Origin of the sequence: Nocardia sp. NPDC052254 (assembly GCF_040679495.1) — a bacterium.
Classification (GTDB): Bacteria; Actinomycetota; Actinomycetes; order Mycobacteriales; family Mycobacteriaceae; genus Nocardia.
On sequence record NZ_JBFAUW010000004.1, the window covers coordinates 280,463 to 338,133 of the forward strand.

Genomic DNA, 57,671 nt, shown 5'->3' on the forward strand with positions numbered 1-57,671 from the left:
AGCGGAGGTGACATCGAATCCGCCGGAGACGGTTTCCACGACCAGCGCGGGCACCTCGGCCTCGGTCGCCGTCACGAGCGGCAACTCGGGGGTGGCCTGCGGATCGGTGGTGTGCAGGATGCGCTGATAGCCCTCGCCGTCGAGTTCCGGGTAGACCGTGCGCAACACCTCGTGCCGGGCCGCCAGATCGCCGACCGCGGCCTGCAGGGCCGCCAGGTCGAGTCGGCCGGACAGCCGCACCACGACGGGAATGTTGTTGACCGCGCCGGCGGGATCGAAGCGGTTGAGGAACCACATCCGTTGCTGCGCATAGGACAGCGGAATCCGGTCGGGCCTTTCCATCGGCCGCAGTTGCTCCCCGGCACCGGCATGCCGCTCGACCTGTTCGGCGAGGGCTGCGACAGTGGAGGATTCGAACATCAGCTGCACCGGTACCCGCACGCCCAGTGCCGAGCCGATGCGGGCCGCGGCCTGCGCGGCGAGCAGCGAATTGCCGCCCAGTTCGAAGAAGTCGTCGTCGGCGCCGACGCGGCCGGGCTGATCGTCCACACCGGGCACCAGCAGCGCCGCGAACACCTCGGCGACGATCTCTTCCACCGGTGTCGAGGGAGCACGGAACTCGCGGGAGGCGAAACTCGGTTCCGGCAGCCGCGGCCGGTCCAGCTTGCCGATCGGGGTCAGCGGGATCTCGTCGAGGACCATGATCACGGCCGGGATCATGTACGCGGGCAGGGATTTCGCCAGGAATTCCTCGAGCTCGCCGGTGTCGACGGAGGTATCCGGACGCGGCAGCACATACGACACCAGCGCGGTCGCACCAGAGGGCAGTGCCTTGCCCAGCGTCGCCGCGAAGTCGATATCGGGATGTGCGGTCAGAGCGTTGTCGATCTCGCCCAGTTCGATCCGGAAACCACGCACCTTGACCTGGAAGTCCGAGCGGCCCAGATATTCGATGTTTCCGGATGCCGTGCGGCGCACCTGATCACCCGTGCGGTACAGCCGCTGCCCGGCGGTCTCGGCGAACGGGCTCGCGACGAATCGCTCGGCGGTGAGCGCCGGCCGGTTCAGATATCCCTGTGCCAGTGCCGGACCCGACAGATACAGCTCGCCGACCACGCCTTCGGGAACGGGCCGCAATCGCGAATCCAGTACGAAGGCACCGATTCCCGGCAGCGGACCACCGATCGTGATCGGCTCGCCCGGCACCAGCGGATCGCCGACCGTCGCGACGATCGTCGCCTCGGTCGGGCCGTACTCGTTGCGGAATCGGCGACCGTCGCGCGCCCAGCGAGCCACCAGTTCCGGACCGAACCGATCACCGATGACGGCGACCATCTCGAGATCCGGCAGATCATCGGATTCCACCGACTCCAGAGCGCCGGGAGTGATGATCATGTGCGTCACTTCTTCGCGCCGCAGCAGATCGGCCAGTTCGAAACCACCGAACACCTCCGGTGGCGACACCACCAGGGTCGCTCCGGTGGAGAAGGTCAGCATCAACTCCAGGACCGAGACATCGAAACTCGGTGAGCACACATGCATCACACGGGAATCGCCGTCGACATCCCAGAGGTCGCGTTCGGCCGCGACCAGACTGGCCAGACCCGCGTGCGTGACCACGACGCCCTTGGGACGGCCGGTCGACCCCGAGGTGTAGATGACATAGGCCGGATGCTGTTCGTTGGGCTGGCGCAGCCGATCGGCATAGGAGATCGGATGCGACGGGTGGGCCGCGATCCGGTCGCCGACGACCGGATCGTCGAGTTCCAGCCAGTACACCGCGGTGCCGAGCCCGGACCGATACTGCCCGGTGGTCAGGCCGAGGGCCGCACCCGAATCGGTGACGATGTGATCGATGCGCTCGGGCGGATAGGTGGGATCGACCGGCACATAGGCCGCGCCGGTCTTGGCGATGGCCCAGACCGCCAGCACCGACTCGATCGACCGGCCGATACCGATGGCGACCACGTCACCGGCCCCGATACCGCGGCCGATCAGCTCCCGCGCCAGCCGCGAGGACGCCTCGTCGAGTTCGCGGTAGGTGAGCTGCCGCTCCGGGCCCTCGGCCGGGGCCGAGCGGATCGCCACGGAATCGGCGGCGGACTCCACCGCGGCGGTCAGCAGCTGTCCGAAAAGGGGGCTACCCGACCGGCGGCGACGACCTCCACGAGCGGAACGGCGGGCAGTATCCATTCGAGTGTATTCACCTCTCACGTCCAGCAGGACCGCACGGCCGAGCACCCCCCTCGCGCGGTCCGGCCATCATATAAGGAGGGCGAGCACGACGGGGGGCGCCGGATCGAACTGGCCGACCCGCCGGTACTCCTGATGCTCATCGCTGCCGGGGGGTCTCGATGTTGCGCCTGAGGCCTACTTCAGTGGGCCTCGTCACAGGATGTCACAGCCAGCCCCGCCGAATCGCCTGTACACCTGCCTGGAAACGGGTACTGGCGCCGAGCCGCTCCAGCAGGCTCGCGGTACGGCGCACGACCGTGCGCCGCGACATCCCCAGCCGTCGGGCGATGGTGTCGTCGGTGGCGCCCAGGCCCATGAGGGTCAGGATGGCCCGATCGCGTTCGTCCAGCGGCTGCCCGGGATTGACCGAGATCGGCGCGGCGAGCGACCACAGCACCTCGAAGGTGTGCACGACCAGATCCAATGTCGGGCTGGCGGAGATGCGCAACCCCATCGGATCACCGCGGCGCTCATCGTGATGCAGCATGAGGGCCGCGCGCTCACCGTCGGCGATGATCACCTTCATCGGCGGATCGGGCAGGGTGCGCGCCTGCGCCCCGGCACTGTTGGCCGACAGGGCGAAGCGCAGCCGATCCGCGTCCTGATAGATGGTGTCGTGATAGAGGGTCTGATACCGCACACCCGCCGAGATGCGAGCCGCGCGCAGTTCGAACAGCCGCTCGGCACGCTCACCGTCGCAGAGGTATGGGCCACGATCGATCATCCGCACCCGGGTGCGGGCCGCGCGCTGCAGATCCTCGAATTCGGCGATCACCTCGCGGGCCTCGTACATCGGCGCCACGGTGCCGTCCCCGCGTTCGGTGCGCCGCACCGAACGGAAGGTCTCACCGAGCCGGGCCGCCGCCGCGTGCATGCGCGCGGTCTCGACCTGGCGCCGCCGGGATTCGGCCTCCGACAACGCTTCCGGCGCATGGGCGTCCCAGCGGACCACCGCACCGGTGTCGATGCGTACCACGGCCTGCATATCGCTGAGCGCCTCCAGGGCGGCAGCGATGTCGTCGCGGGAACATTCCAGGTATTGGGCGAGCTCGGACGCGCTCGAGCGCGGGTGCTGCACCAGAGCTGTGTAGGTGCGTCCCTGCAGGGATCCAGAGTCGAACAAGTCGTATAAACCAGTCAATGGGTCATCCCCCCGCGGCCGGACGAGCCGGGCCACAGGCGATGGCGCGGCGGCTATTCGCCCGCTCCCCACGACTGCTGCGACAGGACCACGCCCCTGCTCGCCATATAAGGAGTGGGGTCGATCTTGACGTCGTTGGGATCCCAGATCTCCAGATGTAGATGCGGACCGGTGGAATTGCCACGGTTGCCGACGGTGGCGATCACGTCACCGGCGTTCACGCGCTGACCCACGTGGGTGAGGATGTCGTTGACGTGGCCGTAGACAGCGGTGGTGCCGTCGTCCTGTTTGACCCGCACCCACAGTCCGAAGCCCGAGGCGGGACCGGCGTCGATGACCGTGCCGCTCGCCACCGAATGGATCGGGGTACCGAGTGCGTCGGCGAAGTCGATGCCGTTGTGCATGGCGCCCCAGCGGGACCCGAAACCGGAGCTCACCACACCCGCGACCGGGCGCACGGCCTGGCCGGGATTGAGCTGCTGCTGGATCCCCTTGAGCACCTCCTCGGCGTGCGACAGCGGACCGGCCACCTCGGGTGGGAGGTTCTGCAGGCCGAACGGTGCCGGCGCGGGGGCGGCGATCGGCTGGGCCTGCGGCGCCGCGGGAGCCTCCGCCGCTGCGGGCGCGGGCTCGGCCTGCTGCTCGGCCTCGTGCGCGGGCTCCTCGGCCGACTTCAGCGCGACCGGATCGGGTGCGTTGTTGTTACCGCCACCGGGAAGCAGGGGCGCGGCATGGGCGAGCTGAGTGGCGGTGCCGATCAGGGCACCGGTGGCCACCGCGGCGCTGGCCGCGAGTTTCATCCGGTCCGCGGTACGCGGCTGGGCGCGATGGCGAGTGCGGCGCTCGGCAGCACCGTCACCGTCGGAGATATCACCGAGCAGGTCCTGAACGGATACGGAACTGGATGTCTCACGGTGCTGCGGCAAGGGTCGTCCTAGCGTCGATCAACTCGGTGGCGACGCCTTCTCGCGACCGCCGGGCCTTTCGGAATCCACGGAATCCGCGAAACCTGACTTTCGGTAACGATTCGGCATCTGTTGTGACGGAAACTGTACTCCGTCGTGACCTTTCCGCAACCTCCGCAGTCGAATTCGCAGGTGAAGGCCGATTCCCGGATCGACGGGTCCCGTTACCTCCAGGTCGGCCGCGGTTCAGACTGTGACAGTGATCATCGACGAGCTGCGCACCCCGATCGTGCTGGCACCGATGGCCGGTGGGCCATCGACCCCCGAACTCGCGGCGGCGGTGAGCAACGCCGGTGGACTCGGATTCCTGGCCGCCGGATATCTGAGCGCCGCCGACACCGGGAACCGGATCGCGGCGGTGCGCGAACTGACCGGCGCCCCCTTCGGCGTCAATCTGTTCGTCGCGGGCGTGCCCACCCCGCCGGAACGGTTCGCGAGCTATCTCGAACACCTCGGCCGCACCTTCCCGCTCGGCGAGGCCCGCTTCGACACCGATGCCTGGGACGAGAAACTGGACCTGCTCACCGCCGATCCGGTCGCGGTGGTGTCGTGCACCTTCGGCTGCCCGTCGGAAGGTGAGATCGCGCGACTGCACGGGGCCGGGTCGCAGGTGTGGGTGACGGTCACCTCGGTGGCCGAGGCCCGGATCGCGGTCGAGGCCGGAGCGGATGCGCTGATCGCCCAGGGAGCGGAGGCCGGCGGGCATCGCGGCGGCTTCACCGACCAACCCGAGGACGACGACACCGATCCCCTCGGCACCCTCGCGCTGGTGCAGTTGCTGCGCTCGGCCCCGGACACCTCCGCGGCACCCATCGTCGCCGCGGGTGGAATCGCCACCGGCGCGGGTATCGCCGCGGCGCTGGCGGCGGGGGCCGCGGCGGCACAGCTCGGCACCGCGTTCCTGCGATGCCCCGAGGCCGGCACCTCGGCACTGCACCGCGACGCCTTGGAGATCGACACCCCGACCATGCTGACTCGGGCGTTCAGTGGCCGCCGGGCCCGCGGATTGCAGAACCGGTTCATCCTCGACAACCCCGGCGCACCCGCGGCCTACCCCGAAATCCATTACGCCACCGGCCCGTTGCGGGCCCGCGCGCGAGCCGACGGCAACCCCGACGCGGTGAACCTCTGGGCAGGTCAGGCCCACACTCTGACCACCGAGTTGCCGGCCGCCGACCTGGTGCGCACACTTTCGGAAGAGGCGAAAGCCGCACTGCAATCGGCACTTTCGCGGACAATCCAGTCTTGTTGACAATGTTTTTCGTTTAGACTCGAGGAGTATCGCCCGTCATCCGACTCCTATCCACGAGGAGAGCGTTATGTCACTGGATGTCTCAGACGCATTACTCGAGCGTGCCGAACGCGGTCCGGTCAGCGACGAGGAATTCGTCGAATGCGTTCGCACCTCCCTGCCCTACGCCTACGAGGTCGTCAGCCGCGTGGCCGACGATTTGCGTTCCGGCACGGCCGAATACGCGGACAACCGGGTTCCGCCGCCGGACGAGACGGCCCGCGGCCAGCTGTTGCGCGCCATGGCGTCGGACTCCATCCGCGGCAGCCTGGAACGGCACTTCGGGATCAAGATCGCCTTCCAGAACTGCCATCGGGTGGCGGCCTTCCCGCTGTCGGCGGTCGGTGGTGACACCTACTCCACCTTCGTCTCCACCCGCGCCCAGCTGCTCAACCAGAGCCCGGAACTGCGCAACTGCTGAGCCTTCCGGCTCTTCAGGTTCTCGGACCGAGCGCCGGCTACAACTCACGTAGCCGGCGCTTGAGCACCTTTCCGGTGGGGTTGCGCGGCAGCTCGTCCAAGAAGACGATCTCGCGGGGAACCTTGTAGCGCGCGAGATTCGACTTCACGTGCTCCCTGAGCACTTCCGCGTCGACGGGTTCCGCGGATTCCGCCGAACCCGCAACACCCGCATCGGGATCGCCACCGACAGTCCCGATTCCGTCGCCGGAGTCGGCGGCCCGCACCACGAATGCGACCAGGCGCGCGCCGTATTCGGTATCGGGAACCCCGATCACCGCGGCCTCCCGCACGCCAGGATGCGCGTTGAGCAACTCCTCGACCTCCGCCGGGAAGACGTTCTCACCACCGGAGACGATCATGTCGTCGTCGCGGCCGTCGATGAAAAGCCTTCCAGCCGAGTCGAAATGACCGACATCACCGGTCGACAGCAGCCCGTCGATCTCCTCTTTGCTCCCACCGCCGGTGTATCCGTCGAAGGGGATCGCATTGCGGACGAAGATCCGCCCGCTCACTCCTGGCGGCACCTCCGCACCCCGCTCGTCGAGGATCTTCACCACCGCACCGATCACCGGCGAACCCACACAGCCGGGTTCGGCCGCCAGATCCCGCGGGGTGGCGATGGTGGCGTAGGCGACCTCGGTCGAGCCGTAGAGGTTGTAGACCACCGGCCCGAAGGTCGCGGTCACCTTGCGGCACAGATCGGCGCCCAGTTGCGAGCCCGCCACGAAGATGATGCGCAGCGCCGACAGATCCCGCCCGGCGACCGCGGCCGGCCCCGCCTCGACGATGCGCGCCAACATCACCGGCACCGCGATCAGAGCCGTCGCCCGATGCTCGGCCATGCTGTCGAGCACCCGCTGCGGATCGAACTTTCGCCGGATCACCAGGGTGGAACCGAATCCGATGGCCTGCAACGACATCGCGAAGCCGAGGGTGTGGAACAGCGGCGCAGGACATTCGGTGACCTCGCGGGTGCGGAACGGGACCTTGCTCAGAAGCGCGCCCAGCGGTTCCAGCGACCGCGGTTCCGACCGCGGCGCACCCTTGGGTGTCCCGGTGGTTCCGCTGGTCAGCAGGATGATCTTGGCGCCGGATCGCGAGATCGGTGGTACGGCAGGCGATCCCGCGGTGATCAGCGATTCCAGGCTGCTGGTGTGCGGGGTGTCCGACCAGGCCCGGTAGGCACCGCGACGCGGGCTCAGATCACCGAGGAAGGTCTCGTACTCCTCGTCGTAGACCAGCAGATCAGCTCCCTCGCGGGTGGCCACATCACGCAGTTGCGGCCCCGAGAAGTCGGTGTTCAGCAGGATGATCCGGGCACCGCACTTGGCGGCGGCGAAGACCGCGTCGAGCAGTCCGCGATGGTTGCGGGCCAGGATGGCCACACCCTCACCCGTGCGCAGACCGCGCTTGCGCCATTCGTTGGCCAGCCGATTGGACCGGTCGTCGAGTTCTCGATAGCTCAGACTGCCGCGCTCGTCGACGACCGCGGCCCGGTCGCCGTACCGTGCGGCCGCCAGTCGCAGTAGTGCGGGCAGTGCGCCATGGCGCAGCAGCGCCTCACCCGCCGACAGCAGGTTGCACGGCGATTCGATCCCGACGAGCCCACTGCCGACACAGAACCGCAGATATTCCAGCTCGGTCAGGACCCGAGCGCCCGCAGCCCGCAGCAGATTCACTGTCATGACTCGAATCTCCCTGCCGTGCTGTCCGTCCGATCCCCGGGTAACCGTACGTCCGCCCCGGGCGGCGCGCGCTACTTTCCGTGTGCGCGCAGCTGATAGAGGCCGCGGGTCTCGGCCACCACCACACCGTCGGCGTCGGTGACCGTCGCCTCGAGGGCGAAATCGGCCTTCCCCTTGACCTCGGCGTCGGCGACGATCCGCGCGATCTCCTCCTCCGACAGCGAAGCCTGTGCGCGCACATCGGTTTTCGCGGGCTTGCGGAAGAAGATCTGCAGATCCTTCACCAGCGGGTAGTACTTGGCGTTGTCGAAGGTCGCGATCGGGATGGCGCCGCCGAGAATCTCGGCGACCGTGAACAGCACACCGGCGTACATGACACCGAAGTGGTTGCCGTTGCCCTCGATCGGCACGGTGGTGGCCGCGAAGCCCGGCCGGACCTCCAGCGCCTGCACACCCATCTTGTGCGCGATCGGAATGGTGAATTCCAGCGCGCCGTTCACCATGTCCGCGAACGCGGGAGTCTCGCTGTTCGTCTCGGTCATCGCCGTACCTTCCTGCCCGGAGCCGGGTACCCACCGGGTACCCGGCCTCAGCCTACGACAGGTTGTTGACACCGTGTCAACAGGCTCTCGATCCGGCCACCGCACACCGGCCCGGGCATATGGCGCCCGGTTCCAGCGCTGCGGCGTCGGCTCACAGCGTGGTGACGCTCAGCTCGCCGTCGGCATAGCGCGCCCGCAGCCGCTTCTTGTCGAATTTGCCCACACTGGTCTTGGGCACCTCGTCGATGAAGGTCCAGTGCTCGGGCAGCTGCCACTTGGCGAACTTGCCGGCGAGGAAGTCGCGCAGTTCCGCCGGTTCGGCGCTGGCCCCCTCCTTGAGCACGATCGCCACCAGCGGCCGCTCGTCCCACTTCTCGTCCGGCACCCCGATGACCGAGGCCTCCGCGACCGCGGGATGGCCCATGATGGCGTTCTCGAGGTCGACCGAGGAGATCCATTCACCACCGGATTTGATGACATCCTTGGACCGATCGACCAGCGTCAGATAGCCGTCCGGGGTGACCTTGCCGACGTCTCCGGTGCGCAACCAGCCCTCGTCGAACTTGTCGGGATCGACCGAGGAGCCCTCCGGCGAGTAGTAGGCCCCGGTGATCCACGGCCCGCGCACCTCGAGTTCACCCACGGCCTCGCCGTCGTTGGGCAGCACCGATCCGTCGTCACCGACCAGCCGGGCCTGCACCAGGGCGGGGAATCGGCCCTGGGTGTACCGGTACTCCCATTCCTGTTCACCCGAAACCCCCTTCGGCGGATGTGCGACGCTGCCCAGCGGGGAGGTCTCGGTCATCCCCCAGGCGTGCAGCAGCCGGACCCCGTGCCGTTCCTGGAAGGCGCGCATCATCGCCGGCGGCAGGGCGGACCCACCCACGACCACCTCGCGCAGATGCGAGATGTCCTGCGGCTGGGCGTCGAGCTGGGCCAGTACGCCGCCCCAGATGGTCGGCACCGCGGCCGCGAAGGTGGGTTTCGCGATGTCCATCATCGCCAGCAGCGGTGCGGGCTGCAGGAATCGGTCGGGCATCAGCACACTCGCACCCGACAGCATGGCGGCGTACGGCAGGCCCCAGGCATTGGCGTGGAACAGCGGCACGATGGCCAGCACCAGGTCGTCGGAGGTGAAACCCATGCTGGCGTTGGTGAGCACCTGCATGGCGTGCAGCACGTTGGAGCGGTGCGAGTAGACCACCCCCTTGGGGTCACCGGTGGTGCCGGACGTGTAGCACATCCCCGCGGCGGACCGTTCGTCGACAACCGGGAAGTCGTAGGTATCCGATTGCGCCGCAAGCAGTTCGGCATACGAGTGCACCTGCACGCCGGCGGGCGCGGTGAGCTCGGCGGCATCGCCGTTGGCGACGATGACATGACGCACGGTCTGCAGGGTCGGCAGATACTTGGCGAACATCGGCACCAGCGAACCGTCGACGATCACCACCTGATCCTCGGCGTGATTGGCCACGTAGGTGACCTGCTCGGGGAACAGCCGCAGATTCAGCGCGTGCAGTACCGCACCCATCGCGGGGATGGCGGCGTAGGCCACCATGTGCTCGTTGTTGTTCCACATGAAGGTGGCGACCCGGTCGCCCACCCCGATCCCCAGCCCACGCAGCGCATTGGCCAGCCGCGCCGATTCCGCGCCCAACTCCCGGTAGGTCATCGTGCGGATCCCGTCTCCGGTCCACGTCGACACCGTGGCATCGCCGTGGAATGTCGACGCGTAGCGCAGCAGCGTAGCCAGCGACAGTTGATCGTCCTGCATCGTGCTCAACATGGGTACCCGTACTCCTCACCAGTGAACGGCGTCACATCTGCCGCGAGAATAGCCGAAACAGTACTCGGCGGTAACAGTCCGGGCACCCGGCCTCGTTCCTGTGCGACGCACAGCGATAAACGGACGAATCGACCGTCGGCGGCGCCGGCTCGCACGGCGGCCCGGCCGGGCATCGGCTCTCCGGCCGGGATGGCCGGAAATATTGACTCATTGGCCGCCGATCTCTCGGCGACGATGTCCCCGCGCTCTACGCTTCGACCATGACACCCACGCCATCCATCTTGATCATCGGCGCCGGATTCGCCGGCCTCGGCATGGCGCTGGAACTGCAGCGCGCCGGTATCGACAACTTCACCATCGTCGAGAAGGCCGCTGATCTCGGCGGGGTCTGGCGGGAGAACACCTATCCGAACGCCGCCTGCGATGTGCCCTCACCGCTGTACTCATGGTCGTTCGAGCCGAAATCCGATTGGCCGCGCCGATTCTCGCAGCAACGCGATATTCACGGTTATATGCGGGCGGTGGCGGAGAAATACGATCTGCCCGGCAAGATCCGGTTCGGGGTCGAGGTCACCGACGCGGAATTCGATGCCGCACAAGGCACATGGCAGGTCCGCACGGCCGACGGTCGGACTCTGAACACCGATGTCCTGATTCCGGCGGTGGGTCAGCTGTCGCGTCCGGCGCTGCCGAATCTGCCGGGTATCGACACCTTCACCGGTCCCGCATTCCATTCCGCCGAATGGGATCACGATGTCGATCTCACCGGTAAGCGCGTGGCCTGCATCGGCACGGGAGCCAGTGCGATCCAATACATCCCGGCCCTGCAGCCGACCGTCGGGCATCTGACGCTGTTCCAGCGTTCGGCCGCGTGGGTGCTGCCCAAATTCGACACCGAATACACCGGCCTGCACCACGCCCTGTTCAAGAACTTCCCGCCCAGCCGCTGGGCCGAACGGTTCGCCATCTGGACCTTCTTCGAGGTGATGGCGCTGGCACTGACCGATGTGCCGTGGATCAAGGGCCCGGTGATCACGATCGCCGACAAACACCGCGCCTCCGCGATATCGGATCCGGAACTGCTCGCCAAGCTGACCCCCGACTACGCGGCCGGCTGCAAGCGCGGGCTGTTCTCCAACGAGTACTTCCCCGCCCTGGCCCAACCCAATGTGAGCGTGGAGACCACCGCCATCGAGGCGGTCACGGCGAACGGCATCCGCACCGCCGACGGTGTGGAGCACGAGGTCGACGTGATCGTCTACGGCACCGGATTCAAGGGCACCGAATTCCTGGCGCCGATGAACATCTACGGACTCGGCGGACGCAAACTGTCCGACGAGTGGGCGGCGGAGGGCGCGCGCGCCTATCTCGGGATGTCGGTTCCGGGATTCCCGAATCTGTTCATGATGTACGGCCCCAACACCAATGTGGGCTCCGGGTCGATCATCTACATGCTGGAATCACAGGCCCGCTACATCCGGCAGGTCGTGGAATACCTGGCCACCAAGCCCGGCCATTTCCTCGCCGCGCAGCCGGCGATCGAACAGTCCTGGGACGACTGGTTGCAGAAGCGGCTGGTGCGAACCCCGTGGAACTTCTGCTCCAGCTGGTATCGCAACGCCTCGGGCCGGATCACCAACAACTGGCCCGGTGCGACCGTGCTGTTCCGCTGGAAGACCAAGCGTTTCGACCCGAGTGAGTACGCCGAAGGGGTTGCCGCGAAGGCCTGAGAGGCAGCCGGCTCGGGTCCGGCACCGGGTACGCGGCCGTCGAGCAGCGCTCCGCGCCGCGGCCCGCGCATCCCGGACTCACAGCGTGATCGTGGTGAATACGCCGGCCAATCCGTTCTGCCAGTAGAAACCATCCGGCGGGGTGTCGGCGACACCGGCGTCTCCCAGCCAGACGTTGTCGCCGATGCGCACACTCAGCGGCCCGGGCGTGACGGTCAGCTCCACATCGATCCCGTCGGCCGGGGGCGCGCAGAAGGTGAAACCATGCGGGGGCACCGGCGTGATGTCGCGACCGGCGACACGCAGGCCGGTGACACCGTCCGGGTAGCGCAGTTGCAGCGACTGCGCTCCGCGTACGCTCCGCAACCTGAGTCGCAGGGCGCGGTGGTCCGATTCGGTGCGGTCGGACAGCACGTCGACGGTGGGCGCGGGCCACTGGACCACCGGCGCCGGACCGCTGGCCACCGCATCCGGTACGACCCCCTCGAAGGCGCCGCTCGGCGCGGTGGACGAGACGAAGTCCCGGGTCCATCGATTCGGTTCCAGCGGCGAAATCCACTGTGCCACCTGATGGTCCGCATCGAGCGCGTAGGACAGTCGCACGGTCATCGGATGCCGGTCATCGAACCGGTCGACGGCCAGGCCCACGGCGGCCAGTGCCACCGTCACGACCACCGCCGTCGCCGGAACGAGCACACCGCGCCGTTGCGGCCAGGTGTGGGTGAGGGTCAGGGTGAACAGCAGTCCCAGCACCGCCACCACCGGCGCTGTGAGCTGGTACGCACCGGCCAGCCCGGCCTGCAGCCCCGGATACGCCGTAACACCCAGCAGTACCGCCGCGGGCAGGAGGAACAGGGTGAGCACCGGCAGTCGCCACCGATCCGGAACCGCGAAGGTCAGCGCCGCCCCGAGTGCCGCGGCGAAGGCTGCCACCACCACCAGGACGGCCCCGGGCGGGGTGAGCGCGGTGACGACCGCGCCGATCAGAGCCACCGCGACCAGCACTCCGGCCGCCGTGGCCGGAGCCCCGAACCACCTGCGCGACAACGCGTACCAGCCCGCGAGCACCGCGACGCACACCATGAGAATCGCGGCGCCGTACCACTGCGGCCGGTAGGGGTCGACGAACAGCTCGCGATACTCCGGGCGGATCAGCGTGATCGCCTGCCACACACCGTAAGCCGCGCCGATCGTGATCGGAACCGACAGCACCGCGGTCGCCGCGGCACCGAACACGCGTCCGTACGACACCTCTCCGGTGCGGCGCATCCGCCACGCCACCCACCCCGCGAGCAGCACGGTCACGACCGCCAGAACGACGATCAGCCACAGCGGCAGCACCAGCAGCACCCCGAAGGGAAGCGAGGTGTAGGCGCTGTCGGAAGCGTCGGATCCGGTGCGCAGATCGCGGGCGGCGAATTCGCGAGCAGCGGCGAGGGTGTTGTCGCCGTACTGCTGCACGACGGCCGGATCGACATGATCCAGATCGTCGAAGGGATTGTGGTAGTACGCAGTTCGTCCGGTGAAGGCCCAGTCCATGACCCGCAGTCCGGTGGGCTCCAGGGCGGTGAAGTCGCTGCCGCTGGTGGACTGTTGCCCACCCAGCGTTGTCGAGAGGGAATCGGTGTTCGGATGCGGGACGGCGGCGAAGACCCGGATCGACTCCCCGTCGGGATGGGTGAGCCGCCACAACACCGGCAGACCACCGGCACCGCGCGCCTCGAGATTGATCGCCACACCGCCACGCGGATCGGCCGCGCCGGAGGCCGCGAATGCCTCCGCCCCCAGCAGACCGGCCTCCTCCCCGTCGGTCAGCAGCACGACCACATCGTTGCGCGGCCGCTCCCCACTCGCCCGCAGCGCGCGGATCGACTCGACAATGGCCGCGACACCGACGCCGTCGTCATTGGCCCCCGGCGCATTCGGAACCGAATCATAGTGCGCCACCAGGTAAACGGTCCCGGTCGCGGCGGTCCCCGGCCAGCGGGCGACGATATCGGCCGTCCGGCCCAGGTTTGTCGAATCCCCCTCCGGCGGGCCCGGCCACCGGCCCACGCCGGAACGGATATCGGTGTCCAGCCCCAGTTCTCGCAGTTGTGCCGCGAGCCGATCGCGCACCCGATCGTGTTCCGCGGTACCCATCGGATGCGGCCGCGCCGCGATGTCACGAACGGTGCCCAGTGCCCGCTCGGCGCTGAATTCCCCGGTGGGCGCGGCGGTATCGCGATACCCGTGCGGTTGCTGCTCCCATGCGGTGAGGACGACCACCACCAATAGCAGAACGAATGCGACCACCCCGGAAACTCGACTCCCCATGCACGGATGGTACCGGCGAGTCGATCTCCGAGCCCGGACAACGACGGTGCCGCCGGATGCGCGCGGCCGACGATCGCGCCGACGGTGCACGGCGGCGGCAACATTGCGGTGGCGACATCACCGCGTGGGTCAGCCGCGTGGCCGGGCGATGATGATCGGGCACTCGACGCTGTGCATGAGGGCCTGACTGGTGGACCCGAGTGTCATACCGGGAAAGCCGCCCTTGCCGTGGCTGCCGACCACGACCAGCTGGGCGTCGGCGGATTCGGCGAGGATCCGCCGGACCGGGCGGTCCTCCACCACGATCCGGCGCACCGTCACCGGCTCGTCCGGGTCCTCGTGCACGGTCAGCGCGGCATCGATCAGTCTGGTGCCTTCCTCCTGCAAGGCCGCCGGGGAGGGATAGTCGCCGAAACGCTGCCAGGTGTGCACGACCGTCAGATCGGCACCGCGACGCCTCGCCTCGCCGATGGCGATCGCGAGAGCGTCGGCGCTGCACGGGGAATCGTCGTAGCCCACCAGGACCGGGCGCTCGGAACGGAGCATCGGATCGGTCGGCACCACCGCGACCGGGCCCCGCGCGTGCCGCACCAGGGCGGTACTGACCGAACCCAGCAGACTGCGCTGATACGCCCCGAGCCCCCGGGCGCCCACCACCACCAGCCGCGCCCGGCCGGCACAGTCGAGCAGGGCGGGGATGATCGGCGCGTCGACGACGGCCGTCGTGACCTCGACGGCGGGCGCGGTTTCGGCAACCACCCGGGCCGCCGCGGCCACCGCGTGCCGGGCTTCCTCGCCCAGCCGCGCGTGATAGTCGAGTGCGGCCTCCTCCTCGGCACGCTCGCCGGGGACCGGCGGCACCGCGGAAATCACCTCGAGCGGAACCTTGTGCAGCGCCGCGTCATTCGCGGCCCAGCGCACGGCCTGCACCGCATCGTCGGAACTGTCGACTCCCACCACCACGGGCGCCTTGGTAGCCATACGAGAGGTCCCACCTTCTTCAGCTGCGGATCACGAGCGGCACTTCGGGCGAAGACGTCCCCACCCTACCGGCCGAGAGGGAGCTCAGCTAACGATCAGGCATCCACCTTTCGGTGCGATTTCCGGATAACCAACCGTCGAAGGCCCGGATTCGACTTTCCGGCCGCGCCGGGCGATAGCTGCGATACTGGGGAACAGCCCGACCACTACTCGAACCGCATGCACCCGACGAATCATCGCTCTGGGAGGCATCCATGCACAACGTGCCCGACCGCTCGACCATCGTCGCCGCACTGCAGCTGGCCGCGCGCGCCCCGTCCGTGCACAACACCCAGCCGTGGCACTGGGATTTCGACGGCACGCGGTTGCACCTGTCCAGCGATGCCGAGCGGCAGTTGACCGTGGCCGATCCCAGTGGCCGGCAGGAAGTGATCAGTTGCGGTGCCATGTTGCAGCACGCGCGCATCGCCTTCGCCGCACAGCGACATCCGATCACGGTGCACTACGCGCCGGAGGAGAGCCGCCACGACCTGCTCGCCGTGGCCGAATTCGATACGCCCCGGCCGCCATCGGATCGCGAACGAGCGCTGGCCGCCGCCATCCGCGAACGGCGCAGTGACCGGCTGCCGATGTCACCGCCGGATCGCCCGGAGCTGATCGACCAGCTGCGCGAGGTCGCCGCCGATCCCCGCGTCCAGCTGGACACCATCGCCGACGACGTACGCCCGCGGCTGGCCGCCGCCTCCCGTCACACCGCCGCCATGCATCAATACGACACCCCGTATCAGACCGAACTGCGTTGGTGGACAGGTAATTTCGATCTCGCCGAGGGAATACCGCCGGCCGCACTGGCCACCGCACGCGAGGCGGCCCTGGTCGATGTGGGCCGCGATTTCCCCGTCCCGCCCGGCACACCCCATCGCGCCGAGGCGCCCGACCACGCCGCCCTCGTCGTACTGAGCACCGCTGCCAACTCCGAACCCGACTGGCTGGCCACCGGCGAGGCCCTCTCCACCACGCTCCTGTCCGCGACCGCCGCGGGCCTTGCCACCTGTCCCCTCACCCACATCACCGAGATTCCCGCCGCCCTGCGCACCATCGCCACCCTGCTCCCCGAGCCCAGCCGCATCCCCCAGGCCGTGATCCGCCTGGGCTCGGCACCGCACGACTACGTGGCACCGCCGACCCCCCGTCGCGGCACCGACGACTTCCTGACCTTCACGGATCGATGAGGGCCCCGCCGGCCCTGCACCGCTAGCCCCAGTTGGCAGCGAGGGTGAGGCAGAACGGGTGGCCGCTCGGATCGAGAAGCACCCGCCAGGTCTCGCCCGGCTGATACTCCGGCACCGTAGCGCCCAATTCGACCAACTCCTTACTGGCCGTCTCGATGTCCTCGACCGCCAGATCCAGGTGGAACTGCTTGGTGCCGTTCTCATTCGGCCAGGTCGGCGGCTGATGATCCGGGACGGTGCCGAACCCGATCGCGTGATCCGGACCGGTGAGCATGGCGTACTCGTCCTGCACGTGGGCAATCTCCCACCCCAGCGCCGCCGCCCAGAACTCCGCGTCCCGCCGCGAATCGGCACTGTCCAGAGTCAGCATCTTCAACGTGGCAATCGCCATCGGATTTCCTCTCCGTACCAAAAATGTGCTGTCGGCCCAGCCTGCAATACCGACGCCGCATGCGATTGCAAAAACACGACAGACTCGACCGAGATCAGAACAAGCGCCTCGGATCGAGGGCGGCGCCTCTGATCGCGAGGCCGCTACCACCACCGATGCCCCAACTGTCCTACGATGCGGCCCACCGAGCCGGGGCACGCTAAACTGACCCCGGCCGATCGCCACACAAGCGAGAACGCCCTCGTAGCTCAGGGGATAGAGCACCGCTCTCCTAAAGCGGGTGTCGCAGGTTCGAATCCTGCCGAGGGCACCGATCGCGCCCGACGAAGATCGTCGCCACCACTCGAAACGCGACAGTCGAGTGCGTTTGCCGCACCCGCACCAGATCTTGCCGACCCGCCGCCGTAATGCTCCAACTGTCGAGCCCGGCTCAGAGGTCGAGCAGCTATCCGGTCGAACCGCCCGTCGGCACCAATGGCAGATGCTGGCTGACCCTGGATTGCTTCCGGCCCGGACCGCCAGCCGTTTATAAGAACATCGCAAGGCTCGTGCAGATCATTGAGGCATCCGCGCCCGCGGTGAGACGCAAGGAGGAGCAGTGGGTGGCATGGCCGATGATCAGAGTGCGAGGGGGCCGATCTGGGCGCGGCCGCGTTTTCTCAACACGTTGACGTTCATTACGTTCTTGGTCCTGGTGATCGTGCAGGGCCTCTGGTGGCGCGCTCATGGGAAACCGTTCTCGTGGGTACTGTTGCCCGCCACGCCCTTGCTCGCCTTCCTGCCCGCGGGGCTGATCGTCAAGTCGTTCCGGAAACGGTGGACCGCGCGGTGGGCCGAGCAACACGGGTTCAGGTATCAACGTGCTGCGGGCTGGGCGGTACCGGCGTGGAACTTCCCGCCGTTCACAATCCGCCGGGCGCGGCGCATGCGGGTTCGGGACGCCATGCAAGGCAGAGTCGGCGCCTACCCGGCGAGCTTCTTCCATCTCACCTGGCTCAACAACAACAAGATCAACGTGAGTACCCATTACCGGAATGTTTTCGTTCTGGAACTTCCCACGGCACTGCCCCGGTTGACGATGGGCCCGAACTTCGACACCACCGCCGGTACTCGGGTGGAGTTCGAATCCGCCGACTTCAACGACAAATTCGCGGTGTACTCCTCGAATCCGGCTTTCGCACATGCGGTTTTCACCCCGCGCACCATTGACCGGCTGATCGACCTCGGCCGACGCCGGCCAGCGGTGCTGCTGACCAAATTCGAAATCACCGGGAATCGCTTGGTCGGCGTCACCACGCTCGGCAATCGTCCCCGGGAGATCGCCTCGGTCTTCGACGCGATGCGGGTGGTCGCCGAAGGAATCCCGCGGTTCGTATGGTCCGACAGCACCACGACAGCGACCGCCCCGGAAAGGAGCGTGGCATGAGCAGCACCGTCGCTATCCTCGTTGCCTCGGCGGTGACGCTGGTCGTGATCGCCTGGTACTTCGCGGTGTACAACAATTTTGTGCGGTTGCGGAACCTGGTGGCCGAATCTTGGCAACAGGTCGGAGTCGAACTGCAACGCCGCCACGACCTGGTGCCGAATCTGATCGCAACAGTCGAGCAGGCAGCGGCCTTCGAATGCGGGAGCCTGAAAGCACTGGTCGAGGCACGCGATCGTGCACATGGCGCCGGCACTTCGGCGCCCGCCCCGGGACAGCGAGCCCCGGACGTCACGAAGGTTGCGACCGCGGAAAACGCTCTCACCAAGGCCTTGGGCAGCTTGCAGGCACTCGCCGAGCAGTACCCCACCATGGGCGCCGTGCGAAACTATCGAGCGCTGCAAAGCGACCTGGCCGATATCGAAGACCGGATCGCCGCGGCGCGGCGCTTGTACAACGGCAATGTGCGGGCATTGAACACAAAGATCGAATCGATTCCCGCCGCCCTCATCGCTTCTCTCCACCATGTCTCGCCCGCCGAATACTTCGAGATCAGCGGCCCCGAAACAGGGAAGGTAACCGACGTCCGCCGACTGTTCAGCGCGTCCTGAACGCCAACTGCGATCGGCGGTCCGCCCCGCCGGGCCGCGGTATGGCGGTGTTCGTACCCACCCTCTATTCGAGGTAATGGTCGTCCGCAACGTCATATTGCTCCGCGGAGGTGCCGGTGGAACCTCGGCCATCCGTGTCGCCTGCGGTCGCTGCCGCATTCGCCTCTCCGAGTGATTCGGGCGACATCTCGATGCGAGGGATCGCCGGAGGCTGACATAGTGGACGTCGAGGACGGGCTCCTTATCAAAATTTGCCCGACTCACTACAGAAAAGAAGTTGTTTACAGCATGACTCAAGGCAGTGTGAAGTGGTTCAACGGTGAAAAAGGCTTCGGCTTCATCGCTCAAGACGGAGGCGGCCCGGACGTCTTCGTGCATTACTCGGCCGTGAGCGGCACGGGTTACAAGTCCCTCGATGAGGGTCAGCGTGTCGAGTTCTCGGTGGAGCAGGGCCAGAAGGGACCCCAAGCCGTGGATGTCCGCGCCATCTGATTCATCGCGAGTCCTCGAAGAGCTTCGCACCCACCAGGGTGCGAAGCTTTTTTGTTGGCCGCATCATGTCCGACTCGGGCTTCGCCGATCACAACCAGCCACCCGGCGGAAATCCACACCTCACCCATCGCCGGGGCCTTAGCTACGACCGCACGCACGTGAGCACCCGGTCACCGCGATGCTCCGGCCACATGCCACCGGGCGAAGGACAACCGGGGCGACACGGTCTCCACATCGGCGAGGTCCATCACCCGGTTCAACTCCAGCGGGCCCAGATGGCCGGGCTCGGGCATGATCACCGCATCGGCCCCGACGGCTCGCACCTGATCGGCGACCGCCAGCACCGCACGCTCATCCGGCCACACCACGCGATAACCGAGACGCCGCGCCAACCTGCACACCTGCGCCCGATCCCAGTCCGGCGCCACACTGATCTCGAAGTCGATCCACCCCAGCGCAATCGGCCACATCACGAATCCCCTGTCGTCTCCCGATGGTCTGCACCCGCCGCCGGGGAACCCGGTTCAACCCGGCGGCGGGGCACGAAAATGGACGGTAGGCGGGTATTTTCGAGGTGGGCACGCTTACACCGGTTGCTGCTGTCAGCTGGCTGTTCGATGCCCGCGAACACTGTTCACGGCCGGGGAAGGGGCTGGTGATGAGCGAGGAGAACGGCGCGCCCATATCGGGGGCAACGCTGCGCGGCGCCCGTGTGTCCGCCGGGATCGGGCTGCGCGAGTTCGCGCGCCGAACACATTGGAGCGCAGCGTATCTGAGTCAGATCGAACGCGGACTTCGCCCGGTCACCGGGGATATCGCCCAGACGTATGCCGCAACGCTTGGCACCGACGCCCGGGCGCTGACACCGCCGCCCGGCGACCCGCTCCGCATCGCGCACGAGTGGCTGGTGGCCGACTCACCGATGGTCGAACACAGTGCGGCCGGTCGTCGCGTGGGGTCCGGTCTCGCCGACGAATTGGAACGTCGCGTGATGAAGCTGCGCCGCCTCGATGACGTGATGGGCGGGACCGCCCTGCACCCGATCGTCCGATCTGATCTCGAAGCAGCGCGGACTGTGGTGCTCGAAGGGCAGCACACGCCACAGGTTCGGCGTCGGCTCCTGCGGGTCGTAGGCGAGCTCTCACAACTCGCCGGATGGGTCTACGCCGATGCTGGGCACTACCCACAAGCTCGACAGACGTACCTCGACGGTGTGAGTGCGGCAAACGAAGCGGGAGACAGACCACTTGCCGGGCAATTGCTTTCGACCCTGAGCTATCTGATCACCAACACCGAGAATCCCCGGGACGCCTTCCTGCTGGCCCGCTCGGCGCTCAAAGGCGCTGCCCGCCAAGCACCGCCGGTCGTGCGGGCCCTCCTCGGTGAGCGAGTCGCCTGGGCGGCCGCGAATTTCGGTGACGCCGAAGCATCACGGCGCGCGCTGGCGGAGGTGGACGACGAATTCGACCGCCGCCGACCGGAAGACGAAGAACCGGACTGGACCTATTGGCTCAACCGGGACGAGGTCGATGTGATGAGGGCGCGCTGCGCGGTACGACTCGGCGACGCCGTCGCGGCCGAGAACGTGCTGTCTCCCGTCATGGAGCGCTACCCGGCCGACAGGGCGCGAGAGGCCGCGCTGTACCGGTCATGGCTGGCCGAGGCGTACGCCCGCAGCGGGAACGCCGCCTCAGCCCGGACCACACTCGACCAGGTGCGCGCGGTGGCGGCCGAGGCCGGCTCGATCCGGCTCGAACAGCGGGTGTCGGAGGTAGAGGTCATCATTACCGACTCGCGGAGGACATCTGATTCGCATCGTACGAATCATGATGGCCGGAACCGCCGGCCATCGTAGCCGCGTACCTCGATGCCACCGCCGTTGTCGCTGCGCTCTCGATCGGAGACGGCCGCGCGGTCGGACGGTGAGCGTGCCCGATCGGCTACGGCTGGACTTCGCTTGCCTTGCGGTACTTTCCGTGCCCGCCGGGGCCGATGGCCCATGTCACGGGCATGCCCGGTGTGATGAATCGGGTCGTTCGACGACCACCGGCGCGAAACACCTTGGTATGAAGAACATCTCGCTTCCGCAGGGTCGATCGGAGTCTCTCAGCGGGCGCGCTCGGAGCCGACGAGAGCGTGGTTGGCGGTGATGTCGGCTATCGCATCTCCGCGGTCGTACAGATCATCGGCCAGACGCGACCGGAGGGCAGTCGGCAGCGCGGGGGCGAAGGTTTTGAAATAGGCCCGCAGCCAGTCGGGCCGCGCGATCAGGAATGGCAGGTCCGTTGTCATCATGTTGCGGGCCACGATCATCGGCCAGGGCGTATCGAGCGGGTGAAAGTCGTGATTCCACAGGCCGGGCTGTGAGCAGCCGGGGTAGAACTGCCCCAGCATGAATCCTTGCTCGACGAATTGCGTCTTCCGGGCAGCGTGGACCTCATCGATGAGGGTGTGATCGGAAAGGTCCGCGAGCACCGTGATCAGTGCGTGCGGGCGCTTCCAATCCGAGATCGAGGTGAGGTGGACGAACCGGTCGTACATATCGCCGACCACGATGTCGAGTTCCGGTGCGCCCACCTCACCGTCGACGAAGGTCGCCCATAACAGGCACTTCGCGATCGCTTGGCTGATGAACGGGCATACGGGTCCCGGTCTGCCGAGGTCGTCGTGCGGTTGAGTGAGATATTCCCGAGACCATTGCGCCAGCCGAGCCGCGCGGGGGTCCGACTGTTCCGGGGCGAAGAGGTTGAGCCATTCGACGCCGGAGCGCGGTCCGGTCAGCGTGGTGATCGGCGTAGTCATGGTGTCTCCCCGGGGTCGAGGCCATCGACAAGGTGCGCGTGGCGCGGCAGGTACATCCGTAGCCGCGGGCCGATGAATGTCAGTGCTGCGGCACTTGTCATTTCGTCGTGGTCGGCGGGAACGCGCAGTGTGGTGATGGTTCCTTCGATGAAAGGCCGCCACGAATTCACGCCGAGATCTGCGTCCGACCGCCTGGCGGAACCGAAATACACAAGATCGCCGGGGAAGCGCGCCGGACTGTGACGGCGAGCTGTTTCGATCGTGCGCACACCACCGCGGCACAACATTTCACGATGTCGGTCGTCCAGCGATTCGGTGTGGACCGCGAACCGGTTCAGCATGCGCCGTATCCGAGCGGCGTCCGGTGCGTCGTTCGCGAGGGCCTCGTGGGTCAGCACCGCACTGTCCAACATCGCGAGTAGCGCGACGGATTGGCCGTCGGCCCGTAACCGGACGGCGATCGCATGGGCTATCACCCCGCCGACCGACCAGCCCAGCAAGCTGTACGGCCCATGGGGCTGGTGTGCCCGGATCTCGGTCAGATAATGGTCGGCGAGCTGTTCGATGGAGTCGAATTCCGCAGCGGGATCGGTGAGTTGGGGCATTTGCAGTCCGTAGATCGGCGTCTCGGGGTCGAGATGAGCGGTCAAGCCGGCGAACGACCACGACAGACCGATCGCGGAGTGGATACACCACAACGGCGGTAGCGTCCCGGCCGCACGGATCGGCAGGACGGTGCGCAGTGCGGCATCCGGGTCGGTCGCCTCCGGTGCGGCCACACCTCGATCGAGAAGTGCGGCAAGCGATTCGGGTGTGGAGTGGGTGTACACATCCCGCACGGTGATCGGCGTCGCCGTGCGCGCGCGTAGAAGCCCGGCGAGTTCGGTGGCGGTGAGCGAATGCAGGCCGAGCGCGAAGAGGTTGTCGTTCGCGGCGATGTCTTCGACGCCGAGTAGCTCGGTGACGGTCCGCACGACGAGTTTCTCGGAATCGCCGGAGGCGGGACGACGCGCCGACGCGCGCGCGGGTGCGGGCAAGGCGTCGCGGTCCAACTTTCCGGCCTGATTGGTCGGCAAGGTGGCGACCACGCACGCACTGGCGGGTACGAGGTGGCTCGGTAGCGACTCGCGGACCCTGGCGAGCACGTCATCAGAATCGATCGCGCCGTTTTCGGGAACCAGATACGCGACCATTCGCGCGTCGGGAAGCCCTCGGTGGTAAATCGCGACCGCCGCGCGCGAGACCTGTGGGTGCTCGGCGAGGAGGGATTCGATCTCGCCCGGCTCGATGCGATGCCCGCGCAGGTTGATCTGATTGTCCACCCGCCCTTGGTAATCCAGTCTCCCGTTGTCCCGCCGGCATGCGAGATCACCCGTTCGATACATGCGACTGCCCGGCGGGCCGTAGGGATTGGCGACGAAGCGGGCGGCGGTGGCGGCGGGAGCGCGGTGGTAGCCGCGTGCGAGGCTGGGGCCGGCCAGATACAGCTCTCCGGGCACATCGAGCGGGCGCGGGGCGAGCCACCTGTCCAGCGTCAGGACGCTCACGCCGGGTATGGGTGCCCCGATGGACACCGGCCCGCCCGGTGTGAGCGGCTCACTCTGGGTGGACACCACGGTCGCTTCCGTCGGTCCATAACTGTTGATCAGACGGCGTCGCGGGTGCGCCCACCGTTCGATCACCCGGGTGTCGACCGGCTCGCCGCCGGTGACCACCGTTCGAAGATCCGTCAGTTGTCCGGCATCGAGACTCGACAGCACGACGGGCGAGGACAGGTAGTGGGTCACGCGTTCGCGCGCGAGTAGCCGGGTCAGCTCGCCGCCGCCGACGATGCCGGGCGGAACGACGATCAAGCTTGCGCCGCAACTCAATGCGGCGAACAGCTCGAGCAACGAGGCGTCGAAGACGGGTGCGTGCGCGTGCGCTATCCGTGCGTCGGCTCCGACGCGATAGCGGTCGGTCAGGTGCGCGGCCAGGGCGGCGAGCCCACGGTGGGTGACCGTGACCCCCTTCGGCCGTCCGGTGGTACCCGAGGTGAAGGTCACGTAGGCGGGGTGATCGACGTGCAGTGGCACCGTGCGTTCGTCGTCGGTCACCACATCTGCGGACCGGCTGGTGATGTGCGCCCTGGTCGCGGGATCGTCGAGGACCACCCAGCCGCGGGCGGGTCGCGGCAGCACCGCGGCATGGCGTGCGAGCGTGACCCCGGATACCGGTCGTGCGTCGCTCATCACCGCCGCGATCCGCCCGCGGGGCTGGTCGGGGTCGATCATCAGCGTTGCGGCCCCCGTCATGGTGACGGCCCACCAGGCGAGGACCGATTCGAGGCTGCGCGGGATCGCGATGGCGGCGATCTGCTCGGGTCCCACGCCGAGTTCGATCAGCTCGCGCGCCAAGCGGGCCGCCTGTGCTTCCAGGGCGCGGTAGCACAGGGCGCGGTCGCCATCTCGAATCGCGAGCCCGTCGGGGTTTCGGCAGGCGCCGGCGGCGAGCAGTTCGGGCAGCGTTCGAACGGGCGGCGGATCGAGTGGTGTGACCGGCGGTGCGGCTGGTTCGAGGCGGCCGAGCTCGATGTCCGGGCCCTCGGCCAGCATCGTGGTCAGCGACGAGAACATCCGGGCGTACGCCTCGGCGGTGCGTCGGCTGAAAAGGTCTGCGGCGTAACCGAGTCGCGCGTCGACACCGATCAGAGTCCCGGCGGAGTCGCGCCGCTGCGTCAGTGTGACGTCGAGGTCGAACCGCGCGACGGACAATTCGAGGGGAACCTCGGTGAGCCGCAACCCGGGAAGCGATCGTTGCGCGTCGACGGCCGTTTCCACGATCAGCATCGTCTGCGCCGGCGGCACATCGGACTCGCCGATGTCCGACACGACGTGTTCGTACGGAACGTCGGATTGCGCGAACGCGGCGATGTCGAAGTCCCGGACTCGCGACAGTACGCGGCGAAAACTGTCGAGGGGGCACACCTGCGCGCGCAACAGAATCGTGTTGACGAACATGCCCACCAGTCCGTCGAGCCGGCGATCGCCACGACCGCTGGTCGGTGTGGCGACGACGGTGTCGCCGCCGCCGGACAGCCGCTGCAGCCACACCGCGGTCAATGCCTGGTAGGCCATGAAATCCGTCGCGCCGACGGTGTGCGCGATGCGGGACAGTCGCTGACACGACACCGGGTCCACCGCGAAGGTGATGTGGTCACCACGATCGGTGCGACGGATCGCGCCGGGACGGGACGCCGGCACACGCTCCGGTGTCAGGCCCGCCAGCCGCTCCCGCCAGCCGCGGATCTGTTCTGCGCCATATGATTCGGGGTCCGACGGATCACCGAGGACTTGTGTGTGCCAGAGGGCGTAGTCGGCATAGGAGACCGGTAGCGGCGACCAGCCGGGCGGGTCCCCGGCACAGCGAGCGGCGTAGGCGGCGCCGAGATCGCTCGCCAGCGGCCCCATCGACCAGCCATCGGCCACCAGGTGATGCAGGACGAGCACCAGCACGTGCGCGGAGGGTGCCAACCGGAGCAGGGTGACCCGGAAGCACGGCTCGACCGAAGCGTCGAAACCCGCCGATGCCAGCGCCTCGAGCCGTGCGTCGAGATCCTCCGGTGCGATCGGCTGGGGGGACAGTTCGAGCTGAATCTCGTTCACCGGCAGGACACGTTGAGTCGGTCCGTACGCATCGGCGGGGAACAGCGTTCGTAGCGGTTCGTGCCGGTCCAGCACATCGCGCAGCGCATCGGTCAGCGCACCGGTGTCGAGCGGGCCGTCGAGCCGGACCGCGAACGGCATGTTGTACGCGGGGCTGTCCGGATCCAGCTGGTTGGCGATCCACAATCGTCGCTGTGCGGGCGCGAGCGGGATACGTCCCTGGTGTGGATCTCGCCGGGTGAGCTCTACGAGCGCAGCGCCCTCGGATCCGTCATCGATACGACGTGCCAGGGCAGCGACGGTCGGATACTCGAAAACGTCACCCACCCCGATCATCACACCGGTGGATTCGGACAGCCGTGATGCGAGCTGGGTAGCGGCCAGCGAGTGGCCGCCCAGGGCGAAGAAGTCGTCGTCGCGCCCTGCCTCCGCGATGCCGAGCAGCTGCGAGATCGTGGCCGCGACCGTCTCCTCGGTGGGGGTCTGCGGCGCCCGGTGGCGCGCCGGGGTCAGCGCCGGAGCGGGCAGCGCGGCGCGATCCAGTTTGCCGTTGGCGGTCCGCGGCAGTTCCGGCAGCACGATCGCGGTGGACGGGACGAGCGCCTGCGGCAGCGCTCGCCGCAGGCGCGAGAGCACCGAATCGGCGGCGAGTTCGGCGCCGGCGGGGACGAGGTAGGCGACGAGCACGTCACCCGCGGGACCGGGATGGATCGCCACCGCCGCACGGGCGACCCGCGGGTCGTCCGCCAACGCGGATTCGATTTCGTGCGGTTCCACCCGGACACCCCGGAGGCTGATCTGGCCGTCACCGCGGCCGTGGTAGTCGAAGGACCCGTCGAGGCGCCGCCGGGCCAGGTCGCCCGTGCGGTACATCCGGCTACCGGCGGGACCATGGGGATCGGCGACGAAGTGGGTGGCGGTCAGCCCCGGGGAACGGTGATACCCACGGGCGATGCCCGGACCCGATACATACAGTTCACCGCTTGCTTCGCGCGGCTGCCGCTGCAACCTCCGGTCCAGCACGACCACGTCCGCACCGGCGGCCGGTGTGCCGATCGTGATCGGCCCATCCGGGCTGAGCGGTTCGGTTTGGGTGGCGACCACGGTGGTCTCGGTCGGGCCGAAGCTGTTGATCAGCCGGTGATGTTCGCTCCACGCCGCCGCGATGGTTCGCGGGCACGCTTCGGCGCCGGTGACGACCGTCTCCAGCTCGGGCAGCGCGGCCGGATCCACTGTCGCGAGCACCGCCGGGGTGGACAGGTAATGGGTTATCCGCCGCCCCGAAAGCAGCCGGGTGAGTGCGCTGCCGCCGATGACATCGGACGGACAGACGACCATGGTGGCACCGGCGCCGAACGCGGCGAGGAGTTCGAGCAATGCCGCGTCGAAGCCGGGAGCATGCGCCAGCAACACACGTGAATCTGGCCGCACCCGATAGTGTTCCACGGCGTATCGAGTCAGATTCGCGAGTCCGCGGTGGGTGATCGACACTCCTTTGGGCTTACCGGTGGTCCCGGATGTGTAGATCAGGTAGGCGGGGTGTGTGCCGCGCAAGGGGCGGGTCCGCTCCGAATCGAGAACGGGCGTGGCAGGACGCGCGCTCACCCGGTCGCAGGTTCTCGGGTCGTCCATGACCAGCCACCGGAACCCGCCCGATCGTCCACCGACGGTGAGCCCGGCTACCGGACGAGCGTCGGCGAGCATCCGGGCAACCCTCTCCCCGGGGGTCGCGGGGTCGATCGGCATCCACGTCGCGCCGGTCTTGGCGACGGCCCAGAACGCCAGCACCGCAGCGAGGGACCGATCGACGAGCACCGCCACCACGGTTTCGGGTCCCGCCCCCGCCGCGATGAGTTCACGGGCCCATTGCGAGGACCGGCCATCGAGTTCGGCGTACGCGCACCGGACACCGTCTGCCTCGACGGCGCCCGTGCGTGCGTGTGCCGCGCCTTCGGCGAGGATGTCGGGAAGTACCGCAGCGGAGGATGTTTCGTCGTGCGCGATCGCGCGATCGTGGCGGTTCGCCTCGTCTGTGGGCGTGCGCAGCGGCAGGGTGCACACCACCGCATCGGCCTCTGCCGCCGCCACCGCGTTCAACAGTGTCAGGAGCCGGGCATGGTGGTCGGTCAGGACGGCATCGGTATAGCGGGCCGGATTGCCCGAGAGGTCGATGCCCAACGGAGCGTGCGCGCCGAATCGGTAGACGGTCAGTGCCATGTCTTCGACGGCACCCACGGACAGCACCTCCACGTCGGCGGTGGCGGGACCGAATCGCAGCGATTCGTCGACGAGCAACAGGTCGATCACCGGACCGAGAGCCCCATGGCCGGCGACCGCCGGCTCCAGGTCCCGCCGGATGTCCTCGAGCCGGTAATGCTGGTGACGCAGCGCCCCGGTCACCGCCAGACGCACCTGCCGGACCAGGTCGCCGACCGTCGTGTCCGAACCGACGTGTGCGCGCAGGGGGACGGTGTTCGCCACCATGCCCGCCGAGCGACGCAATGCCGCGGTGGTCCGGGCAGCGACCGGAAGCGAGACGACGACGTCGTGCGCCCCCGTCATCCGGGCGAGATACGCGAGCACCGTCGCCACGATGAGCACCGGAACCTGCGCGTCGAAGCGATCGGCAGCCGCCGACAACGCGTCCTCGGAATCGGGGGGCAGGACGGCACGCGCGGCGAGCGGGACGGCGCACGGCGGGGCGACCCGGTCACTGAGCGAGGGCACCGAACGAAGGCCGGTGAGGGACTCCCGCCAGTAGATACGGTCACGCTCGGCGCGTGCGGAGCGCCGGTAGGCGCGCTCGCCGTCGGCGATGTCCGGCAGGGCGAGGGCGCCCGATGCCCGCGCTTCGATTCCGGTGCACGCCGCGGAATACAGCTCAGCGGTACGGCGTAACAAGATCATCGCGCCGATGCCGTCGATGCCCACGTGATGTGCGCGCGAATACCACCAGTGATGGTGGCGGCCGATCCGGAGCAGGTGCGAGCACCCCGGTTCATCGGCGAGGAGGTCGATGGGCGCGCGGAGGTCGGCGTCGATCCACGCCCGGGCGGCTGTGGTGGGGTCACGGTTTTCGCTGAAATCGTCGATCTGAATCACGCGCGGCACGCTGTGGTCCACCCGCTGGACGACCCGGCCGTCGTGGCGCAGGAAAGTGAGAAACGGCGAACCCAGCTCGTGCCCGGCGGCCAGGGCGCACCGTTGCAGGAGGTCCACATCGAGCTCGGCGTCGATATCGAGAACTTGAGCGACGCACAGTGGCACCGACGGCAGGAGTTGCTGGGCATGCCACAGACCTGCCTGGGCCGGGGACAGCTCGAATGCTCCCGGGGGCAGAGCGGACTCCGTCGCCGCGCTCGCAGTCGGATCCTCGCAGTTCACGCGCTCATCCCCTCGCCTCGAAACCTGAACCGTCCCGAGGTTGCGCGTTCGGCGATTGTGGAATACTCCGAAACACGCCGACCGAGGTGCTTGCGCGTGCCCCCTGTTCCGGGCGTTGTCTTCCCGGGATCCGCGACATATCCGACGGTTCGATTGCACCAGCGAGGAACTCATGTCCGAACGCAAGGTGACGGTGACACTCGACCAGCTCTCGGCGACGACCCTGTGGACGTTGCGAGACCGCGCACATGCGGCGATGCGGCCGCGACCACTGATCGTCGATCCGGTCGCTGTTCAGGCGTATCGGCGAATCGACTACGACTTCAGCGAATTCGGCCGGATACGGCAATCGCACGCGCTTCGGCCGCTGTGCTTCGATCGTGCCGTCGCCGACTTCGCCCGCAGGCATCCGCGAGGTGTCGTCGTGGCGCTGGGCGACGGGCTCGAAACCGGATTCTGGCGTAGCGACTCCGATTCGCTGCGCTGGCTGTCGGTGGATCTGCCCGGAGTGATCGGGGTCCGTGAGCAGGTCATGCCGCAGGACGCTCGAGCCGAGGTGCTGGGGTGCTCGGTGCTGGACACCCGCTGGATCGAGCGCGTCGATGCCGAGGACGGGACCTTGATCACCGCGCAGGGGCTGCTGGGGTACCTGCAGCCCGCCGAGGCGCTCGGCTTGATCGATGTGTGCGCGCACGCCTTTCCGGGCGGGGAGATGATCTTCGATACGATTCCGGGCTGGTTGCGCAGGCACTCCCACCAGGACACTGACTCCACCCGGCCGCCCATGCCGTTCCACCTGACCGCGCGTGAGGCCGCGCGACTGCCACGCCGCAACCCGGCGATCAGCGCGGTGACCGAGTTGCGGCTGCCGGCCGGGCGCGGCCTGTGCGGTCGAATCCCCCTCGCTGTCGCGTATCACATTCCGCTCGGTTCGCTCCTGCGGCCCACCACGACGCACGCGCGGTTCGCTCATGCCGAGACGCGACCGTGAGTCACGCCGGTGACGCGAAATGAACCGTTCGGGCATGGGCGATCCCTCCAGACGCTGAATACGGCGACGCTGACGACCCCGCGCTCCATGCAAGTGGCCGATGAACCGATCCCCCCGAACCTTCATCCGCCACGGGTGTCAGAGTCGATTTTCGACCAGGCCGACGACAATGACGCACGTAGTGGACTACCTCAGCGACGGCAGTGCAGTACGCGACGTCGATCCGCGGCCGGTCGGTCAACGTCCGCAGACGATGGCGGCAAGTGCCTCACGGGTATTGACACCGAGTTGCTGTCCGGCCCGATAGATGTGGCCTTCCACGGTGCGGACCGACACGATCAGCCGGTCCGCGATCTGCTGGTTCGTCAGGCCTTGTCCGATGAGGGTCGCGATTTCGCGCTGCCGATCGGTGAGCTTGGCGTCGATCGCGACAATCGCTCGGATGGCGGGCGTATGCGCCCCGCACTCGGCGGCCATCCGGCGCGCGCGTGCCGCCGATGTGAACGCGGACACCCGCATCCCGCGGTACGCGTGGGCGCTCGCTGCCTGCGCAGCGCAATCCGCCGCGGCCAGCAGGTCGCCGTATCGTTCGAATTCCGCGGAGACCTCATCCAGGGCAGCCCCGTCGCGGTCGGTGAGCGCAGCGGCCTGGCGAGCCGCGGCGGGAGCTCGTGGACCGTCCACCGAGGACGCCAGCCGTGACAGCCGCTCGGCACAGGAGACATCGCCGAATTGGACCGCGGTGTGCAGCGCGAGGACTTCGAGCGTGAACTGGGCGTTCTTCGCGGCCAAGTCCGCTGCCTCGTGCGCGACGGCGATCGCGTCGGCGCTGGGCCGCTCCCCCGTCGCCAGCACCCATGCCCGAACCCGAATCAACTCGGGGTCGAGGAACGAGTAGCCCGGGTGCCGGGAAGCCTCCGCTGCCGCCAGCGCTTTCGACGCCTCGTCGGCGTCACCGGTGAGCGCGAGGGCCTGGGTGAGCGCAACGCGACAGGCGTATCGCAGTCCGAACGTGCCACACCCACCCATGCCGGAGGTCGCCTCGCGGAGCGCGCGCAACGCCTCGGCGAGGCGACCGCAGCGCAGTGCGACCCTCCCGTCCACGAACACCGCCGCGATCCGGATCGGGGCCGGAGCGTCGGTGCCCCGCTCGCGGACCTCGGCGGCCAATGCCTGGGCGCGATGCAGATATCCGGCATTGACCAGGGCATTGGCATGCTCGATGTGTACCGCGATAGGTGAAATACTCGTATCGTGACTGCGCGCCGCGATGGCACCGCGGTCGGCGAATGGACCGATCTGGTCTGTCCTACCGAGGACCCCGAGTGCGCCGACGAGCGCGTAGCACGCCTGCGCGATCGCGGCGGGGTCCGCGCAGCCGCTGTCGAGAACTGCCCGTGCCGCACGGGCGGCGGGGCGTGGACGGGCACGGCACAAATCGAGGACGGCACCGAGCGCGATCAAGCTCTGCTGTGCGTCACCATCGGTGATCGACGACCGCGCCTGTGCCAGGATCAGCTTCGCGTCATCGACCCGGCCCAGGCTCCAGAACATGTTCGCCACGCGGTCGATCACGACCCGCACGCGCTGAGCGTCGTCTCCCACCTCCGCCAACGCCGCCAGCTCGTGCTCTGCCCGTGCGCCGTCCCCGGTCATCGTCAACGCGTGCGCGCGCAACCATCGCGCCGGAAGACCGGTCCCCGCGGTCGCTGCCGCACCGGCGAGCCGCGCACACAGTTCCGCATCCCCGCGCGCCAGGGCGATGCGCGCGCCGTCCATGAAGAGCTCCGGATCGGGTGGGAGGTCGGACTGCATGGTCAGTACGGCCGCTCGAAACCTGGCGGCGGAGGTGCGCCGCGGCCGGGTGAGCGCCTGCGCGACCCTTCCGCGCAGGCGAAGAGCCTGCAATGTTCCCGTCCGATCGCGCCGGACCTCGCCATACAGCGGATGGGCGAGGCGCACCCACAAACCTTGCCCATCCCGGAGTCGCACCGTCACCAGTCCACGTTCCTCGGCCTGTTCGATCGCTCGACGTCCCGTGAGTTCTTCCAACGCACGCACTGTGAGCGGTTCCTCGATCGCGAGAATGTCGACAACCTCGCGGACGTGCGGGTCGAGGGCGCCCATTTGCGCTTCGATCAAGCAGGTCAACGTGGTGGGTAACCCCATGTCACCGGACCATCGCCACAGACCGGACTCGAACCGCAGCCGGCCCGCCTCACATTCGGCGGTGACGAGCAGCCGCAGAAACAAGACGGTACCGCCGGCGAGTCGCCACAGCTGCTCGGCGCTCGAACGCTCCACCTCGCCGCCCAGCGCGGTTTCCAGCAGAGCCGTGACCTCCCGCAGCGACAGTGGTCGCAGGTCGAGCCGCTCGAGGTCCCCGTCCTTCCACAGCGACGTGATCGCGTCCGGTGCGCTGTCGGTGGCCCCCACGGTCATGACCACGGGCGTCGTGCCCGACAGGACCAGCTGGTGCACCGCCATCGCGGATTGTTCATCGAGCAGATGCGCGTCATCCACGCCGACCACCACGCGGCGACCATCGATGCGAGCGGCCAGTGCGCGGGCGGCGGGAATCGCCGGCCACCCGGATTCGCCCGTCTTGCCGTCTTCCTGCAGATGTCTGGACAGTGCGCCGAGCGGTACCGACCGACCGGACTTGGTGCCCACCACCCAGCGCTCGCGGGCACCGCTGCGCACGGCCTTGGCCATGGCCTCGCGCGCCAACCGGGTCTTACCGACTCCAGGCGGCCCGGCAACCACCACTCCGGGTTGCGAACGGTCCCGGCCGCGCATGGCCGCCGAGATGAATGCCAATTCGGCATCCCTTCCGACCAACGGCCACTTCCAGACGACCATAATCTCGACCCTTGTTACGGAACGAAACCTCTATTTCAGCTGATCGGTGCCCGTACGCCGATGGCAATGAAATGGACCAGAGGTGTTCCCGGAGCGCAAACTACACACAGGTCGGAGCAGACTCGATTGCAACGACTGCCGATGACATCGGCACGACCGCGACCAGCGGTCATCTGCCGCCCGAACAGCCGAGGCGTCGTTGCCGGACTGTCCCGCTTTGCCACATTTCGTTCGTCTCCGACCCACATCGATTAGACGCCCTGGCCGCCATCGTCGCAAGACGGGTATGCCCGCACACCGAGACGAGTAGTCGACTACGCGCGCACTCGAGCAGAGCTCACGGTGCACGACGATGACCAGGAAGAAGTCCTCGAGCGCCGGCCGCTTCTCGCGGCCGAGGCGCACGGCGATGTCGACCCGGCGTTCCGATGCCGACAGTGCCGACGACGCCACGATCACGGGCAGCCCGACCCGGACACCTCCGCACTCCCGCTGCCCCGCCGATTGCGATCGGCGAGGCAGAATGCCGTCAGTCTCTGGCGTTCTCGCGCCGATTGGCGTTGAAGCGCGCCTTCTTCTGACGATTCCCGCACGTGTTCATGTCACACCATTTGCGAGAGCGACTCTGGCTGGTGTCGAAGAAGGCGGCCCGGCAGGTCGGCGATGCGCACAAGGCCAGTTTTCCGTCTCGTTCGCCCGAGATGATGTCGACCGCGTCGGCGGCGATGACGCTCAGGGCATCTTCCACGCGCGCCGCCGAGCCGAGTCGCCACTGCCGATCGCCCTCGGGGGTCAGGATGGCCGCGGCCCGACCGTGAATGCTGCAGTCGTTGATGGCCTGGACAGCAGATGCGGGCAGCGCATCGTGCATCGCGGCCGCTGTCGCGGCGGCGTGTATCGATTCCCGCAGTGCCCGAGCGAGTTCGAGCTGCGCGGTGGTGCAGGAATCCACGGCCAGTCCGTTCACCGCCAGCCAGTCGACGAGTCGCTGCGGCGTAGGGATGCGTTCCACGGCGTCGCCACAGCGCTCCGTCAGCGTCGCCGTGAAGCTGGTCGCGAGCACACTTCCGAGGCGGAAGTCGGGAAACCCAGCAGGCATGGAACCACCTTAGCCGGTTGCCCGCAGGCATGAGGACGTGTTAGAACCGTCTTAGCCGGTTCGCAAAAGCGGTGACCGGTTCCGCGATCGCCAGGAGGTCTCATGCCCCGTCCGAACAGCGACGTGCACGCATTCCGAGCCCAGGCGACCGACGCCGAACTCGATGATCTGCGCGCACGATTGACCGCCGCGCGACTACCCGAGGCGGAGACGGTCCAGGGCGCGGCGCCCGGTCCGCACCGATGGGATCAGGGCGTTCCGCTCGCCGACCTCGTCGACGTCGTGAATTACTGGCGCACCGGGTACAACTGGCGGTCGTTCGAACAGCGCCTCGACCGGATCGGTCAGTTCCGCACGACCATCGACGATCTGGGAATCCATTTCCTGCACCGCCGATCCCCGCGCGCAGATGCCACGCCGCTGCTCATGACGCACGGCTGGCCGGACAGCATCGTGCGATTCATCGATGTGATCGACGAGTTGGCGGATCCGAGCGACGCGGGCGCGCCGGCCTTCCACATCGTGGTGCCGTCGCTGCCGGGCTTCGGTTACAGCGACAAGCCGGCCGCCACCGGATGGGGAACCGAAAAGATCGCGGCCGCTTGGGTGGAACTGATGGGAAGGCTCGGCTACGACAGGTTCGTAGCCCACGGTGGTGACTGGGGAGGCAATATCACCACGGTTCTCGCAGGCAGGTTCCCCGCGCACGTGCTCGGCATCCACACCACGTTCGCGGAGGGGCCGCCCGCGCTGACAACGGACGGGCTGACCGACGTCGAGCGCGCGTGGACCGAGGAAACCCGCGATTTCTGGCGGCACCGCGCGGCGTACGCGAAGCAGCAGGCGACCCGGCCACAGACCATCGGCTACTCGCTCGTCGACTCACCGGTCGGGCTGCTCGCCTGGATTCTCGACAAGTTCGCCGAGTGGTCGGACACCGAAGACAGCCCGTTCGAGACGATCTGCATCGATCGCGTTCTCGATGACGTCACCCTGTACTGGCTGACACGCACCGGCGCCTCGGCGGCCCGCATCTACTACGAGAGCCACAACTCGCTCGACCCCGAACTCCGGGTCGACGTCCCGGCGGCACTCACCATGTACCCCCGCGACGTCGAGAAGTGTCCACGCCCCTGGGCCCAGCAGCGATACCGGCAGATCGTTCGATGGCGAGAGCCCGCAACCGGGGGACATTTCCCGTCGCTGGAGATTCCCGAGTATTTCGTCGAGGACCTGCGAGAAGGCCTCGCCGCAGTGCTTGCCGCCACTCGGTGAACACCTCGGCGGCATCTGCGGAATGCGCACCGTTGGCTGACACGAGGATGCGGTGCGCCACCCTCCTGTACGACGGATTGCGCTACGGCACAACGAATCACGGTTGACCGGGCGCGCAGTCATCCACACTCGGACCGAAGTGCTCGCCGGCCGGATTCGGGAAGGGGCGTTCCGCTGGGCCGCACCATCCCAATGCCGGTCAGGGCCGCGGCGCGTTCTCCGCGGCCTTGCGGGTGAGCGCCGTGAGGGCAGCGAGGTGGGCATGGTAGGCGGTGCGGCCCTTGGGGGTCAGCGCCAGCCAGGTCTTCGGTTTGCGACCCACATACCCCTTGGTCACGGTGAGGTAGTCGGCATTCTCCAGGAGGGTCATCGCTTTGGAGAGCGTGGATTTGTTCAGCTCGCAGAGGTCGGTGACAACCAGGAACTCGGCTTCGCTGCAGCCGTCGAGGAATGCGACGAGTTTCAGGCGCGGCAGCGAGCCGAACAGTTCGTTCAGTTCTTCCATGCCCGGGTCCACGGTCGCCTCGTGCCGAACCCGATCTGCGGCCTGGCCAACTGGAACCAGATCCATCCGGCCAGGATCGAACCGGACAGAACTCGTAGCCATATCGAGCCCGAGCCCGAGCTCAGTGAGACCACTACGAGGACCACTGCCAGCAGCGCCACGATCTGCTTCCACTCCGCCGGCGGCAGAGGAATGATTCCGCGCGCACGCCGGACGTGGCGCAGCCACCGCCCTAGCAGGTAGAACACGGCCCCCGAGACGAATCCGGCGATTCCGGGGACGACGACCGCCCACCTGAGCGGGCTGTCCATGGCCGCGTCGGCCGCTACACAGAGCAGGGAGGCCGCGAGCCCGCCGAACACACCGGCCGCCACCGGCCCCCAGCTGAGCAGAGCGGCGGCACCACGTGCCTGCCGAGTGGCGGCGGCGGCGATGTCGAGCGCTTGTTGTGGAGTCTGCGGATCTTGCACCGACCGAACATATCCCAACAGGTTTCCATTCGGCAACCAGTTTCTCATTGCCAGTGTCCCCCGGCCGGCGGCGCCGTCAACGGACACCGCATTCCCGGCGCATGCTCGGCATGTGACCTGTAACAAAGGCCATGCTTCCGGTCCTTTTTGTGACAAAATCATTTCCGTGATCGGAACCACCGCTACGACAGCGACATCCGGACGCGCGCTGCGCCGCATCGCCACGACCGCCGCACTGACCATCGCCGTCGTCGGCGTACTGACCGCCACCGACGCCACGGCACAGCCGGATGTGAGCGCAGCCGAACCATCGCCGGGATGTGGTATCGCACAACCGGATCCGGGCCGATCCGATCAGCGGTTCGCCACCGCGGCGCGGTCGGGTCATTACATCCTGGACGTCCCACCGGCCGCCGACGGCCCCACTCCGCTGGTCGTGGATCTGCACGGCTATCTCGAACCGGCCGAGATCGAGCGCATGAGTTCCGGCCTCGCCGACTTCGGCAGCACGCACGGATTCGCCACCATCACTCCGGCACTCGACGAACCCGGCTTGCCCCGATGGGATTTCGACCCCGGCAGCGCCGACATCGACTATCTGTCGAATCTGCTGACGCACGTCGAATCGACCATGTGCGTCGACCAGCGCCGGGTGTACGTGGCCGGACTGTCGATGGGCGCGTTCACGACTTCGTCACTGGCATGCCAGCTTTCGGATCGCATCGCGGCCGTGGCCCCGGTGGCCGGACTACAGGACTTCCCCTGGTGTGATCCGACCCGGCCGGTGCCGGTCATCGCCTTCCACGGCACCGGCGACCCCATCGTCTCCTACACCGGCGGCAGCGGCCCGAACGCCCGATTCCTGCCGTCGCCGGACGGCAGCGGATCGGTCACGGACCAGCACAGTGGACCGGCGGTGCACGGCCCCGGGCCGCAGAGTGTTCCGGCCAACGCCGAGGCATGGGCACGCCGCAACGGCTGCTCCGGTGCCCCCGCGCAGCGGCCGATCACCCCCGATGTCGATCTGACCAGCTATTCGTGTCCGGCGGCCGGTGAGGTCGAGCTCTATTCGGTGCGCGACGGCGGCCACACCTGGCCCGGCAGCCCGCTGCCCAGCCCGGCCCCGCTCACCGGCACCACCACCACCTCGATCAACGCCAACCAACTGATCTGGGACTTCTTCCGAGCGCATCCGACGCCGCGCTGATTCGAGGTGGCCGCGGTCCGAGTCCCACGACCTCCGAGTCCAGCCGCGCATCCACCGCGGCCCGCGCGACCGGCCGCCGGCACCCCCTAAGCTGGCCACCGAGCATCCGACGAACGGGGGATCCCTGACATGAGCATCGAACCCGGTGGATGGCCGCCGCCACCGAGCCCGGCACCGAGCCCCGCACCGAGGAGGGGGTACCTGACCGTTCTGGTGCCGATCGCGGTGGTGGTGGCGCTCGCGATCGCGACCGGTATCGGCCTGGTGGCTCGCGACGCCTTCGCGAACGAGGTTCCGGGTACGCCCACGGTGGCGACCGGCGCATCGTCGGCGAAGAACGTGCTGGACGACGGTGCCGTCCGGATCGGTGATCCGAATGCGAAGGTCACCGTCCGCGTCGTCATGGATCTGCAGTGCCCGGCCTGCAAGATGTTCGAGGCCGCCAACGGGTCGGTGCTCGAGAGTGCCGTGCGCGACCACACCGCCGCGGTCGAGTACAGCGTCATCACCTTCCTCGACCGCGCCAGCAGTACGCAATACTCCTCTCGTGCCGGGAACGCGTCGTTCTGTGTCGCGAACTCGGGCACCGAGCACTATCAGGCGTGGCTGGCATCGATGTTCGACAAGCAGCCCGAGGAAGGCGGCGAAGGGCTCACCGACGCCGAGCTGATCTCCATCGCGAAATCGGCGGGCTACACCGACAACGCGGTGGCGCAGTGCATCGTCGATCGCAGTTACGACGATTACCTGCGCACGAAGACCCAGGCCGTACTCGCCGGCGGCGTGAACTCCACCCCCACGGTGACGATCGACGGCAAAAAGGTCACCTCGAACACCGCGCTGATGACCCCCGGCGGTCTGGCCCCGCTGCTCCCGAAGGTGAGCTGACAAGAGCCGCGCACCGTTGCCGGCGCCGCGCCACCGCAGCGTCCGGTCGCGGGTGAAATGTTGTCGTGCAACATAATTGCCGCCCACCGCGAAGCGGCCGCACAGCAAGCCGGCGCCCAGGCGTTCATCACCGGCCGTTCCGGGACGACTGCTACCCTGACCGGAACTCCGAGGAGGTGTGGTGTCAGACGACCGGCCGGCACCCCGTGGCGTCGATCCGACCAAACCCAATGCCGCGCGGATCTACAACTATCTGCTGGGCGGCAAGGACAACTACGAAGCTGATCGCGTCGTGGCGCAACGCATGCTGTCCATCGCACCGGACAATCGGACCGTCGCCTGGTTCAGTCGCGAATTCCTCACGGGCTCGGCGAAATTGGCGGCCGAGTCCGGAATCCGGCAGTTCGTCGACATCGGCTCGGGCATCCCGACCTCGCCCAGCGTGCACGAGGCGGTCACGGCGATCGATCCCGGGATGCGGCTGGCCGCCATCGACTACGACCCGGTCGTGTTCGCGCACACCAATGCGATGTACAACGGCATCCCCGGCGTCACGACGATGCTGGGCGATTTCCGCGATCCCGACGACATCATCGCGCGGCTGCCCACCGAGGCGGGCATCGACCTGTCGCAGCCGATCGCGATCCTGCTCGTCGGGGTGCTGCACTTCATTCTCGAGCAGGAACGGCCAGCCGAGGTGATGGCCCGCTTCCACGAGGTGATGGCGCCGGGCAGCCAGGTGGCCTTCACCCACGGCGCCACCGAGAGCGACGAGACCTGGGTGACCCAGACCGTCACCGATACCGTGGGCAGTACAGCCCAGTTCGTTTTCCGTTCCCGTGCCGATGTGGCCGCGATATTCACCGGCTTCGACATGCTCGAGCCCGGCGTCGTGCCGATTCAGCACTGGCTCGGCGACGACCTCCCGGAAACCCGGATGGTGGTCATCGGCGGAATCTGCCGCAAACCCTGACCCTCAGGTCGTCACGGCGAGAGCCGCGGCCCGTGCGATGAGCGACTCGGCCGTCACCCGCGAGTAGCGACCCAGACCGCAGGGACTCGCCACCCCGTCGACCGGACGGCCCAGCGCCTCCTCGATCAGGTGCAGGGTCCGTATCTGCTGCGCCTCGGTCGGCACCTCGTGCACGAATCCCGCGTGGAATGCGGTCCGCTCCCCCAGCTCCAGCTCGGCCAGGGGCGCATAGAAATCTGGGCGGTCCGACGGTGGTATGTCACCCGCGGACAGCGGTGCGTGCAGGTACTCCAGCGTCCGGCCCGGTGGCCAGTGTGCGGCGACGGCATTGGCCAGATCCACCAGCGGCCGCACATCCCGCAGGACGGCCCGGGCCTTGTTGCGCTTGCCGCCGAGACACAGATGCACGCCGAAGCGAGTACCTTGCGGTGCCCGCGACGCGAGGTCGCCGATTCCGCGGCTCAGCCCCAGCACCGCGTCCACCGCACGGTGCAGCGGCGCCGTCTTGGCGGTGAGTACCAGCTCGGCGGGCGCCTCCAGTTGTACGACGACATCGTCACCGGCCACCGCACGCACGGACGCGAGTTCGGCGGTGGTGGCATCGGCGAACACCCGCCGGTGCGACACCGCCCCGGGCAGCCCCAGAGCCACGAACGCCAGGGTGAGCGCGGTCGGCATCCCGATCTGGAGTGCGGGATCCGAGGGCGCACGCAACTCGGCGCGAATCGGCAGGGCTTCGCGCGCCTCCGCGGTGTATCCGAGACTCACTGCGCCACTGCCGGATTCGATGCCGCGCCGGACGCGGTGCACGGTGCGGCCGGCGCGCACCCGCCGCACCTCCAGCACACCCTGGCCCACCAGATCGTCGATGATGGGCTCGATGTAGGTGCGATGGCGCCGCACCTCTCCGGTGGGCAGGGTACGTAGTAGCGCACCCGCCTCGCGCACCATCGCCCGCATCGCATCCTCGGTGCTCTCGGCCGGAAAACTACCGACCAAATGCACCGCTCGCTCGGCCATGCCGGGCATGTTAGTGGACAGCTCGCTGTAATTCTCCCGGCCGCCGGCCGATTTTCCCGGCAACTCCCGACGACGAGACCAAATAGAATGTTGTGCAGGCGATTACGCCCACACCCCAGCGGATCGTCGGGGATACCGGCGAACTTATTGCATATCGACCGGACGAGCGATAACCTGCGGCCATCACAGATCGACCGAGGCCATTCGCCAGGTGGTCCTCAGCTCCGGATATATCAGCACAGGAAGCATTTCACATGCGGGTCTCGATATGGGCACGGGTCATCTTCACAGCGATCATCATGTGCGGATTCGCGACCGGTGTGGCCGCCGCCGACAACGAATCCGCACCGGCCGACTGCCGGTCCTTTCCATTCGCGGTACCGCAGGGTGAATTGGCGGCGACCCTGTGCACGCCGGCGGGTGGGGCCCGCACCGTCATGGTGCTGATGTCGGGATCCAATTTCAACGGCACGTACTGGGATTTCTCCTACCAGCCGCAGACCTACAATTTCCGGCGCGCGATGAACGCGGCCGGCTACGCGACACTCGTGGTGGACCGGCTCGGCAACGGCACCAGCACCCACCCGCCGAGCGAGACGTTGTCGGCCACCGCCACCGCGCAGAATCTGCACGACATCGTCCAGGCCGCGAAGCACGGCATCGGCGGTGCGGCGCCGTTCGGCAAGGTCGTCACCGTCGGGCATTCGCTGACCTCCGGCACGTCCATCATGGAGGCCACCCAATATCACGATGTGGACGGTCTGCTGCTGACCGGCTATTCGCACGCGGTGAACGTCCCGGAAACCCTCAGCGTCATCGCCACTTATCATTCCGCCGCCGACGATCCCGAATTCGCCGGGCGCGGACTGGATCCGGGATATCTGACCAGCCGGCCCGGAACTCGGATGCACGACTTCTACGATCCGGGCGATGTCGATCCCGCGGTCCTCGCACTGGACGAGCGGCAGAAAGAGGTCTTCTCGCTGACGGAATATCCGGACGGAATGCTTTCCACCCTGCCGGGCATGTCCAATTTCCTCACCGCGCCGGTGATGATCGTGGTCGGCGGCCGTGACCGCATGCTGTGCGGAATCGACTACGCCACCTGCGCGAGTTCGGCCACCCTCCAGGCCGAGGAGGCGCCGTTCTTCGCGCCCGAGGCACGGCTGCGCAGCTTCGTTCTGCCGGGCAGCGGACATGCGGTGAATCTGGCGCGCAACACCGCCGATTATCAGGCGGCGGTCGTCGACTGGGCGAATTCCACCATCGGGAACTGATCCGGTCTCACGACCGGTCACCGAGCAGCGTGAGCGCCTGCAAGGCCAGATACAGCTCGGCCGACTGGCGCGGATCGGTGGTGTCGCGCCCGGTCAGATCGCGAATCTTGCGCAAGCGGTAGCGCACCGTATTGCGATGGCAGTGCATCACGTCCGCGACCGCCGCGGCCGAGCCGCCGCACCGATACCACGCCTCCAGAACCTCGACCAGATCGCCGCGCTCGACGGTCGGCAGATCCAGCAGCGGACCGAGGATCTGGGCGGCGGCCCGGCGCCCCGCCTCGGGCACCGCGATGAGAAGGTGGGCGATCGGTACGTCGCCGAATCGGGTCGTGGCAGCCGAACCTGTTGGCGCGGAACGCAAAGCGATCCGCGCCTCGGCCGCCGCCGCGGCGATGGCGTTCGGGGTACAGAAGGTGGTGCTCGAACCCACCCGGTCGGTGACGAAGGTGGAGATCGCCGCCAACCCGCGCTCGATCACCTCCTGCGACGACGCCGAGATCAGGCCGATATGCGCATCGATCTGAGCATCCCACACCGAACGCACACCGCAATCCTGCAGTGCCGCGGCAAGTTTCGTGGGCAGCGGTGCGGTGGGCTCGGTATCGATGGCGACGACCGCGAAGCTGCCGCGCTCCGGAACCCCCAGGGTGCGAAGCACATCGAGCACCCCGGCCGGATTGGCGGAGTGGTCGGCGAACAGCGCCCGGACGAGTCTGGCCTGCACCTGAGCGTCCGCGTGGGCGAGCAGGACCTCGGTTTCACGGTATGCCTCGACGGCCGCATCGGAGTACAGGTCGATGAGTTCCCACAGCCCGGTCGCGAGATCGTGCAATCGCGGGTCGCCCGGGCCGTCCGCGCGGGCGATCAGTTCTTCCCAGACGAGCCGGGCGCCGAGCCGGTAGGCGTGCAACAGGCTCGCGACCGGAATGCCCTGTTCGGCCTTGATCCGGCCCGCGTCCCGGGCCGACCGCAACCGCAACGGGCCGGAGCCGGCGAGTGCGTCGATGATCGAGGTGAGATTCTGCAAGCAGGTCAGCCGCAGCTGTTCCTCGGTCAGCAGCCCGGTCTGCGCGTAGGAGGAATCCGCGGCGGCGATGCGGGTGACCAGTTCATCGGTCATCGACTCGACCTCCACCGCCAGGGAGGCGGCCAGGGCCGACGCGGGCCGGGCCGGACGGTCGAGTGCGGGCGTACTCATAGGGGCAGTGTAACTCGATATGTGACGCGCAACACTGTCACCTTGTGCGTGCGCACAAGGGGTGACCGGAAATGCGCAACGCCCACACATTTTCTTCGGTCGTGAGCACAGTCACACTGACAGTATTCGGATGATCGGGCCGATTCTCAGCTACGGAGTGTGCGTACGTGCAAACAGAACAGACAGCCGCGGACGCCGCCGTCCTCGACACCGCCCTCACCGCGCTCGCCGACGGTGAGCGGAGATGGGCGCGGTTACCGCTGACGGGCCGGCGCGACCTGCTCGACCGGATGCGCGAACTCACCGCGCGGCATGCGCAGGAGTGGGTGGACGCGGCCGTGCGCATCAAGAAGCTGGACCCGGCCGCCCCGCTCGTGGGCGAGGAATGGTTGTCCGGCCCTTATGTTTTCGCCGCGAGCCTGACCGCGCTGTCGCGATCGCTGGAGTCGCTCGCCGGTGGGAGGAGTCCACTCGCCGACGCGACCTTCTCCTGCGCCGGAGAACATGTGACCGTGCGCGCATTGCCGTCGACCCGGTACGACGAGCTGCTGCTGAGCGGATTTCGCGCCGAGGTCTGGCTGCAGCGCGGCGTCAGCTCGGCCGCCGCGAAGGCGAATGCGGGCCTGGCCCAGCTGCAACCCGCGCACACCCACGGCATCGGAGCCGTGCTCGGCGCCGGCAACATCACCTCGATCGCGCCGCTCGACGCCCTCTACGAACTGATCGCGCACAACCGGGTCGTGGCGCTGAAGCTGAACCCGGTGACCGACCCGTTGCTCCCGGTCTTCGAGAAGATCTTCGCGCCACTGTCCGAGCTGGGCGTCGTGCGCATCCTCACCGGTGGTGCGGAGCTGGGCGGACGGCTGGTGGCGGACGAGCGCATCGCACACGTCCACATGACCGGCAGCGCCGTCACCCACGACGCCATCGTCTGGGGTGCCGGCGCGGAGGGCGCCCGGCGCAAGGCGGCCGGGACGCCGAAACTGAACAAACCCATCAGCAGTGAGCTCGGCGGAGTGTCACCGACCATCGTCGTCCCCGGTGACTGGAGTGCCGGCGACCTGGAATTCCAGGCCCGGCACCTGGCGACCCAGCGCCTGCACAACGGCGGCTACAACTGTGTTGCCGCACAGGCGATCATCATCTCCGCGGACTGGCCGCAGAAGGACCGGTTCCTCGCCGCACTGACCGCCGCGATCGACACCGCACCGGCCCGGGACGCCTACTATCCGGGCAGCGACGACCGGGTCGCGACGGCACGCGCGAGCTACCCCGAGGCGCGGCGTCTGGGCGAGCACGGCGAACGGCTGCTGGTGACCGGACTCGACCCCGGGGCCGACGAGACGCTGTACTCGTCGGAGTACTTCGCGCCGGTACTCGGCGTGGTGGAACTGCCCGGTACCGGTGCCGCCTTCACCCGCGCCGCGGTCGACACCGCCAACGAAAAGCTCACCGGCACACTGGGTGTCAACATCGTCGCGCATCCGGATACCGTCGCCGAGCTCGGCGAGGAGTTCGACAGCATGATCGAGCGGCTGCGATACGGCACCGTCGCGGTGAATGCGTGGACGGCGGTCGGCTATCTGACCCCGACCGCGAGCTGGGGCGCCTATCCTGGGCACACACTCGACGACGTGCAGAGCGGAATCGGTGTCGTGCACAACGCCTGGTTGATCGACCGGATCGAACGCACCGTGGTCCGGGGGCCGTTCCGGCCCGCACCACGGTCGGTCCTGCACGGTGAATGGGCGCTCACACCGAAACCGCCCTGGTTCGTCGACAACCGGACCGCGGCGCAGACGGGCAAATTGCTGACCGGCTTCGCCACCGATCCGCGCTGGACCCGCCTGCCCGCCATCTTCGCCTCCGCCCTGCGCGGCTGACTCGATCTACGGAGCGCACACATATGAATGCCGATGCCACCACCGCGGCCACCGTCGACTACATCGTCGTCGGGACCGGGTCGGCCGGAGCGGTGGTCACCGCCCGGCTCAGCGCGAACCCCGCGAATCGGGTCGTCGCTCTCGAGGCCGGGCCGGAGGACAAGAACAGCTACGCCCATATTCCGGCCGCGTTCTCGAAACTGTTTCAGAGTGAATGCGATTGGGGCTATCTGACCACCCCGCAGCCCGCCCTGGGCGACCGGCAGATCCTGTATCCGCGGGGCAAACTGCTCGGTGGTTCGTCATCGATGAACGCGATGATGTGGGTGCGTGGTTACGCCGCCGACTACGACGAATGGGCCCGGTCCGCCGGGGACTCGTGGTCGTTCGCCACTATCGTCGACTACTTCCGCAAGATCGAATCCGTCGAGGGCGCGACCGGACCCGATGAGGGGCGCGACGGGCCGCTGCAGATTTCCCGGCAGCGCAGCGCGAATCGGTGGACCCGCGACTTCCTCGCCGCCGCCGAACTCGCGGGATTCAAACGCGAGCGGGCGAATTCCGCTCAGCCCGAGGGCTTCACCGAAACCATGGTCACGCAGAAGCGCGGCGCTCGCTGGAGTACCGCCGACGCCTACCTGAAACCGGCACGACGCCGCCCGAACCTCACCGTGCACACCGGCGCGCAGGCCGAACGGATCCTGTTCGACGGCACCCGTGCGGTGGGGGTGGAATATCGCAGGGACAACACGCTTTTCACGCTGCACGCCCGCAAGGAGGTCATCCTCTGCGGCGGCGCGATCAACACACCCCAGCTGCTCATGCTCTCCGGTATCGGTGACGAGCAGCAGTTGCGCGAGCACGGCATCACGGTGCGCCGGCATCTGCCGGAGGTCGGCCGCAACCTCATGGACCATCTGGTGTCGGTCCTGGGATTCGCCGCCGATTCGGGGACATTGTTCGATGCGGAGAAACCACGTCAGCTGCTCGACTATCTGGTCCGCCGCCGTGGCATGCTCACGTCGAATGTCGGCGAGGCCTATGGTTTCGTGCGCAGCCGGCCCGAACTCGAATTGCCCGATCTCGAGATCATCTTCGCCCCGGCGCCCTTCTTCGACGAGGGCATCGGCGACCCGCCCGGGCACGCGGTCGTGGTCGGTCCGATCTTGCTGAAGCCACGCAGTCGCGGCACGGTGTCGCTGGCCTCCGCCGAGCCGGACACCAAACCTCTGGTGGATCCGAACTATCTGTCCGACAGCGAGGGAGCGGACCGCGCGGCCATGCTCGAGGGTTTGCGTATCTCGCACCGTATCGCCGGAACCGGCCCACTGGCGCCGGCACTGGGCGCTCTGCTGCGGCCCAAGCGCGAGCAGCCCACCCTGGAGGAGACCCTCGAGGATGCGCTGACCTGGTATTCGCACACCCTCTACCATCCGGTGGGCACATGCCGGATGGGCACCGACACCGACAGCGTCGTCACCCCCGAACTGAAAGTTCGTGGCTTCGAAGGACTTCGGGTGGCCGATGCCTCGGTGATGCCGGCCATCATCCGCGGCCATACCCACGCACCGTCGGTGGTGATCGGCGAGAAGGCCGCCGATCTGATCGCCGCCGACCGCTGACGCCGGATGCCTGGCCGGAGTGCGCCGATCACTCCGGCCAGGCGTCGCCGCGTACCGCCCTCGGATTGCGGTCGACCTCCGGACCACTCCAGTTCAGCGCCGGTCGGACAGCACCGCTTCCGCGAGTTCCTGCCAATCCGCTTGTTCGCCTCGACTTGTCGCGAGCGTGAACCGCTCGTCGCCGAGTCGCTGCCGGACCGTCCGTTCGATCCGGAAGGTGTCCGGTTGCGAGCGGTCGGCCAGCCCGCGCGCCCGGACGGCGGCGGCCAGGAGCATGGCGGCCTGCTCGTCACGCTCCTCGCGCAGCGCCAGATCCGCGATACCGACGAGGACGTGCGCGATCAGTACGGCATGCCCCGCCTCGACAGCCGACCGCAGCGCCGCGTCGTGCTGTTTCGCGGCCTCCGCGAGGTCGACGGCGAGACAGCCGAGCGTACTGTGCAGCATCGCAGCGATATTCGGCTGTTCGGCATCGGCACCGAGCATCGTCGCGGCGGCGGAGAGCTGCTCGCGGGCCCGCGCGGCGTCACCGGCCCATCGGGCCAGTTCCGCTCGCGCGAGGGCCAATTCGGCCAGTGCGCTCGGCCAGGCGGTCCGGTCCGCGCACAGCCCCGCCTGCGCCAGCACCGCGGCACTGGACTCCGAATCACCTGCCAGCCAATACAATTGAGCTTGCCGGGCACGCATGACCACAAGATCCTCGATGGCGCCGACCTCGGTGACCACCGCGATGGCTTCATCGAACAGTGCACAGGCCCGGAGAAACTCACCGCGCATCGCGAGGCGGTTGGCCAGTTCGGTGAGGGCGAACGACATACCCCACCGCTCACCGATCCCGCGGAATTCGGCCAGCGCCGACTCCAGGTACGCGTCCGCCTCCGGCCCGTCGTGGCCCAGCACTATCCGCATCTTGCCCATCTGCAGCCGGGCCATCGCGCGAACCCACGGATCCGCGTCGGTGAGCAGGGGCTCGAATGCGGTCGGCAACGCCTGCGGACCCTGCAGCATCCGCTCCAGGGCACCGACGAATCCCAGTAGCGGATAGTCCGCCGGACGGTCACCGCACAGCCGGGCGGCCCGGCGGATCCAGGTCTCCATCTGATACTGATCGTTACGCCCGGAGCTCACGAAGTGCATGACCAGCGCGTACACCCGGGCACGGATCTCGTCGTCGACCTCACCCGGCAGATCGGCTGCCGCCGTGAGCAATTCCATCCCCTCGGCCTTGTGGCCACCGAGCCACCAGTACCACCCGGCGGCCGCACCCAATCGCATCGATCCGGCGGTGTCGCCCGCCGCGAGCGCGGCTCGCATGGCGGCGGCGATGTTGTCGTGTTCGGTTTCGAGCAGGGCCAGCCAATGCAGTTGCTCGCCGCGGCGCAGCTGCGGTTCGGCGGTGTCGGCGAGTTCGGTGACATATTCGAGATGGGCGCGACGCACGGAATCCTGTTCGCCCGATTCCACCAGCCGATCACGGGCATACCGCGCGATCGTGTCGAGCATCCGGTACCGCGGCGCCGCGGGCCCGTCGGCGCGCACCACCTCGTCAATCACCGTGAGCAACGATTTGTCGGCCAGCGCGGTCAGCAGGTCGAGCACCTCCCACTGCTCGACCACCTCGGTCGCCGCGTCCACCGGCGCCGCGGCGCACACCTGTTCCGCCGCTTCCAGACTCACGCCACCGGAGAACACCGCGAGGCGGCGCAGCACGATCCGCTCCGGGCCGGTGAGCAGTTCCCAGCTCCAGTCCACGACCGCCCGCAGCGTGCGGTGCTGGGGCAGTGCGGTGCGGCTGCCACCGGTGAGCAGGCGGAACCGATCGTCGAGGCGGGTGTCGAGTTGCTCGAGCGACATGGTGCGCAATCGGGCCGCGGCCAGTTCGATCGCCAGCGGAATCCCGTCGAGCGCCCGGCAGATACGTGCCATCGCCGCCAGCGAACCGGCATCGGCGGCCAGATCCTGGCGCACCGCGCCGGCCCGCTCCCGCAACAGCCGCACGGCCGGTGCGGATTCGATCTCCGCGCCACTCGCGTCCGGCACGGGCAGCGCCAGCGGTTCGACCTGCCACAGCGCTTCACCGGTGATACCGAGCGGCTCCCGGCTGGTCGCCAGGATCCGCAGCTGCCGGCACTCCCCGAGTATCCGGTGGGCGAACGCCGCGGCCGACTCGATCACATGCTCACAGTTGTCGAGGATCAGCAGCGCCTCGCGGTCGCGGATCGCCGCGATCAGCCGGTCCATCGGCTCCGCATTGGACGCGTCGCCCAGCAATGCGTCCCGTAGACCGAACGCGGCCAGGGCCGATTGCGCCATGTCACCGCTCGCGCCGACGGGCGCCAGCTCCACCAGCCAGGCGCCGTCGGGCAGATCGTCGAGCAGTGTGCGCGCGGTTTCCGAGGCCAGCCTGGTCTTTCCGGAACCGCCCGGCCCGGTCAGGGTGGTGAGGCGGTGCCCGGCGATGAGCGTCCGGATGGCGGCGACCGTGGCATGGCCGCCCACGAATTCGGTCAGCTCGGCCCGCAGATTGGTCCGGCGATCCGACTCACCCCCACCGACCTCACCGCGCAGCAGTGCGACATGCAGTTCCGACAGTTCCGCGGCGGGGTCCACCCCCAGGGTGTCGGCGAGCGCCTCGCGGGCGTTCTGGTAGACGACCAGCGCTTCGGCACCGCGGCCCGCCATGGCCAGCGCGCGCATCAACGCCGCGATCAGCCGCTCCCGCAACGGGTTCCGGGCCACCTGTTCGGTCAGCTCGGCGACCAGATCGGCCCCGCGGCCCAGCCGCAGCTCTGCTTCGTAGCGATCCTCGGCCGCGACCAGCCGCAAACCCTCGAGGCGGGTGATCACCGGTTCGGCGGCCGCACTCTCCCCGAGCCCGCCGTCCAGCAGCGGCGCCCCGCGCCACAGATCCAGCGCCTCGCGCAACAACTCGGCCCGGTGCGCGTCGGCACCACCGCGGGCCCGGTCGAGCAGCTGCTCGAAACGCACGACATCGACCGCGTCCGGTACCACCGCGAGCCGGTATCCGCCCGGCTGCGCGTCCAGCGATCCGTCCGGCAGCGCCCGGCGCAATCGGGACACCAGGGCCTGCAGGGCGTTCGCCGCGTCGGCGGGTGGTAGCTCACCCCAGATCCAATCGACCAGTGTCGTTTTCGGGACCGCGCGACCGGGTTCGAGAGCGAGGGCGATGAGCAACGCCCGCAGCCGGGCACCCGGCAGCTCGATCGATTCACCGTCATCTGCTCGGATGTCGAGCGGTCCAAGCATCGCGATCTGCACCCGACCATTGTGCCGTGCCCCCGGACATGGGCGCAGCGCTGATACCGGGGCGAGCCGGCAACGGCGCAACCCTCCCCGAAAACACCTCCTGAACAGGCAGAAGCTCGTGTCAGCAGGGGTGTCAGAGCGGTGTCAGCCCGATATCAGCACCGCCCGCGACAGTTACTCCCGTGAACAGCAGGGCACCAGAGCCTCCGAGCCGGAACCGACCGGCCCCGGGCACGACGGACCCGGCCGTCATCGGAGGCGGATCCGCTGATCACGCCGACGACCGCAGAACTCAGAGCAGGAACCCGAAGGAGCACACCATGACCACGTTCCAGACCCCCGAGCCCATCGCCGTCACCGTCGAGGTGCTGTCCGGCAATGTCACCGTGATCGCCGGCGACCGCGGCGACACCGTCGTATCGATCTCCCCGGCCGACGCCACCAAGAAGGCCGATGTGCGCGCCGCCGAGCAGACCACGGTCGATTTCACCGACGGCACGCTGACGGTGAACACGCCCAGGGACTGGCGCACCCACACCCCGTTCGGTGGTAACCCCACCATCGAGGTGACCATCGAGGTTCCCGCCGGCTCGCGGCTCACCGCCGGCACCGGTGTGGGCCGGCTGCTGGGCGCCGGCGATCTCGGACCGTGCGATCTCACGGTCTCCCTGGGCGACATCGTCGTCGAGCGGCCGGGCGGTTCGGTGACCGCGAAGGTCGCCAAGGGCGATATCCGCATCGGCGAGGCGGCGCGCGGTGAACTGCGGCTGGAGACCTCCATGGGTCAGCTCGATGTCGGCATCCGCGCGGGCAGCGCGGCACGGCTGGAGGTCAACGCGCAGCAGGGCACCGTGCAGAACCTGATGCAACCGGTCGATCAGACGGCCGACGACGAGAACATCGTCCGGGTGTACGCGCGCAGCGCGATGGGAAATGTCGTCCTCCGGCACGCCGTGGCCGCGTGAGCGCGATGCGAATCGGCATCGACCGGGAGCGGTGCATCGGCGCCGGTATGTGCGCACTGACCGCTCCCGCCGTATTCGACCAGGACCCCGACGACGGCCGGGTGGTGGCGGACACCGCGCCCGCTCCGCAACACCACGCGGCCGTCCGCGAGGCCGTGCAACTGTGCCCGGCCGGCGTACTCACCCTCGAACCGTGAGCCCCACGAGCAGGACAAGGAATTCCCCATGACCACAACCGTTCCCGTCCCCGACGGCCTGCCCATGCAGCGCACCGCGGGCCCCTTCGACCCGCCCCGCGAGATCACCGAGCTGCGTACCCGGCGTCCGGTCAGCCCGCTGCTGTTCCCCGACGGACACGAGGGCTGGCTGGTCACCGGATACGAGGCCGTCCGCACCCTCATGGCCGACAACCGCTTCAGCTCCCGCCTGGATCTCGGTGTGGTCCATGTTCCCTACGAGACCCCGGGCATGCCCGCCCCGACCGAACCGTCCCCGCAGATCCCGGGACTGTTCATCGCGATGGATCCGCCGGATCACACGCGACTGCGACGCAAGCTGACCGGCGCGTTCACCGTCCGGCGGATGAAGATGCTCGAAGAGCACATCGTCGAGATCACCGAGCAACTGCTGGACGCGATGGCGGAACTGGCGCCGCCGATCGATCTGGTCCGCGAGTTCGCGCTGCCGTTGCCCTCCCTGGTGATCTGCGAGCTGCTCGGTGTTCCGTATGCGGATCGCGATGAGTTCCAGAAGAATTCGGCCGCATTCATGCTCAAGGAGCAGACCCTGGAAGAGAAGGGAGCCGCCTACGGCGCGATGACCGGCTATCTGGCCGAACTGGTCACCCGCAAGCGCGCCGAGCCCGGCGAGGACATCCTCTCCGATCTGGCCCGCGACGAGGATCTCGGTATCGACGAGCTCACCGGTATCGCATTCCTGCTGCTGCTCGCCGGCCACGAAACCACCGCGAACATGCTGGGATTGGGCACTTTCGCACTGCTGGAACATCCGGATCAGCTGGCCGCACTGCACGCGGACCCGGACCTGGTCCCCAACGCCGTCGAGGAACTGCTGCGTTATCTGTCGGTGGCCGACATCTTCTACCGCTACGCCACCGAGGACATCGAACTCGGCGGCGAAACGATCCCCGCGGGTTCCACCGTCGTGGTCTCCCTGCTCGCCGCCAACCACGACCCACTGCGCTTCACCGACCCCGACGCCCTCGACGTGCATCGCACCGCCCGGGGCCTGGTCTCCTTCGGCCATGGTGTGCATCAGTGTCTCGGACAGCAACTGGCCCGCGTCGAGATGCGTGCCGGCTTCGCGGGATTGATCCGCCGCTTCCCGACGCTGCGCCTGGCCGTCGCCGCCGAGGAGGTGCCGCTGCGCAGCGATATGAACATCTACGGCGTGCACGCGCTGCCGGTGACCTGGTCCGAGGGCTAGGGACCATCGATGTGGGCATCGCATCAGGAGGCGGCGGCATCGGGGCGTCGGCCCCGGCGGCATCCTTATCATCGACAGCGATGCATATCGATGTGATGCTCGCTTCGCTGAACGGACTGTCGGTGGGGGACGCGCTGGGGGCGCAGTTCCCGATTCTGGGCACCTCGGTGCCGGAGTTGCTGGCAGGGCGGGTCGCGGGGCGGCAGTGGAATTGGACCGATGACACCGAGATGGCCTGCAGTGTGGCGGGTGAGCTGTGCGAACACGGTGAGATAGATCAGGATCGGCTCGCGGGGGCCTTCGCGCGCCGGCTCGACCGCACTCGTGATTACGGGTTCTTCGCGGTCGACACGCTGAGCCGGATCGGCAGAGGGACGCCCTGGCAGCAGGCCGCGGGGGCCGTGTACGACGGGCAGGGCTCCTGCGGTAACGGCGGGGCCATGCGGGTGGCGCCGCTCGGGGCCTGTTTCGCCGGTGATCCCGAAACCATTGTCGCCCAGGCTGTTCGGTCGGCACAGGTGACCCACATGCATCCCGAAGGTGTCGCGGGCGCGGTCGCGGTGGCTCTCGCCGCCGGTGCCGCCGCCGAGGCCGGAATGCGCGGAATACGCCCTGCCCCGGCCGAATTCATCGACGAAATCCTGCGGCACCTGAGCGACGGCGAGACAGCGCGGCTGATCCGGCATGCCCGCACGCTACTCGGCGCACCGGCCGAGGTGGCGGCGGCCGAACTCGGCAACGGTTCCCGGGTCACCGCCCAGGACACCGTCCCACTGACCATCTGGATCGCGGCGACCCACCTGGCCGACTACCCGTCCGCCGTCACCACATGCCTCGCGGCGGACGGTGACATCGACACCACCGGCGCCATCGTCGGCGGAATAGTCGCCGCCTACACCGGCACCCACCCCCAGCCGGTCACCGGAATCCCGCACACCTGGCTGGCCACCCGGGAACCACTGCCCACATGGTTCGATTCTTCCGCCGCGACGCGGCGGCGGCCGTCGGGCCTGCGGCGGTGGTTGCCGGGCAGGTCCTAGGCCCGCATTCGCTGTTCCGCGTCATCCGGAGCCGGCGACACCGCGCCGTCCGGCGCGCGGCCGGACTTCGATTCGGTCCGCGTGTTCGGCTGCCTGTTCGGCGTCGACGGCAGCGGCGACCGTCCGCCCGACCGCGGCCCGGCGCTGGGCTCGGCGAGTGCCACCCGGCGTGGAGTCCCCGGCGGCGAGCCGATCCAGGGTGGGCAGGACCTGCCAGCTGTAGCACAGCGACAGAATCGTCAGAAGTACTTCGCGCGCGGCAGATTCGGATAATTCCGGGACGGCACGGTGGATATCGGTCACCTTGCGGTGCATCCCCTTGCGGCGAATGGGTTCCGCGACCGGAACTCCCAATTCCAGCCCTTCCCAGAGCAACAACCGCGCCAGCGTGGGTGTATCGCAGACATGGTCGAAGAACCGCTCGGCATAGTCGACCACCGCCGCCACCCCTTCGCCCTCGAGGTGCACGACATCGTCGAGATCGCCGATCTCCCGGTCGATGACGGTCTCGAACAACTGATCCTTGGTTCCGAAGTACTTGTAGATCCGCTCCTTGTTGACTCCGGCGGCTGTGGCGATGCGGTCCACCCGGGCCCCGGCCAGGCCGTAGGCACTGAACTCCGCGACGGCGGCATCGAGCAGCAGTCGCTTGGTGCGTTCGACGTCCCAGGCCATGCGCTCACCCTAGCAAATCTCCAACCATGCAGTTGCAAATATCCCGGATGTGGTGTCCACTAGTGTGCAACCAATTAGTTGGAATTGAGGATTCGAACATGACCAGCACTGTTTCCACCCTTTCCGTCCCGTCGGTCCACCTGCGCGCTGTCGTCACGTGGTGCGCGATCTTCCCGATGGTGTCCGTGGGAATGTCCGTGATGGCACCCTTCACCACAGGCTGGCCTCTGGTGCTGCGCACACTCGTACTCACCGCATTCGTCGTCCCGGCCGCCGTGTACGTGGTGGTCCCGCGACTGCTCGCCGGCACTCAGCGAATCATCCGTCGCCGCGTGCCGGCCGATTCGGCGAAACCTGTTTGCGGATAACGGATTTCCACACAAACCGGACACCCCTGCCGCCCCTCCGGAATTTGGGTACGTTGGATCTGGTCAACGTTGCATCCGTCCGACACCGTGGGGAGCGTCCGCCGGGATGGGTAACAGGAAGAACGTCATGGCCGAAACCGATACATCCACCCAGCTCGAGCTGGTGGACCGGGACTTTCACGACGACCCGCACAAGTATTACGACCGGTGGCGGGCCGGCGGACCGGTCCACCACGTGAAATTGACCCACCCGCACGGGGTTCCGTGCTGGGTGGTGATCGGATACGCCGAGGCGCGCGCGGCACTGACCGATCCGCGGCTGCGCAAAGATGCCCTCGGCGCGGCCGAACTGTTCCAGCGCAACGGCAATCATTCACTGCTGCTCTCCGATATGCAGTCACTGAACTACCACATGCTCAACACCGATCCGCCGGATCACACCCGGCTGCGAAAGTTCGTGAACAAGTCGTTCACCGCGCGGCGGGTGGCGGCACTGCGTCCCCGCATCGAGGAGATCACCGCACAGCTGCTCGACGGGATGGCAGGCAACGACGAGGCCGACCTGCTCCGGGATTTCGCCACTCCGCTGCCGGTGACGGTGATCTGCGAACTACTCGGCGTCCCGTACGGCGATCGGGAGGACTTCCAGGGCTGGACCAAGATCCTGGTCGGTGCGGTCGGCGGGCCGGAAGATCGCCGGCGCACCTCCACCGAGATGGCCGGCTATCTGAGAAAGCTGCTGGCGGACAAGCGGATCCACCCCGGTGACGATCTGCTCTCGGGCCTGGCGAACGAATCCGACGCGGGCGACCGGCTCACCGACGGCGAACTGGTCGCCATGGCGTTCCTCCTGCTCGTCGCCGGGCACGAGACCACCGTCAATCTGATCGGTAACGGCACCTACGCACTGTTGCGCGACCGCCGCCAATTCGATGCGCTACGCGCGGATCCGGATGCCATCCCCACCGCGATCGAGGAGTTCCTGCGCATCAGCGGACCGGTCGGCTGGGCCACCCTGCGCTACACCGCGGAGCCCGTCACCCTCGGCGATACCACCATCCCCGAGGGCGAACTGGTCTATATCGCCCTCACGGCGGCCGACCACGATCCCGATCGCTACTCGTCGCCGGGCGAACTGGATATCACCCGAAATATCGCCGGGCACATGGCCTTCGGGCACGGGATCCATTTCTGTGTGGGCGCACCACTGGCTCGGCTGGAGGCCACCATCGCCTTCACCGCGCTGCTGGACCGCTTCCCGAAGCTGGCCGTGGCACCGGATTTCACTCCGAGCTGGCAGCCCAGCCTGCTGATCCGCGGGATGACCGAACTACCGGTCCGGCCGCACGGCTGATCAACTACCGAGTTCGTCCGCGGAATCCGATCCCGCGGTCCCGGTCCGCCGCAGGAAGTCCGCGATCACCTCGAGCTCCGCATCGGAATACCGTTCGAGCACCTCGTCCATCCGCTGATTCATACCGGAAAAGACTTGGAACAGTTCGGCATTGCGCTCCCGCACCGCTCGCAGGGTGACGGCGCGGCGATCGCCGGATTCGGGATCGCGCTCGCGGACGATCCAGCCCCCCTTCTGCAATCGATCCAGAATGCCGGTGAGGGTGGCCGGATGCAGTCCGGTGAGCCGCGCCAGTGCACTCGGCGAGATGGAACCCCGCCGGTTGATCAGATCCAGGCAGGTCCAATCCGCATCGCGGACTTCCACCCGCCCGCCGAACCGCCGATTCAGCAACGACAGCTGGATGTTCAATTCGCGCAGCGCGTCCTTGACGGCGACGGCCAGCCGCCGCCGTGCCGCCGGGTCCGCCTGTGTGGCCATCGATCCCTCCGGGTCGGTTCATACGACTTTCGTATGATATCCCGAGCCGGAGCAGCAATTTCTCAGCGTCGCGATTCCACCCGGAACACCGCGATACGCTCCGCGGCGGCCGCCACCCCGTCGGGTGTGGCGTCCTGCGCCAAACCGGTTGTGACGAACCGATTCCCGACACTCGCCGGCCCCGCGGCGACCAGTTCCCGCAACAGCGGCCGGCGCTGCTCGACCGGAACCTCCACCAGGCGCGCGGTCGAGGCCCGCCGCCCGCTACCCAGGGTGACGGATTCCGCCGCCCGCACATTGGCCACCCATGCCGCCTTCGGATACGCCTGCACGATGTAGCGCCCACCACTCAGTTCATTCACCGCGATCGGGAAGGTCCGCGGTTGCCCGCTGCGCCGCCCGGCGACCGTGAGCAAGCGCATGGGACCGAATCCGAGCCCCAGCCGCTGCAGCCCCACGACCACCGGATTGAACCGGTTGACCATCCGGCGATACCGCTCCGCATCCATCTCCAGACCTCCGCTGTTTCGAGAACCATATCCTATGATTTCCATACTATATCCGAACAGTATGGTCTCGCACAGCGTCGGGACACCGGACTTCGCGGTGACACAAGTGCGCCAGAACCCATCCACGGACGAGCCTGTTGTGGACCGCCCGGCAAACCCCGTGCATACACCCCGTGAACGGAGTCACCACGGCATCTACCATCAGTGCGGCACCACCGGACGACCCGGATACCGACCGGCATCCCCCACGATCATGTGCCAGGTGAACTATCGTCCGGTCACGAATTGATAACCCCCTCTCTCGCTGTATGGAGACCTCGTGCTCGAGCTCGACCATTTCAACCATGGCTGGGTCACCCCGGTCCTGGCCTACGTCATGTCCTTCATCGGATCGGTACTGGCACTGCGCTGCGCCACCCACGCCAGGGCCTCACGATGGCCCGGCGGCTGGCTCATCGCCGCCGCGATCTCACTCGGCGGTGCCGGCATCTGGGTCATGCACTTCACCGCCATGCTCGGCTTCTCGATCCACGGCGCGAGCATCCGCTACGACGTACCCATGACCCTGCTCAGCGCGGCGATCGCGATCATCGTCGTCTGGGCCGGACTGTCGATCGTGGTACGCGGACACCGCGAGGTGATCGCGTTGCCGCTGGGCGGCATGATCACCGGGTTCGGTGTCGCCGCCATGCACTATCTCGGCATGTACGCCATGCACTCCGGCGCGCACATCGAATACCGCACCGGCCTGGTGGCACTGTCGCTGGTCATCGCCGTGGTGGCGGCGACCGCCGCGCTGTGGTTCGTCCTGCACGTGCGCGGACTGACCGCGACCTTCGGCGCGGCGGCGATCATGGGTATCGCGGTGTGCGGAATGCATTACACCGGAATGGCATCCATGCAGGCGCACCGGATGGACGGTATGGGTGAGCAGTCCGGCGTCGATTCGGTTCAGCTGCTGACCCCGCTGATCATGGTGGTCACGCTGGTCACCATGATGCTCATCGTGCTGGTGGGCCTGGCCGAGATCGACGCCCCGTCGCGTCGCGAATCCGACACGGCGACAGATGATCTCGAACTCGCCGACAGCGGCCGCGCCTGGCCGCGCGCGCAGTCCGAGGATGCGCCCGCGGCGCGTCCGGCACCCGCGTTCAGCCTGCAGGCGAATTCGAAGCGGCGGA

The 57,671-nt window shown here is 67.9% G+C and carries 45 protein-coding genes, 1 tRNA gene and 1 pseudogene (2 of these 47 running past the window's edge); 25 read left to right on the forward strand and 22 right to left on the reverse strand.

Annotation, left to right across the window (positions count from 1 at the left end; translation table 11 throughout):
• The 3 genes from AB0L57_RS13345 to AB0L57_RS13355 all read right to left on the reverse strand — a co-directional run.
• A protein-coding gene (locus AB0L57_RS13345) for an amino acid adenylation domain-containing protein (protein ID WP_364961016.1) crosses the window boundary here: on the reverse strand, nucleotides 1-2,193 show its 5' portion. It extends 5,139 nt beyond the left edge of the window; the window shows 2,193 of its 7,332 coding nt (coding positions 1-2,193); its start codon is at nucleotides 2,191-2,193; its stop codon lies beyond the left edge, outside the window.
• A 205-nt stretch (nucleotides 2,194-2,398) separates the two neighbouring features.
• Entirely contained in the window at nucleotides 2,399-3,313 is a 915-nt protein-coding gene (locus tag AB0L57_RS13350; RefSeq protein ID WP_364961018.1) for a LuxR C-terminal-related transcriptional regulator, read from the reverse strand.
• Between the two features lie 116 nt (nucleotides 3,314-3,429).
• Entirely contained in the window at nucleotides 3,430-4,302 is an 873-nt protein-coding gene (locus tag AB0L57_RS13355; protein ID WP_364961020.1) for a M23 family metallopeptidase, read from the reverse strand.
• 238 nt (nucleotides 4,303-4,540) lie between these two features.
• Between AB0L57_RS13355 and AB0L57_RS13360 the strand changes: the two genes are divergently transcribed.
• Both AB0L57_RS13360 and AB0L57_RS13365 read left to right on the forward strand, forming a co-directional pair.
• The gene (locus AB0L57_RS13360; RefSeq protein WP_364961022.1) at nucleotides 4,541-5,593 is read left to right on the forward strand and encodes a nitronate monooxygenase; all 1,053 of its coding nucleotides are present in this window, start codon (nucleotides 4,541-4,543) and stop codon (nucleotides 5,591-5,593) included.
• A 67-nt stretch (nucleotides 5,594-5,660) separates the two neighbouring features.
• Nucleotides 5,661-6,053 carry an SCO5389 family protein gene (locus AB0L57_RS13365; RefSeq protein WP_364961024.1) on the forward strand — a complete coding sequence of 131 codons (393 nt, stop codon included), beginning with the start codon at nucleotides 5,661-5,663 and terminating at the stop codon, nucleotides 6,051-6,053.
• Nucleotides 6,054-6,090: 37 nt separating this feature from the next.
• On the opposite strand, the gene AB0L57_RS13370 is transcribed toward AB0L57_RS13365, so the two are convergent.
• From AB0L57_RS13370 to AB0L57_RS13380, 3 genes are all read right to left on the reverse strand, one after another.
• Nucleotides 6,091-7,779, reverse strand: a complete 1,689-nt coding sequence (locus tag AB0L57_RS13370; RefSeq protein WP_364961026.1) for an acyl-CoA synthetase — start codon at nucleotides 7,777-7,779, stop codon at nucleotides 6,091-6,093.
• A gap of 71 nt (nucleotides 7,780-7,850) precedes the next feature.
• A complete protein-coding gene (locus AB0L57_RS13375) occupies nucleotides 7,851-8,321 on the reverse strand; it encodes a YiiD C-terminal domain-containing protein (RefSeq protein ID WP_364961028.1) in 471 nt (156 codons plus the stop codon).
• Between the two features lie 151 nt (nucleotides 8,322-8,472).
• A complete protein-coding gene (locus AB0L57_RS13380; protein WP_364961030.1) occupies nucleotides 8,473-10,107 on the reverse strand; it encodes a long-chain fatty acid--CoA ligase in 1,635 nt (544 codons plus the stop codon).
• Between the two features lie 260 nt (nucleotides 10,108-10,367).
• Here AB0L57_RS13380 and AB0L57_RS13385 point away from each other — a divergent pair, with 260 nt between their 5' ends.
• On the forward strand, nucleotides 10,368-11,837 hold the full coding sequence (locus tag AB0L57_RS13385; protein WP_364961031.1) for an NAD(P)/FAD-dependent oxidoreductase: 1,470 nt from the start codon (nucleotides 10,368-10,370) through the stop codon (nucleotides 11,835-11,837).
• A gap of 78 nt (nucleotides 11,838-11,915) precedes the next feature.
• Here AB0L57_RS13385 and AB0L57_RS13390 read toward each other — a convergent pair whose 3' ends face one another.
• Both AB0L57_RS13390 and AB0L57_RS13395 read right to left on the reverse strand, forming a co-directional pair.
• Nucleotides 11,916-14,153 (reverse strand): M20/M25/M40 family metallo-hydrolase, encoded by a 2,238-nt coding sequence (locus AB0L57_RS13390; protein WP_364961033.1) that lies wholly within the window; start codon nucleotides 14,151-14,153, stop codon nucleotides 11,916-11,918.
• Between the two features lie 129 nt (nucleotides 14,154-14,282).
• On the reverse strand, nucleotides 14,283-15,134 hold the full coding sequence (locus AB0L57_RS13395; protein ID WP_364961035.1) for a universal stress protein: 852 nt from the start codon (nucleotides 15,132-15,134) through the stop codon (nucleotides 14,283-14,285).
• 254 nt (nucleotides 15,135-15,388) lie between these two features.
• On the opposite strand from AB0L57_RS13395, the gene AB0L57_RS13400 reads away from it, so the two are divergent.
• Nucleotides 15,389-16,366, forward strand: a complete 978-nt coding sequence (locus tag AB0L57_RS13400) for a hypothetical protein (protein ID WP_364961037.1) — start codon at nucleotides 15,389-15,391, stop codon at nucleotides 16,364-16,366.
• A 22-nt stretch (nucleotides 16,367-16,388) separates the two neighbouring features.
• On the opposite strand, the gene AB0L57_RS13405 is transcribed toward AB0L57_RS13400, so the two are convergent.
• On the reverse strand, nucleotides 16,389-16,757 hold the full coding sequence (locus AB0L57_RS13405) for a VOC family protein (protein ID WP_364961039.1): 369 nt from the start codon (nucleotides 16,755-16,757) through the stop codon (nucleotides 16,389-16,391).
• Between the two features lie 237 nt (nucleotides 16,758-16,994).
• On the opposite strand from AB0L57_RS13405, the gene AB0L57_RS13410 reads away from it, so the two are divergent.
• The 4 genes from AB0L57_RS13410 to AB0L57_RS13425 all read left to right on the forward strand — a co-directional run bounded on the left by AB0L57_RS13410 (nucleotide 16,995) and on the right by AB0L57_RS13425 (nucleotide 19,283).
• Nucleotides 16,995-17,067: transfer RNA gene (locus AB0L57_RS13410), tRNA-Arg, on the forward strand.
• A gap of 297 nt (nucleotides 17,068-17,364) precedes the next feature.
• Complete coding sequence (locus AB0L57_RS13415) at nucleotides 17,365-18,183, forward strand: DUF3137 domain-containing protein (protein WP_364961041.1); 819 nt, start codon at nucleotides 17,365-17,367, stop codon at nucleotides 18,181-18,183.
• On the forward strand, nucleotides 18,180-18,791 hold the full coding sequence (locus AB0L57_RS13420; RefSeq protein WP_364961042.1) for a LemA family protein: 612 nt from the start codon (nucleotides 18,180-18,182) through the stop codon (nucleotides 18,789-18,791). Before AB0L57_RS13415 ends, AB0L57_RS13420 begins: the two co-directional genes overlap by 4 nt.
• A gap of 288 nt (nucleotides 18,792-19,079) precedes the next feature.
• Complete coding sequence (locus tag AB0L57_RS13425) at nucleotides 19,080-19,283, forward strand: cold-shock protein (protein ID WP_364961365.1); 204 nt, start codon at nucleotides 19,080-19,082, stop codon at nucleotides 19,281-19,283.
• A 170-nt stretch (nucleotides 19,284-19,453) separates the two neighbouring features.
• On the opposite strand, the gene AB0L57_RS13430 is transcribed toward AB0L57_RS13425, so the two are convergent.
• Entirely contained in the window at nucleotides 19,454-19,753 is a 300-nt protein-coding gene (locus tag AB0L57_RS13430) for a hypothetical protein (RefSeq protein ID WP_364961367.1), read from the reverse strand.
• Between the two features lie 188 nt (nucleotides 19,754-19,941).
• Between AB0L57_RS13430 and AB0L57_RS13435 the strand changes: the two are divergent.
• Nucleotides 19,942-20,124 (forward strand): annotated as a pseudogene (locus AB0L57_RS13435) (helix-turn-helix transcriptional regulator); the annotation flags it as partial.
• Between the two features lie 147 nt (nucleotides 20,125-20,271).
• Nucleotides 20,272-21,138, forward strand: coding sequence for a hypothetical protein (locus AB0L57_RS13440; protein ID WP_364961396.1), 867 nt, complete (start codon nucleotides 20,272-20,274; stop codon nucleotides 21,136-21,138).
• A 251-nt stretch (nucleotides 21,139-21,389) separates the two neighbouring features.
• Here the strand turns inward: AB0L57_RS13440 and AB0L57_RS13445 are convergent, their stop codons facing one another.
• Together AB0L57_RS13445 and AB0L57_RS13450 are read right to left on the reverse strand one after the other, a co-directional pair.
• Nucleotides 21,390-22,085 carry a DUF6875 domain-containing protein gene (locus AB0L57_RS13445; RefSeq protein ID WP_364961043.1) on the reverse strand — a complete coding sequence of 232 codons (696 nt, stop codon included), beginning with the start codon at nucleotides 22,083-22,085 and terminating at the stop codon, nucleotides 21,390-21,392.
• Nucleotides 22,082-29,113 carry an amino acid adenylation domain-containing protein gene (locus AB0L57_RS13450; protein WP_364961045.1) on the reverse strand — a complete coding sequence of 2,344 codons (7,032 nt, stop codon included), beginning with the start codon at nucleotides 29,111-29,113 and terminating at the stop codon, nucleotides 22,082-22,084. Before AB0L57_RS13450 ends, AB0L57_RS13445 begins: the two co-directional genes overlap by 4 nt.
• A gap of 172 nt (nucleotides 29,114-29,285) precedes the next feature.
• Between AB0L57_RS13450 and AB0L57_RS13455 the strand changes: the two genes are divergently transcribed.
• Nucleotides 29,286-30,104 (forward strand): class I SAM-dependent methyltransferase, encoded by an 819-nt coding sequence (locus AB0L57_RS13455; RefSeq protein ID WP_364961047.1) that lies wholly within the window; start codon nucleotides 29,286-29,288, stop codon nucleotides 30,102-30,104.
• Nucleotides 30,105-30,341: 237 nt separating this feature from the next.
• On the opposite strand, the gene AB0L57_RS13460 is transcribed toward AB0L57_RS13455, so the two are convergent.
• Complete coding sequence (locus AB0L57_RS13460; protein ID WP_364961049.1) at nucleotides 30,342-32,966, reverse strand: AAA family ATPase; 2,625 nt, start codon at nucleotides 32,964-32,966, stop codon at nucleotides 30,342-30,344.
• 529 nt (nucleotides 32,967-33,495) lie between these two features.
• Nucleotides 33,496-34,065 (reverse strand): CGNR zinc finger domain-containing protein, encoded by a 570-nt coding sequence (locus AB0L57_RS13465; RefSeq protein ID WP_364961051.1) that lies wholly within the window; start codon nucleotides 34,063-34,065, stop codon nucleotides 33,496-33,498.
• Between the two features lie 102 nt (nucleotides 34,066-34,167).
• On the opposite strand from AB0L57_RS13465, the gene AB0L57_RS13470 reads away from it, so the two are divergent.
• Nucleotides 34,168-35,340 (forward strand): epoxide hydrolase family protein, encoded by a 1,173-nt coding sequence (locus AB0L57_RS13470; RefSeq protein WP_364961052.1) that lies wholly within the window; start codon nucleotides 34,168-34,170, stop codon nucleotides 35,338-35,340.
• A gap of 199 nt (nucleotides 35,341-35,539) precedes the next feature.
• On the opposite strand, the gene AB0L57_RS13475 is transcribed toward AB0L57_RS13470, so the two are convergent.
• Together AB0L57_RS13475 and AB0L57_RS13480 are read right to left on the reverse strand one after the other, a co-directional pair.
• Complete coding sequence (locus AB0L57_RS13475; RefSeq protein ID WP_364961054.1) at nucleotides 35,540-35,845, reverse strand: transcriptional regulator; 306 nt, start codon at nucleotides 35,843-35,845, stop codon at nucleotides 35,540-35,542.
• Complete coding sequence (locus AB0L57_RS13480) at nucleotides 35,833-36,315, reverse strand: hypothetical protein (protein ID WP_364961056.1); 483 nt, start codon at nucleotides 36,313-36,315, stop codon at nucleotides 35,833-35,835. The genes AB0L57_RS13475 and AB0L57_RS13480 overlap by 13 nt, the downstream gene beginning before the upstream one ends.
• A 166-nt stretch (nucleotides 36,316-36,481) precedes the next feature.
• Between AB0L57_RS13480 and AB0L57_RS13485 the strand changes: the two genes are divergently transcribed.
• The 3 genes from AB0L57_RS13485 (at nucleotide 36,482) to AB0L57_RS13495 (ending at nucleotide 39,383) form a co-directional block, all read left to right on the forward strand.
• Complete coding sequence (locus AB0L57_RS13485; RefSeq protein ID WP_364961058.1) at nucleotides 36,482-37,522, forward strand: hypothetical protein; 1,041 nt, start codon at nucleotides 36,482-36,484, stop codon at nucleotides 37,520-37,522.
• A 129-nt stretch (nucleotides 37,523-37,651) separates the two neighbouring features.
• On the forward strand, nucleotides 37,652-38,410 hold the full coding sequence (locus AB0L57_RS13490) for a thioredoxin domain-containing protein (RefSeq protein WP_364961060.1): 759 nt from the start codon (nucleotides 37,652-37,654) through the stop codon (nucleotides 38,408-38,410).
• Nucleotides 38,411-38,591: 181 nt separating this feature from the next.
• Nucleotides 38,592-39,383 (forward strand): SAM-dependent methyltransferase, encoded by a 792-nt coding sequence (locus AB0L57_RS13495; RefSeq protein WP_364961062.1) that lies wholly within the window; start codon nucleotides 38,592-38,594, stop codon nucleotides 39,381-39,383.
• A 3-nt stretch (nucleotides 39,384-39,386) separates the two neighbouring features.
• Here AB0L57_RS13495 and AB0L57_RS13500 read toward each other — a convergent pair whose 3' ends face one another.
• Complete coding sequence (locus AB0L57_RS13500) at nucleotides 39,387-40,403, reverse strand: hypothetical protein (RefSeq protein WP_364961064.1); 1,017 nt, start codon at nucleotides 40,401-40,403, stop codon at nucleotides 39,387-39,389.
• Between the two features lie 254 nt (nucleotides 40,404-40,657).
• On the opposite strand from AB0L57_RS13500, the gene AB0L57_RS13505 reads away from it, so the two are divergent.
• Complete coding sequence (locus AB0L57_RS13505) at nucleotides 40,658-41,680, forward strand: alpha/beta hydrolase (RefSeq protein ID WP_364961066.1); 1,023 nt, start codon at nucleotides 40,658-40,660, stop codon at nucleotides 41,678-41,680.
• Between the two features lie 7 nt (nucleotides 41,681-41,687).
• Here the strand turns inward: AB0L57_RS13505 and AB0L57_RS13510 are convergent, their stop codons facing one another.
• Nucleotides 41,688-42,881 (reverse strand): helix-turn-helix domain-containing protein, encoded by a 1,194-nt coding sequence (locus AB0L57_RS13510; protein ID WP_364961068.1) that lies wholly within the window; start codon nucleotides 42,879-42,881, stop codon nucleotides 41,688-41,690.
• A 167-nt stretch (nucleotides 42,882-43,048) separates the two neighbouring features.
• Between AB0L57_RS13510 and AB0L57_RS13515 the strand changes: the two genes are divergently transcribed.
• Nucleotides 43,049-44,764: an aldehyde dehydrogenase family protein gene (locus AB0L57_RS13515; protein WP_364961070.1), complete on the forward strand. Its 1,716-nt coding sequence runs from the start codon at nucleotides 43,049-43,051 to the stop codon at nucleotides 44,762-44,764.
• A gap of 23 nt (nucleotides 44,765-44,787) precedes the next feature.
• A complete protein-coding gene (locus AB0L57_RS13520; RefSeq protein ID WP_364961072.1) occupies nucleotides 44,788-46,386 on the forward strand; it encodes a GMC family oxidoreductase N-terminal domain-containing protein in 1,599 nt (532 codons plus the stop codon).
• A gap of 93 nt (nucleotides 46,387-46,479) precedes the next feature.
• On the opposite strand, the gene AB0L57_RS13525 is transcribed toward AB0L57_RS13520, so the two are convergent.
• Entirely contained in the window at nucleotides 46,480-49,665 is a 3,186-nt protein-coding gene (locus tag AB0L57_RS13525; protein WP_364961074.1) for a BTAD domain-containing putative transcriptional regulator, read from the reverse strand.
• A gap of 308 nt (nucleotides 49,666-49,973) precedes the next feature.
• On the opposite strand from AB0L57_RS13525, the gene AB0L57_RS13530 reads away from it, so the two are divergent.
• From AB0L57_RS13530 to AB0L57_RS13545, 4 genes are all read left to right on the forward strand, one after another.
• Entirely contained in the window at nucleotides 49,974-50,618 is a 645-nt protein-coding gene (locus AB0L57_RS13530; protein WP_364961076.1) for a DUF4097 family beta strand repeat-containing protein, read from the forward strand.
• A gap of 5 nt (nucleotides 50,619-50,623) precedes the next feature.
• Nucleotides 50,624-50,815 carry a ferredoxin gene (locus AB0L57_RS13535; protein ID WP_364961369.1) on the forward strand — a complete coding sequence of 64 codons (192 nt, stop codon included), beginning with the start codon at nucleotides 50,624-50,626 and terminating at the stop codon, nucleotides 50,813-50,815.
• A 28-nt stretch (nucleotides 50,816-50,843) separates the two neighbouring features.
• Entirely contained in the window at nucleotides 50,844-52,064 is a 1,221-nt protein-coding gene (locus tag AB0L57_RS13540) for a cytochrome P450 (RefSeq protein ID WP_364961078.1), read from the forward strand.
• Between the two features lie 80 nt (nucleotides 52,065-52,144).
• Nucleotides 52,145-53,104: an ADP-ribosylglycohydrolase family protein gene (locus tag AB0L57_RS13545; RefSeq protein WP_364961080.1), complete on the forward strand. Its 960-nt coding sequence runs from the start codon at nucleotides 52,145-52,147 to the stop codon at nucleotides 53,102-53,104.
• 21 nt (nucleotides 53,105-53,125) lie between these two features.
• Here AB0L57_RS13545 and AB0L57_RS13550 read toward each other — a convergent pair whose 3' ends face one another.
• Nucleotides 53,126-53,779 (reverse strand): helix-turn-helix domain-containing protein, encoded by a 654-nt coding sequence (locus tag AB0L57_RS13550; RefSeq protein ID WP_364961082.1) that lies wholly within the window; start codon nucleotides 53,777-53,779, stop codon nucleotides 53,126-53,128.
• Between the two features lie 98 nt (nucleotides 53,780-53,877).
• Between AB0L57_RS13550 and AB0L57_RS13555 the strand changes: the two genes are divergently transcribed.
• Together AB0L57_RS13555 and AB0L57_RS13560 are read left to right on the forward strand one after the other, a co-directional pair.
• Entirely contained in the window at nucleotides 53,878-54,147 is a 270-nt protein-coding gene (locus tag AB0L57_RS13555; RefSeq protein WP_364961084.1) for a hypothetical protein, read from the forward strand.
• Between the two features lie 127 nt (nucleotides 54,148-54,274).
• The gene (locus AB0L57_RS13560; RefSeq protein WP_364961085.1) at nucleotides 54,275-55,501 is read left to right on the forward strand and encodes a cytochrome P450; all 1,227 of its coding nucleotides are present in this window, start codon (nucleotides 54,275-54,277) and stop codon (nucleotides 55,499-55,501) included.
• Here AB0L57_RS13560 and AB0L57_RS13565 read toward each other — a convergent pair whose 3' ends face one another.
• Both AB0L57_RS13565 and AB0L57_RS13570 read right to left on the reverse strand, forming a co-directional pair.
• Nucleotides 55,502-55,981 (reverse strand): MarR family transcriptional regulator, encoded by a 480-nt coding sequence (locus AB0L57_RS13565; protein WP_364961089.1) that lies wholly within the window; start codon nucleotides 55,979-55,981, stop codon nucleotides 55,502-55,504.
• A gap of 62 nt (nucleotides 55,982-56,043) precedes the next feature.
• Complete coding sequence (locus AB0L57_RS13570) at nucleotides 56,044-56,490, reverse strand: nitroreductase family deazaflavin-dependent oxidoreductase (RefSeq protein WP_364961091.1); 447 nt, start codon at nucleotides 56,488-56,490, stop codon at nucleotides 56,044-56,046.
• A 319-nt stretch (nucleotides 56,491-56,809) separates the two neighbouring features.
• Between AB0L57_RS13570 and AB0L57_RS13575 the strand changes: the two genes are divergently transcribed.
• On the forward strand, nucleotides 56,810-57,671 hold the 5' portion of the coding sequence (locus tag AB0L57_RS13575; protein WP_364961093.1) for an MHYT domain-containing protein. 14 nt of this gene lie beyond the right edge of the window; 862 of the gene's 876 nt are visible here — the first part of the coding sequence; the start codon lies at nucleotides 56,810-56,812; its stop codon lies beyond the right edge, outside the window.

Bases quoted from the DNA above. Each gene is read 5' to 3' on its own strand.
- AB0L57_RS13365 (WP_364961024.1), top strand. From the start codon at position 5,661: ATGTCACTGGATGTCTCAGACGCATTACTCGAGCGTGCCGAACGCGGT.
- AB0L57_RS13370 (WP_364961026.1), bottom strand. From the start codon at position 7,779: ATGACAGTGAATCTGCTGCGGGCTGCGGGCGCTCGGGTCCTGACCGAG.
- AB0L57_RS13375 (WP_364961028.1), bottom strand. From the start codon at position 8,321: ATGACCGAGACGAACAGCGAGACTCCCGCGTTCGCGGACATGGTGAAC.
- AB0L57_RS13380 (WP_364961030.1), bottom strand. From the start codon at position 10,107: ATGTTGAGCACGATGCAGGACGATCAACTGTCGCTGGCTACGCTGCTG.
- AB0L57_RS13385 (WP_364961031.1), top strand. From the start codon at position 10,368: ATGACACCCACGCCATCCATCTTGATCATCGGCGCCGGATTCGCCGGC.
- AB0L57_RS13390 (WP_364961033.1), bottom strand. From the start codon at position 14,153: ATGGGGAGTCGAGTTTCCGGGGTGGTCGCATTCGTTCTGCTATTGGTG.
- AB0L57_RS13395 (WP_364961035.1), bottom strand. From the start codon at position 15,134: ATGGCTACCAAGGCGCCCGTGGTGGTGGGAGTCGACAGTTCCGACGAT.
- AB0L57_RS13400 (WP_364961037.1), top strand. From the start codon at position 15,389: ATGCACAACGTGCCCGACCGCTCGACCATCGTCGCCGCACTGCAGCTG.
- AB0L57_RS13405 (WP_364961039.1), bottom strand. From the start codon at position 16,757: ATGGCGATTGCCACGTTGAAGATGCTGACTCTGGACAGTGCCGATTCG.
- AB0L57_RS13415 (WP_364961041.1), top strand. From the start codon at position 17,365: ATGGCCGATGATCAGAGTGCGAGGGGGCCGATCTGGGCGCGGCCGCGT.
- AB0L57_RS13420 (WP_364961042.1), top strand. From the start codon at position 18,180: ATGAGCAGCACCGTCGCTATCCTCGTTGCCTCGGCGGTGACGCTGGTC.
- AB0L57_RS13425 (WP_364961365.1), top strand. From the start codon at position 19,080: ATGACTCAAGGCAGTGTGAAGTGGTTCAACGGTGAAAAAGGCTTCGGC.
- AB0L57_RS13430 (WP_364961367.1), bottom strand. From the start codon at position 19,753: ATGTGGCCGATTGCGCTGGGGTGGATCGACTTCGAGATCAGTGTGGCG.
- AB0L57_RS13445 (WP_364961043.1), bottom strand. From the start codon at position 22,085: ATGACTACGCCGATCACCACGCTGACCGGACCGCGCTCCGGCGTCGAA.
- AB0L57_RS13455 (WP_364961047.1), top strand. From the start codon at position 29,286: ATGTCCGAACGCAAGGTGACGGTGACACTCGACCAGCTCTCGGCGACG.
- AB0L57_RS13460 (WP_364961049.1), bottom strand. From the start codon at position 32,966: ATGGTCGTCTGGAAGTGGCCGTTGGTCGGAAGGGATGCCGAATTGGCA.
- AB0L57_RS13465 (WP_364961051.1), bottom strand. From the start codon at position 34,065: ATGCCTGCTGGGTTTCCCGACTTCCGCCTCGGAAGTGTGCTCGCGACC.
- AB0L57_RS13470 (WP_364961052.1), top strand. From the start codon at position 34,168: ATGCCCCGTCCGAACAGCGACGTGCACGCATTCCGAGCCCAGGCGACC.
- AB0L57_RS13475 (WP_364961054.1), bottom strand. From the start codon at position 35,845: ATGGAAGAACTGAACGAACTGTTCGGCTCGCTGCCGCGCCTGAAACTC.
- AB0L57_RS13490 (WP_364961060.1), top strand. From the start codon at position 37,652: ATGAGCATCGAACCCGGTGGATGGCCGCCGCCACCGAGCCCGGCACCG.
- AB0L57_RS13500 (WP_364961064.1), bottom strand. From the start codon at position 40,403: ATGGCCGAGCGAGCGGTGCATTTGGTCGGTAGTTTTCCGGCCGAGAGC.
- AB0L57_RS13505 (WP_364961066.1), top strand. From the start codon at position 40,658: ATGCGGGTCTCGATATGGGCACGGGTCATCTTCACAGCGATCATCATG.
- AB0L57_RS13510 (WP_364961068.1), bottom strand. From the start codon at position 42,881: ATGAGTACGCCCGCACTCGACCGTCCGGCCCGGCCCGCGTCGGCCCTG.
- AB0L57_RS13520 (WP_364961072.1), top strand. From the start codon at position 44,788: ATGAATGCCGATGCCACCACCGCGGCCACCGTCGACTACATCGTCGTC.
- AB0L57_RS13530 (WP_364961076.1), top strand. From the start codon at position 49,974: ATGACCACGTTCCAGACCCCCGAGCCCATCGCCGTCACCGTCGAGGTG.
- AB0L57_RS13535 (WP_364961369.1), top strand. From the start codon at position 50,624: ATGCGAATCGGCATCGACCGGGAGCGGTGCATCGGCGCCGGTATGTGC.
- AB0L57_RS13540 (WP_364961078.1), top strand. From the start codon at position 50,844: ATGACCACAACCGTTCCCGTCCCCGACGGCCTGCCCATGCAGCGCACC.
- AB0L57_RS13545 (WP_364961080.1), top strand. From the start codon at position 52,145: ATGCATATCGATGTGATGCTCGCTTCGCTGAACGGACTGTCGGTGGGG.
- AB0L57_RS13550 (WP_364961082.1), bottom strand. From the start codon at position 53,779: ATGGCCTGGGACGTCGAACGCACCAAGCGACTGCTGCTCGATGCCGCC.
- AB0L57_RS13555 (WP_364961084.1), top strand. From the start codon at position 53,878: ATGACCAGCACTGTTTCCACCCTTTCCGTCCCGTCGGTCCACCTGCGC.
- AB0L57_RS13560 (WP_364961085.1), top strand. From the start codon at position 54,275: ATGGCCGAAACCGATACATCCACCCAGCTCGAGCTGGTGGACCGGGAC.
- AB0L57_RS13565 (WP_364961089.1), bottom strand. From the start codon at position 55,981: ATGGCCACACAGGCGGACCCGGCGGCACGGCGGCGGCTGGCCGTCGCC.
- AB0L57_RS13570 (WP_364961091.1), bottom strand. From the start codon at position 56,490: ATGGATGCGGAGCGGTATCGCCGGATGGTCAACCGGTTCAATCCGGTG.